General features: G+C 56.8%; 54 protein-coding genes and 1 tRNA gene (2 of these 55 cut by a window edge). 26 read left to right on the forward strand and 29 right to left on the reverse strand.

Annotated features, from left to right (window positions below):
- The 6 genes from sdhA to AADJ11_RS04460 all read left to right on the forward strand — a co-directional run.
- Positions 1–1,199, forward strand: partial view of a succinate dehydrogenase flavoprotein subunit gene (gene sdhA / locus AADJ11_RS04435; RefSeq protein WP_341233332.1) — the 3' portion only. It extends 607 nt beyond the left edge of the window; the window shows 1,199 of its 1,806 coding nt (coding positions 608–1,806); its start codon lies off the left edge, out of view; its stop codon occupies positions 1,197–1,199.
- Positions 1,200–1,255: 56 nt separating this feature from the next.
- A complete protein-coding gene (locus AADJ11_RS04440) occupies positions 1,256–1,654 on the forward strand; it encodes a hypothetical protein (protein WP_341233333.1) in 399 nt (132 codons plus the stop codon).
- The gene (locus AADJ11_RS04445) at positions 1,654–2,472 is read left to right on the forward strand and encodes an FkbM family methyltransferase (protein WP_341233334.1); all 819 of its coding nucleotides are present in this window, start codon (positions 1,654–1,656) and stop codon (positions 2,470–2,472) included. The genes AADJ11_RS04440 and AADJ11_RS04445 overlap by 1 nt, the downstream gene beginning before the upstream one ends.
- A 53-nt stretch (positions 2,473–2,525) precedes the next feature.
- Positions 2,526–3,305 carry a succinate dehydrogenase iron-sulfur subunit gene (locus AADJ11_RS04450; protein ID WP_341233335.1) on the forward strand — a complete coding sequence of 260 codons (780 nt, stop codon included), beginning with the start codon at positions 2,526–2,528 and terminating at the stop codon, positions 3,303–3,305.
- A 332-nt stretch (positions 3,306–3,637) separates the two neighbouring features.
- On the forward strand, positions 3,638–5,290 hold the full coding sequence (locus tag AADJ11_RS04455; protein ID WP_341233336.1) for an FAD-binding dehydrogenase: 1,653 nt from the start codon (positions 3,638–3,640) through the stop codon (positions 5,288–5,290).
- The gene (locus AADJ11_RS04460; protein WP_341233337.1) at positions 5,287–6,120 is read left to right on the forward strand and encodes a DUF1989 domain-containing protein; all 834 of its coding nucleotides are present in this window, start codon (positions 5,287–5,289) and stop codon (positions 6,118–6,120) included. The genes AADJ11_RS04455 and AADJ11_RS04460 overlap by 4 nt, the downstream gene beginning before the upstream one ends.
- Before the next feature lie 41 nt (positions 6,121–6,161).
- Here the strand turns inward: AADJ11_RS04460 and deoD are convergent, their stop codons facing one another.
- The 3 genes from deoD to AADJ11_RS04475 form a co-directional block, all read right to left on the reverse strand.
- Positions 6,162–6,872 carry a purine-nucleoside phosphorylase gene (gene deoD / locus AADJ11_RS04465; protein ID WP_341233338.1) on the reverse strand — a complete coding sequence of 237 codons (711 nt, stop codon included), beginning with the start codon at positions 6,870–6,872 and terminating at the stop codon, positions 6,162–6,164.
- Between the two features lie 73 nt (positions 6,873–6,945).
- Positions 6,946–7,260, reverse strand: a complete 315-nt coding sequence (locus tag AADJ11_RS04470) for an H-NS family nucleoid-associated regulatory protein (RefSeq protein WP_341233339.1) — start codon at positions 7,258–7,260, stop codon at positions 6,946–6,948.
- Between the two features lie 81 nt (positions 7,261–7,341).
- Positions 7,342–9,405, reverse strand: a complete 2,064-nt coding sequence (locus AADJ11_RS04475; protein WP_341233340.1) for a protein meaA — start codon at positions 9,403–9,405, stop codon at positions 7,342–7,344.
- Between the two features lie 72 nt (positions 9,406–9,477).
- Between AADJ11_RS04475 and AADJ11_RS04480 the strand changes: the two genes are divergently transcribed.
- The 6 genes from AADJ11_RS04480 (at position 9,478) to AADJ11_RS04505 (ending at position 16,428) form a co-directional block, all read left to right on the forward strand.
- Complete coding sequence (locus AADJ11_RS04480; RefSeq protein WP_341233341.1) at positions 9,478–10,824, forward strand: 1-acyl-sn-glycerol-3-phosphate acyltransferase; 1,347 nt, start codon at positions 9,478–9,480, stop codon at positions 10,822–10,824.
- A 152-nt stretch (positions 10,825–10,976) separates the two neighbouring features.
- Complete coding sequence (ccrA, locus tag AADJ11_RS04485) at positions 10,977–12,257, forward strand: crotonyl-CoA carboxylase/reductase (protein WP_341233342.1); 1,281 nt, start codon at positions 10,977–10,979, stop codon at positions 12,255–12,257.
- 368 nt (positions 12,258–12,625) lie between these two features.
- A complete protein-coding gene (locus tag AADJ11_RS04490) occupies positions 12,626–13,348 on the forward strand; it encodes an autoinducer binding domain-containing protein (protein WP_341233343.1) in 723 nt (240 codons plus the stop codon).
- Positions 13,349–13,517: 169 nt separating this feature from the next.
- Positions 13,518–14,153, forward strand: coding sequence for an acyl-homoserine-lactone synthase (locus AADJ11_RS04495; protein ID WP_341233344.1), 636 nt, complete (start codon positions 13,518–13,520; stop codon positions 14,151–14,153).
- Positions 14,154–14,194: 41 nt separating this feature from the next.
- On the forward strand, positions 14,195–15,733 hold the full coding sequence (locus tag AADJ11_RS04500) for an AAA family ATPase (RefSeq protein WP_341233345.1): 1,539 nt from the start codon (positions 14,195–14,197) through the stop codon (positions 15,731–15,733).
- Positions 15,730–16,428: an SDR family oxidoreductase gene (locus AADJ11_RS04505; RefSeq protein WP_341233346.1), complete on the forward strand. Its 699-nt coding sequence runs from the start codon at positions 15,730–15,732 to the stop codon at positions 16,426–16,428. The genes AADJ11_RS04500 and AADJ11_RS04505 overlap by 4 nt, the downstream gene beginning before the upstream one ends.
- Here the strand turns inward: AADJ11_RS04505 and AADJ11_RS04510 are convergent.
- From AADJ11_RS04510 to AADJ11_RS04565, 12 genes are all read right to left on the reverse strand, one after another.
- Positions 16,425–17,144 (reverse strand): TIGR02186 family protein, encoded by a 720-nt coding sequence (locus tag AADJ11_RS04510; protein WP_341233665.1) that lies wholly within the window; start codon positions 17,142–17,144, stop codon positions 16,425–16,427. The genes AADJ11_RS04505 and AADJ11_RS04510 overlap by 4 nt on opposite strands.
- Before the next feature lie 47 nt (positions 17,145–17,191).
- Positions 17,192–18,100, reverse strand: coding sequence for a sulfite exporter TauE/SafE family protein (locus tag AADJ11_RS04515; protein WP_341233347.1), 909 nt, complete (start codon positions 18,098–18,100; stop codon positions 17,192–17,194).
- Between the two features lie 81 nt (positions 18,101–18,181).
- A complete protein-coding gene (locus AADJ11_RS04520) occupies positions 18,182–19,150 on the reverse strand; it encodes an ABC transporter permease (protein ID WP_093916787.1) in 969 nt (322 codons plus the stop codon).
- Positions 19,150–20,280 (reverse strand): ABC transporter permease, encoded by a 1,131-nt coding sequence (locus AADJ11_RS04525; RefSeq protein WP_341233348.1) that lies wholly within the window; start codon positions 20,278–20,280, stop codon positions 19,150–19,152. The genes AADJ11_RS04520 and AADJ11_RS04525 overlap by 1 nt, the downstream gene beginning before the upstream one ends.
- A 1-nt stretch (position 20,281) precedes the next feature.
- Positions 20,282–21,838, reverse strand: coding sequence for an ABC transporter ATP-binding protein (locus AADJ11_RS04530; protein WP_341233666.1), 1,557 nt, complete (start codon positions 21,836–21,838; stop codon positions 20,282–20,284).
- Between the two features lie 20 nt (positions 21,839–21,858).
- The gene (locus AADJ11_RS04535) at positions 21,859–22,854 is read right to left on the reverse strand and encodes a BMP family ABC transporter substrate-binding protein (protein WP_341233349.1); all 996 of its coding nucleotides are present in this window, start codon (positions 22,852–22,854) and stop codon (positions 21,859–21,861) included.
- A gap of 127 nt (positions 22,855–22,981) precedes the next feature.
- Entirely contained in the window at positions 22,982–23,395 is a 414-nt protein-coding gene (locus AADJ11_RS04540) for an N-acetyltransferase (RefSeq protein ID WP_341233350.1), read from the reverse strand.
- 11 nt (positions 23,396–23,406) lie between these two features.
- On the reverse strand, positions 23,407–24,063 hold the full coding sequence (gene tsaB / locus AADJ11_RS04545) for a tRNA (adenosine(37)-N6)-threonylcarbamoyltransferase complex dimerization subunit type 1 TsaB (RefSeq protein ID WP_341233351.1): 657 nt from the start codon (positions 24,061–24,063) through the stop codon (positions 23,407–23,409).
- Positions 24,056–24,616, reverse strand: coding sequence for a NifU family protein (locus tag AADJ11_RS04550; RefSeq protein ID WP_219578863.1), 561 nt, complete (start codon positions 24,614–24,616; stop codon positions 24,056–24,058). The genes tsaB and AADJ11_RS04550 overlap by 8 nt, the downstream gene beginning before the upstream one ends.
- A gap of 110 nt (positions 24,617–24,726) precedes the next feature.
- Positions 24,727–25,185, reverse strand: a complete 459-nt coding sequence (locus AADJ11_RS04555) for a universal stress protein (protein WP_341233352.1) — start codon at positions 25,183–25,185, stop codon at positions 24,727–24,729.
- Between the two features lie 84 nt (positions 25,186–25,269).
- Positions 25,270–26,136 carry a branched-chain amino acid aminotransferase gene (locus AADJ11_RS04560; protein ID WP_341233353.1) on the reverse strand — a complete coding sequence of 289 codons (867 nt, stop codon included), beginning with the start codon at positions 26,134–26,136 and terminating at the stop codon, positions 25,270–25,272.
- A gap of 14 nt (positions 26,137–26,150) precedes the next feature.
- The gene (locus AADJ11_RS04565; RefSeq protein ID WP_219578860.1) at positions 26,151–26,387 is read right to left on the reverse strand and encodes a hypothetical protein; all 237 of its coding nucleotides are present in this window, start codon (positions 26,385–26,387) and stop codon (positions 26,151–26,153) included.
- A 128-nt stretch (positions 26,388–26,515) separates the two neighbouring features.
- Here AADJ11_RS04565 and AADJ11_RS04570 point away from each other — a divergent pair, with 128 nt between their 5' ends.
- Positions 26,516–27,226, forward strand: coding sequence for a M48 family metallopeptidase (locus AADJ11_RS04570; protein ID WP_341233354.1), 711 nt, complete (start codon positions 26,516–26,518; stop codon positions 27,224–27,226).
- 5 nt (positions 27,227–27,231) lie between these two features.
- The gene (locus AADJ11_RS04575; protein ID WP_341233355.1) at positions 27,232–27,597 is read left to right on the forward strand and encodes a YigZ family protein; all 366 of its coding nucleotides are present in this window, start codon (positions 27,232–27,234) and stop codon (positions 27,595–27,597) included.
- 110 nt (positions 27,598–27,707) lie between these two features.
- Here AADJ11_RS04575 and AADJ11_RS04580 read toward each other — a convergent pair whose 3' ends face one another.
- Positions 27,708–28,073, reverse strand: coding sequence for a hypothetical protein (locus AADJ11_RS04580; protein ID WP_341233356.1), 366 nt, complete (start codon positions 28,071–28,073; stop codon positions 27,708–27,710).
- A 254-nt stretch (positions 28,074–28,327) separates the two neighbouring features.
- Between AADJ11_RS04580 and AADJ11_RS04585 the strand changes: the two genes are divergently transcribed.
- Positions 28,328–29,077 carry a hypothetical protein gene (locus AADJ11_RS04585; protein ID WP_341233357.1) on the forward strand — a complete coding sequence of 250 codons (750 nt, stop codon included), beginning with the start codon at positions 28,328–28,330 and terminating at the stop codon, positions 29,075–29,077.
- A gap of 5 nt (positions 29,078–29,082) precedes the next feature.
- Here the strand turns inward: AADJ11_RS04585 and rimO are convergent, their stop codons facing one another.
- Positions 29,083–30,459: a 30S ribosomal protein S12 methylthiotransferase RimO gene (gene rimO / locus AADJ11_RS04590; RefSeq protein ID WP_341233358.1), complete on the reverse strand. Its 1,377-nt coding sequence runs from the start codon at positions 30,457–30,459 to the stop codon at positions 29,083–29,085.
- A 64-nt stretch (positions 30,460–30,523) separates the two neighbouring features.
- Between rimO and AADJ11_RS04595 the strand changes: the two genes are divergently transcribed.
- Both AADJ11_RS04595 and trpB read left to right on the forward strand, forming a co-directional pair.
- Positions 30,524–32,452, forward strand: a complete 1,929-nt coding sequence (locus tag AADJ11_RS04595) for an AsmA family protein (protein ID WP_341233359.1) — start codon at positions 30,524–30,526, stop codon at positions 32,450–32,452.
- Between the two features lie 160 nt (positions 32,453–32,612).
- Entirely contained in the window at positions 32,613–33,845 is a 1,233-nt protein-coding gene (gene trpB, locus AADJ11_RS04600; protein WP_341233360.1) for a tryptophan synthase subunit beta, read from the forward strand.
- Positions 33,846–33,895: 50 nt separating this feature from the next.
- On the opposite strand, the gene AADJ11_RS04605 is transcribed toward trpB, so the two are convergent.
- From AADJ11_RS04605 to trpA, 6 genes are all read right to left on the reverse strand, one after another.
- Positions 33,896–34,273 carry a DUF2237 domain-containing protein gene (locus tag AADJ11_RS04605; protein WP_341233361.1) on the reverse strand — a complete coding sequence of 126 codons (378 nt, stop codon included), beginning with the start codon at positions 34,271–34,273 and terminating at the stop codon, positions 33,896–33,898.
- Between the two features lie 69 nt (positions 34,274–34,342).
- Positions 34,343–35,377, reverse strand: coding sequence for a DUF2332 family protein (locus AADJ11_RS04610; RefSeq protein ID WP_341233362.1), 1,035 nt, complete (start codon positions 35,375–35,377; stop codon positions 34,343–34,345).
- A complete protein-coding gene (gene pth, locus AADJ11_RS04615) occupies positions 35,374–36,087 on the reverse strand; it encodes an aminoacyl-tRNA hydrolase (RefSeq protein ID WP_341233363.1) in 714 nt (237 codons plus the stop codon). The genes AADJ11_RS04610 and pth overlap by 4 nt, the downstream gene beginning before the upstream one ends.
- 118 nt (positions 36,088–36,205) lie before the next feature.
- On the reverse strand, positions 36,206–36,853 hold the full coding sequence (locus AADJ11_RS04620) for a 50S ribosomal protein L25/general stress protein Ctc (protein WP_341233364.1): 648 nt from the start codon (positions 36,851–36,853) through the stop codon (positions 36,206–36,208).
- 225 nt (positions 36,854–37,078) lie between these two features.
- Positions 37,079–38,245 carry an alpha-hydroxy acid oxidase gene (locus AADJ11_RS04625; RefSeq protein ID WP_341233365.1) on the reverse strand — a complete coding sequence of 389 codons (1,167 nt, stop codon included), beginning with the start codon at positions 38,243–38,245 and terminating at the stop codon, positions 37,079–37,081.
- A 69-nt stretch (positions 38,246–38,314) separates the two neighbouring features.
- A complete protein-coding gene (gene trpA / locus AADJ11_RS04630; protein ID WP_341233366.1) occupies positions 38,315–39,106 on the reverse strand; it encodes a tryptophan synthase subunit alpha in 792 nt (263 codons plus the stop codon).
- 178 nt (positions 39,107–39,284) lie between these two features.
- Here trpA and AADJ11_RS04635 point away from each other — a divergent pair, with 178 nt between their 5' ends.
- Both AADJ11_RS04635 and ychF read left to right on the forward strand, forming a co-directional pair.
- Complete coding sequence (locus tag AADJ11_RS04635) at positions 39,285–39,467, forward strand: hypothetical protein (protein ID WP_341233367.1); 183 nt, start codon at positions 39,285–39,287, stop codon at positions 39,465–39,467.
- A gap of 68 nt (positions 39,468–39,535) precedes the next feature.
- Positions 39,536–40,633: a redox-regulated ATPase YchF gene (gene ychF / locus AADJ11_RS04640; RefSeq protein ID WP_341233368.1), complete on the forward strand. Its 1,098-nt coding sequence runs from the start codon at positions 39,536–39,538 to the stop codon at positions 40,631–40,633.
- Positions 40,634–40,812: 179 nt separating this feature from the next.
- Here ychF and AADJ11_RS04645 read toward each other — a convergent pair.
- From AADJ11_RS04645 to AADJ11_RS04655, 3 genes are all read right to left on the reverse strand, one after another.
- Positions 40,813–40,902, reverse strand: a tRNA-Ser gene (locus AADJ11_RS04645).
- Positions 40,903–41,120: 218 nt separating this feature from the next.
- Positions 41,121–42,188, reverse strand: coding sequence for an ACR3 family arsenite efflux transporter (gene arsB / locus AADJ11_RS04650; RefSeq protein WP_341233369.1), 1,068 nt, complete (start codon positions 42,186–42,188; stop codon positions 41,121–41,123).
- 98 nt (positions 42,189–42,286) lie between these two features.
- Positions 42,287–43,126 (reverse strand): DMT family transporter, encoded by an 840-nt coding sequence (locus AADJ11_RS04655; protein WP_341233370.1) that lies wholly within the window; start codon positions 43,124–43,126, stop codon positions 42,287–42,289.
- A gap of 214 nt (positions 43,127–43,340) precedes the next feature.
- On the opposite strand from AADJ11_RS04655, the gene AADJ11_RS04660 reads away from it, so the two are divergent.
- The 6 genes from AADJ11_RS04660 (at position 43,341) to AADJ11_RS04685 (ending at position 51,697) form a co-directional block, all read left to right on the forward strand.
- The gene (locus AADJ11_RS04660; RefSeq protein WP_341233371.1) at positions 43,341–44,879 is read left to right on the forward strand and encodes a sulfatase-like hydrolase/transferase; all 1,539 of its coding nucleotides are present in this window, start codon (positions 43,341–43,343) and stop codon (positions 44,877–44,879) included.
- A gap of 527 nt (positions 44,880–45,406) precedes the next feature.
- On the forward strand, positions 45,407–47,446 hold the full coding sequence (locus tag AADJ11_RS04665; protein ID WP_341233372.1) for an ABC transporter substrate-binding protein: 2,040 nt from the start codon (positions 45,407–45,409) through the stop codon (positions 47,444–47,446).
- 108 nt (positions 47,447–47,554) lie between these two features.
- Positions 47,555–48,559 (forward strand): ABC transporter permease, encoded by a 1,005-nt coding sequence (locus AADJ11_RS04670; protein ID WP_341233373.1) that lies wholly within the window; start codon positions 47,555–47,557, stop codon positions 48,557–48,559.
- Positions 48,560–48,564: 5 nt separating this feature from the next.
- Positions 48,565–49,707, forward strand: a complete 1,143-nt coding sequence (locus AADJ11_RS04675) for an ABC transporter permease (RefSeq protein ID WP_341233374.1) — start codon at positions 48,565–48,567, stop codon at positions 49,705–49,707.
- Positions 49,704–50,705: an ABC transporter ATP-binding protein gene (locus AADJ11_RS04680; protein ID WP_341233375.1), complete on the forward strand. Its 1,002-nt coding sequence runs from the start codon at positions 49,704–49,706 to the stop codon at positions 50,703–50,705. The genes AADJ11_RS04675 and AADJ11_RS04680 overlap by 4 nt, the downstream gene beginning before the upstream one ends.
- On the forward strand, positions 50,702–51,697 hold the full coding sequence (locus AADJ11_RS04685; RefSeq protein WP_341233376.1) for an oligopeptide/dipeptide ABC transporter ATP-binding protein: 996 nt from the start codon (positions 50,702–50,704) through the stop codon (positions 51,695–51,697). The genes AADJ11_RS04680 and AADJ11_RS04685 overlap by 4 nt, the downstream gene beginning before the upstream one ends.
- A 61-nt stretch (positions 51,698–51,758) precedes the next feature.
- Here the strand turns inward: AADJ11_RS04685 and AADJ11_RS04690 are convergent, their stop codons facing one another.
- The 3 genes from AADJ11_RS04690 to hrpB form a co-directional block, all read right to left on the reverse strand.
- Positions 51,759–52,598, reverse strand: coding sequence for an NAD(P)-dependent oxidoreductase (locus AADJ11_RS04690; protein ID WP_341233377.1), 840 nt, complete (start codon positions 52,596–52,598; stop codon positions 51,759–51,761).
- A gap of 20 nt (positions 52,599–52,618) precedes the next feature.
- Positions 52,619–53,818: an FAD-binding oxidoreductase gene (locus tag AADJ11_RS04695; RefSeq protein ID WP_341233378.1), complete on the reverse strand. Its 1,200-nt coding sequence runs from the start codon at positions 53,816–53,818 to the stop codon at positions 52,619–52,621.
- A gap of 565 nt (positions 53,819–54,383) precedes the next feature.
- On the reverse strand, positions 54,384–56,798 hold the full coding sequence (gene hrpB, locus AADJ11_RS04700; protein WP_341233379.1) for an ATP-dependent helicase HrpB: 2,415 nt from the start codon (positions 56,796–56,798) through the stop codon (positions 54,384–54,386).
- Positions 56,799–56,904: 106 nt separating this feature from the next.
- On the opposite strand from hrpB, the gene meaB reads away from it, so the two are divergent.
- A protein-coding gene (gene meaB / locus AADJ11_RS04705; RefSeq protein WP_341233380.1) for a methylmalonyl Co-A mutase-associated GTPase MeaB crosses the window boundary here: on the forward strand, positions 56,905–57,009 show its 5' portion. The gene runs 867 nt beyond the window's last position; only the first 105 of its 972 coding nucleotides appear in the window; it begins with the start codon at positions 56,905–56,907; its stop codon lies beyond the right edge, outside the window.

Here is a 57,009-nt window from a genome sequence, read left to right on the forward strand (position 1 = left end):
TTTTGGCGACCGGCGGTTATGGCCGCGCCTATTTCAGCGCCACATCGGCACACACCTGTACCGGTGACGGCGGCGGCATGACTGCTCGTGCAGGTCTGCCCCTGCAGGATATGGAATTTGTTCAGTTCCACCCGACCGGTATCTATGGCGCGGGTTGTTTGATCACCGAAGGCGCGCGCGGCGAAGGTGGCTATCTGACCAACTCCGAAGGCGAACGGTTCATGGAGCGGTACGCGCCCACCTATAAAGACCTTGCCAGCCGCGACGTTGTTTCGCGCTGCATGACGATGGAAATCCGTGAAGGGCGCGGTGTGGGCGAAAACAAAGACCACATTCACCTGCACCTGAACCACCTGCCCAAAGAGACACTGGATCTGCGCCTGCCGGGTATTTCGGAATCGGCGCGCATTTTTGCCGGCGTTGACCTGACCAAGGAACCGATCCCGGTTCTGCCGACGGTCCACTATAACATGGGCGGCATTCCCACGAACTACTGGGGCGAGGTGCTGTCACCGACCGCCGACAAACCTGACAACGTTGCACCCGGCCTGATGGCTGTTGGCGAGGCGGGCTGCGCTTCGGTTCACGGGGCAAACCGTCTTGGATCAAACTCACTGATCGATTTGGTTGTGTTCGGTCGGGCCGCTGCGATCCGCGCCAAGGATATCGTTGATCCGACGACACCAGTGCCCACGCCAAATCAACGCTCGATTGATGCGGCATTCGACCGGTTTGACGGTTTGCGTTATGCCAAGGGTGACATCGCAACTGCGGAACTGCGCCTAGAGATGCAGAAAACCATGCAGGCCGATGCTGCTGTGTTCCGCACCGACAAGACGTTGAACGAAGGTAAAGTGAAGATGGACGAGGTTGCAGCCAAAACTGCGGACCTCAAAGTGACGGACAAGTCGCTGGTCTGGAACTCTGACCTGATGGAAACGCTTGAGTTGACCAACCTGATGCCAAATGCTGTGGCGACGATCACGGCAGCGGCAGCGCGCAAGGAAAGCCGCGGGGCACACGCCCACGAGGATTATCCGGATCGCGATGACAAAAACTGGCGCAAGCACAGCCTTGTTTGGTTCAAAGGGAACGAAGCGTCGCTTGGTTATCGCGGCGTTCATCTTGATCCTTTGACGACCGAGAAAGAGGGCGGAATCGACCTCAAGAAAATCGCACCGAAAGCGCGGGTGTACTAAAGCCACGGTTCCGGCCCGGCACATGCCGGGGCATACACCAATCCAAAGGAAACACTGTGTCAGTTGCGGGATATTCAATTCAAAACACCTTGGCAGGCCTGCGTCACGGCACGGGCCGTTCGGCAGCGTTTTGCATGGTGTTGGTGGCTGCGGGCCTATCTGCCTGTACAGAGGCGTCCGACCGCGTTGATGCAATCGCCCGCGAAAGCACCAAAGGTGTTGTCACAGAAACCATCGCCACGCGTTTTCCCGAGGTACCAAAGCAGATGATCACGCCGTTCACCGACTGTGTGATCGATCATGCCAGTGCCGACGAGGTGCGCGTTTTTGCCAAGTCGGTGGTGATTGGTGTGGATGACACGACCGTTGCGACTGTACGCTCTGTTCTGTCGCGCCCTGAAACCGTGCGCTGCCTGTCGCAAAGCAGCCTTGGCCTGACGGGAACTCTTGGCTGATGGGGGTTGAGGGGGAAAGCAACGTGATGGCGGACCAGATCAAAGCGGCCGAGATGGATGCCCTGCGCGACCGCTACCGCAAGGGATCGACGCAAGAACGGTCAAAGATCAAGGCGTCGCTTGGCCCGGTCGAGATCGAATTCGCTGACATCAAGATGCTTGTTGATCCCCGCGACAACTATACCGAAACCCGCATGTGGCTTGACGGCTGCCCACCCGAGCTGAAATCGCTGGTGGCTGTGGTCGAGCTGGTGGAAGATCGCAACGTTCTGGTGATGGACATCGGTGCCAACTGCGGTGCCTTCACCATTCCGCTGGCGCTTGCTTGTGGCAAAGGATCGCGCGTTATCGCGTTTGAACCCAACCCGATCATGGTGGGGCGTTTGGGCCATAACATACAGCTTAATAACCTTGCTGACGTCATTCGGATAGAAGGCTGTGCATTGTCTGATCACGAGGGCGAGGCGACGCTGAACTTTCGCGGGCATAACTACGGTCAGGCGTCCCTAAAGGACGTTAAGCCCGGGATGCGTAATGGTACGATCCTGGTGCCCACCCGACCGCTGAGCCATTTTACAGCCGCGTCGAAAGATCACGATTTCACGCTGATAAAAATCGACGTTGAAGGTGCTGAAGAAGCCGTTCTTGGCCCGATGCTGGACGGCGCGCAGTCTGGCGGATGGTTGCCCGATGCGATCTTGATCGAGGTACGTCATGCCGATGAATGGCAGACCGACCTTTGCGAAAAAATACTGGCCAGCGGTTTCGAAGAAACCATGCAGGCCGAAGGAAACGCGCTTTATCTTAAGAAAAACTAAGCGCCCGAATTTATTGAAAACGGGGTAACGCCCGGCAGACCAGGAGAAGCGATATGGTTCAACTCACGCTCCCAAAAAATTCCCGGATGACATCCGGTAAGACGTGGCCAAAACCCGAAGGTGCCAAAAACCTCAAGCAGTTCCAGATTTACCGCTGGAACCCTGATGACGGTAAGAACCCAGCCATCGACACCTATTTCGTGGACATGGACAGCTGCGGTCCGATGATTTTGGACGCTCTGATCAAGATCAAGAACGAGATCGACCCGACCCTGACATTCCGCCGGTCCTGCCGCGAAGGGATCTGCGGATCTTGCGCGATGAACATCGACGGGATCAACACCCTTGCCTGTACCTACGGCGTTGAGGAAGTGAAGGGCGCGGTGAAAATCTATCCTTTGCCACACATGCCTGTGGTCAAGGATTTGATCCCCGACCTGACCCATTTCTATGCGCAGCACGCGTCGATCCAGCCTTGGCTGGAAACCGAAACGCCAGCCCCTGCAAAGGAATGGAAGCAGTCGATTGATGACCGGGCCAAGCTGGATGGTTTGTACGAATGCATCATGTGCGCGTGTTGCTCCACATCCTGCCCCAGCTACTGGTGGAATGGCGATCGCTACCTTGGTCCAGCCGCATTGCTGCACGCCTATCGCTGGTTGATCGACAGCCGGGACGAAGCAACAGGCGAGCGTTTGGACGAACTTGAAGATCCGTTCAAACTGTACCGCTGCCACACGATTATGAACTGCGCCAAGACTTGCCCCAAAGGTTTGAACCCGGCGGCAGCAATCGCGAATATCAAAAAGATGATGGTCGAACGCACCATCTAATCAGCTTTGCCCACCCCGCATCCGTCGGGGTGGGCCGGCAGGCCGCATATGCCTCTTATTCTAATCACCTTTATTATCGTATTTCTTATCGTCGCCTATGTTACCCGGCGCGGCACAGATACACGCGCCTGTCGGTGGCGAAAAAACGCGTCACGGGACAAGGGCAGCCGGCACTATTACCGCTGCGCTGCCTGCGGTGCCGAGGCATACACCGCCACAAAAGGCCCCCCGCAAGACTGCAAATCCAAAGTAACCTCGCGGCCACTTTGAACACGGTCCTCGACACCGCCATCGGTCGTCGACTAGCCTTTTCCTGAGCTAGGGGGGGAACCATGACTGATAAAAATTTCAAAGCAGATGTGATTGTAGTGGGCGCAGGCCTTGCTGGCATGGTCGCCGCCCACGAAGCGGTTTCGCGCGGGCGTCGCGTGCTATTGATAGACCAAGAAGGCCCGCAAAGCCTGGGTGGGCAGGCATTTTGGTCCCTCGGCGGGTTGTTCATGGTGGATACGCCCGAACAACGCAGGCTTGGTATCCGCGACAGTGCTGAACTGGCCTTGCGCGATTGGATGGGCTCCGCGCAGTTTGATCGCCCCGAAGATGCAAACCCGCGCGCCTATGCCACACGGTTTGTCGAATGGGCCGCTGGCGATATGCGCGGCTGGCTGCACGGGTTGGGCATGCGGTGGTTCCCTGTCGTCGGCTGGGCAGAACGCGGTGGGTCGATGGCGGGGGGGCACGGCAATTCCGTGCCGCGTTTCCACATCACTTGGGGGACGGGCACCGGCGTGGTGGCCCCCTTTGCAAAGCTGATGCAGGACTACGCTGCCGCCGGACAGCTGCACATGGCGTTTCGCCATCAAGTTACCGCGCTTGAGGTTACAAATGGTACCGTGTGCGGGGTGTCGGGGGATGTGCTTGAAGACACAACCAAGCCGCGCGGGGAAAGCACGGGCCGTTCAGTGACCGGCGCGTTCAGCTATCAAGCCGAGTCCGTTATTTTGACGACGGGGGGCATCGGCGCCAATCATGATCTGGTGCGCAAGCATTGGCCCGCTGACCGTCTGGGGAACCCGCCACGCCGCATGGTTTCAGGCGTGCCAGATTACGTGGACGGCAAGATGCACGGTATCGCGGCGACGGCTGGTGCTGGGCTGATCAACGAAGACCGCATGTGGCACTATTGCGAGGGTGTTGAAAACTGGAACCCGATTTGGCCCAACCACGGCATTCGTATTTTACCCGGCCCTTCGTCGATCTGGCTGGATGCCAAGGGCGACCGGATGGAGGCCCCCTGCATGCCTGGCTTTGACACGTTGTCGACACTCAAGCGGATATTGCAGGCGGGCGAGCACAGTTGGTTTATCCTCACCCAAAAGATCATCGAAAAGGAATTTGCCCTTTCAGGGTCTGAGCAGAATCCTGACCTGACGGATGGCGGCTGGCGTGATGTGTTGAAAGCGCGGCTTGGCAAAGGGGCCACGCCCGCTGTTGAGGCGTTCAAGGAAAATGGCGCAGATTTCATTGTCGCAGATCGTTTGGAAGAACTGATTGCGGGGATGAATAAGCTAACCCCGGATCAGCCGCTTGATCTGGAACATGTGCATTCCCAGATCGCGGCGCGGGATGGGCAGTTGGATAATCCGTTTTCCAAGGACGCGCAGATCACTGCGATCCACGGTGCGCGCAACTATCGGGGGGATAAGCTGATCCGCACGGCCAAACCGCATGCCATTCTGGACGCCGAAAATGGTCCGCTGATCGCTGTCAGGCTGAACGTCTTGACCCGTAAAAGTTTGGGCGGTCTGCATACCGATCTGCAAGGCAGGGTGCTGACGACACAGGGCGGCGTTTTGCAGGGTCTTTTCGCTGCAGGCGAGGTTTGCGGCTTTGGCGGCGGTGGTTACCACGGGTATAACGCGCTTGAGGGGACATTCCTTGGCGGATGTTTATTCTCGGGTCGCATTGCAGGGAAAAACGCATGAACACACCAAAAGACGCAGCTGCACGGCGCGCGGTTAAACCGGTTATCTGCTATCCGGTTGATACCCTTCCTGTGCCAGACATGGCCGGGTACGAGCGGGCGCGTGCCACGATGACGAAGGTGGACGAAGTTTTGGTGCCGCCGCGCGATGCGGGATGCTTTACCGTACCTGCGGGGCATTTCTTTCGGATTGTCAGCGTTGAGGGGTCGCAGGTCGGTGATTTGAACCTGTGGGCGCGTGATAACCTGAATGAACGGTTCTATTCCGGCAAAACCCGCGCGTTGCACGGAACTCATATTACGACGGGTCAACGGATGTGGACCAGCTTTCCTTATCTGCGGCCCATGGCGACGATCACCCATGATACGCTGGGCTGGTACGGCAAGGATGAATTTGGCGGATCGGTGCATGATGTCATCGGCACGCGCTGTGATCCCTACACCCATCACTTGTTGGCGGGCGGGCAGTACCATCATTGCTGTCATTCTAACCTGACCCGCGCGCTGGCAAACCACCTAGGCGTTCCCGTGGCCGAGGCCGAGCCGTACGTGCATGATGTGCTGAATGTCTTTATGTGCACCGGATTTACCCGTGACACGGGCCAGTACTTTATGAAGGCCAGCCCGGTGCGGCCCGGTGACTATCTTGAATTCTACGCCGAGATTGATCTGCTGGGCGCGTTAAGCGCCTGTCCGGGGGGCGATTGCTCGGCAGAGCATTCTTCGGATGCTGCGGCCTGCTATCCGCTGCTGGTCGAGATTTATGCGCCTGAAGCAGATGCCGCGGCACAACCCTTTGTCAGCGGCTATGACCGATCACATGGTGTCTAGCGCTTAAACCCCAATGCGGGGTTTAAGCGTACCGACGTATTTTATGCGTCGGGAAAGGCTGCTTTCAACGCAATCTCGACCATGTCGCCAAAGGATTGTTCGCGCTCTGATGCGGGCAATGCCTCACCGGTTTGCAGGTGGTCGCTGACGGTAAGCACGGCCAAAGCTCGGCATTTATGACGTGCTGCCAAGATATAGAGCTCGGCGGCTTCCATCTCGACGCCCAAGACGCCGTGGCGGACCATCTGTTCATCCAGATCCGGGCGTTCGGCGTAAAACACATCAGACGAATAAATGCCGCCGACATGGGTTTTGGTATCCATTGATTGCGCAGCCGTAACGGCAGCTTGCAACAAGGACCAATCGGCACAAGGCGCGAAATTCATTTCGCGGAAAATACCAGAAGAAGGGGACGTGATTGTTGTCGCCGTCATTGCAATGATGACATCACGAATGCCAACATGCGGCTGCATGCCGCCACATGATCCGATGCGGATCAGCGTTTTGGCACCGTAGGTCGAAATCAGTTCATTGGCGTAGATAGAAAGCGACGGCATTCCCATTCCGGAACCCTGAATGGTTACACGGTGGCCATTCCATGTACCGGTAAAACCGAGCATACCGCGCACTTCGTTCACAAGTTTGGGGTCTTTCAGAAACTTTTCTGCCGCCCATTTTGCGCGATAGGGGTCACCGGGCATTAAAACCGTTTCAGCGATTTCGCCCACTTGGGCACCGATATGTGTCGTCATTTTGATATCTACCGTTAAATGTAAAAGAGCGCCCCGGCGTTGGGGCACTCTATTCTACGTTACAGATTTAGCCTTAGATGGCGAGGTCGTCTGGCGAAACGCCTTTGGCTGTCAGTTCGCGGTACCAATTTGGTTGGCGGCCTTTGCCAGTCCAAGTTTGGGATTTGTCAGCAGGGTTTGCGTATTTTGCAGCAGCTTTGGCACCCTTTGGTTTTTTTGCACCCGAAGATACTTCATCCAAAGAAAAACCAAATTCAGCCGCTGCTTTTTCAGCCGCTTTACGTGCTTCTACACGGTCGCGTTCATACGCAGATTTAATCGCAGTTTTCACGTCGTTCAACAAAGTCTCAAGCTCTTTATGAGACATGGAGTCTAGATTAATGCTCATTTTACTCGTTCCTATTCAGCAAGTGGCTTTCGCTTTACGCGAAAAGAATAAACAAAAAAAGAAAATAAGCGCCTAATCAAATTACTGTGCTGCAATAGTTTCCGGGTCTGCCAGTATTACGATATCTTGCATGATTGTATTCAACTCAAAGTCTTTGGGCGTATAAACCCGCGCCACGCCCATTCTGAGAAGTCGTGTTTTGTCGTCTTCGGGAATGATTCCACCCACAACGACTGGAATATGTCCAAGACCAGCCTCGCGCATCTGCTCCATCAGGTCTTCGACCAGCGGAATATGCGACCCTGAAAGAATAGAAAGCCCGACAACGTGGTGATTACCCTCTTTCGCGGCTTTGACGATCTCCGACGGCGTCAGGCGAATACCCTCATAGGCGATATCCATGCCGCAATCGCGGGCGCGTACGGCAATTTGTTCTGCGCCGTTTGAATGGCCGTCAAGCCCGGGCTTGCCAACCAGAAAGCTAAGCCTGCGGCCCAGACGTGTGCTGACAGCATCCACGGCCTCGCGCAGATCATCCAAGCCTTCTGTCTTGTTCGAACGGCCTGCGGCAACGCCCGTGGGGCCGCGATATTCGCCATGCACAGCCCGCATTTGCGCGGCCCATTCACCGGTGGTTACCCCAGCTTTGGCGGCAGCGATTGACGGTTCCATGACATTGCGCCCTTCGGCGGCGGCCGCGCGTAGATCGGCCAGCGCCTTGTCCACAGCGGCCTGATCGCGTTCGTTTCGCCATGCACTCAGGCGGTTGATCTGATCGGCTTCAACGGCCGGGTCAACGACCATGATGCCGCCATCGCCGGTCATCAGGGGTGAGGGTTCGCCCTGTTGCCATTTGTTGACGCCGACAACAATTGTCTCGCCCTGTTCGATCCGGCCCAGACGGTCGGCGTTGCTTTCGACCAATCGCGATTTCATGTAATCTATTGCGGAAATTGCACCGCCCATGCCGTCAAGGTTGGCCAATTCGGCGCGCGCGCCTTCTTTTAACGCTTCGACTTTGCGATCAACGGCCGGGTTGCCATCAAACAGATCGTCAAACTCAAGCAGATCAGTCTCGTAGGCCATGATTTGCTGCATCCGCATCGACCATTGCTGATCCCACGGGCGCGGCAGACCCAAAGCTTCGTTCCACGCGGGCAATTGAACGGCGCGGGCGCGGGCGTTTTTCGACAGCGTGACGGCCAGCATTTCGATCAAAATGCGATAAACGTTATTTTCGGGCTGCTGTTCCGTCAAACCTAGGGAGTTCACCTGAACACCGTAACGGAAGCGGCGGAATTTGGGGTCCTCGACGCCGTAGCGTTCAAGGCAAATTTCATCCCATAGGTCACCAAAGGCGCGCATTTTGCACATCTCGGTGACAAAGCGAATGCCGGCATTCACAAAGAATGAAATCCGGCCAACCAGTGTTGGGAAATCTTTCTCGGGCACGCGGGGGCGCAGGGCGTCCAAGACGGCTGTGGCGGTGGCCAGGGCAAAGGCCAATTCCTGCTCGGGTGTCGCGCCGGCCTCTTGCAGGTGGTAGGAACACACGTTCATCGGGTTCCATTTTGGCACGTTTGTATAGCAATATTCAGCCACGTCCGCGATCATCTTCAAGGACGGTGCTGGCGGGCAGATATACGTGCCGCGCGACAGGTATTCCTTGATCAGGTCGTTTTGGACGGTTCCCTGCAGGGCAGAAACATCAGCGCCCTGTTCCTCGGCCACGGCAATATAGAGCGCCAGCAACCACGGTGCGGTCGCGTTAATGGTCATAGAGGTGTTCATTTGCTCAAGCGGGATATCTTTGAACAACATCCGCATATCGCCAAGATGGCCAACGGGAACGCCGACTTTGCCGACCTCGCCACGTGACAGGATATGATCGCTGTCGTATCCGGTTTGTGTCGGAAGGTCGAAAGCAACAGAAAGGCCGGTCTGACCTTTGGCCAGATTGCTGCGGTACAGCGCATTGGATGCCTCGGCGGTGGAGTGTCCGGCATAGGTGCGGATGAGCCAAGGGCGGTCTTTGGTTTGTTGCGTCATGGTGCGGCCTTTCGTGAATCGGGAGAGCAATATTATTACTCTGACAGACTGATACTTGAAATAATCAGGCAGTGTCAATTCGCTGCATCGCGGCATGTTAACATCGGTTTTGGGGGGAACGTCTGTTTAATATTGCTCAGCCCCTTTTGGTTCTGCAAGGGTGGGCCGATGACGCAGACCGTTGAACTCCCTATCTGGCTATTTGTGGTGATTTTGCTTTTTGCGGCAGTCACAGCGCTAAGCCATTTCTTGTTACCATCCGTGCGTTGGTTTTTCCGGCTGCGTCTGGAACGGGCCGTGGCACGGCTAAATAAGCGTCTGACACGCCCGATTGAACCTTTCAAGCTGGCCCGCCGCCACGACATGATCCAGCGGCTGATCTATGACCCCCAAGTCAGTCAGGCGATTGCTGATCATGCCCGTGCAGAAGGCATTCCCGAAAACGTCGCGTTCGAGCAGGCACGCCGATATGCGCGCGAGATTGTCCCGAGCTTCAGCGCCTTTGCCTATTTCAGTTTCGGCATTCGGCTCGCCCGGTTTTTGGCCAACACGTTGTACGAGGTGCGGACAGGCAGCAACAACGCCGCCGTGATCGAAAAGATACCCAGCGACGCCACGGTGATTTTTATCATGAACCACCGCAGCAACATGGACTATGTATTGGTGACCTATCTGGCGGGCGAGGCATCGGCACTGAGCTATGCGGTGGGGGAATGGGCGCGGGTTTGGCCGCTTAGCCGGTTGATCAGATCGATGGGTGCCTATTTCATCCGCCGCAAATCGCGGGGCGCATTGTACCGCAAAATTCTGGCGCGCTACGTTCAAAAGGCGACCCAAGGCGGCGTGACCCAAGCAATTTTCCCAGAAGGCGGGCTGAGCCTTGATGGCAAGTTGATGCCGCCGAAGATGGGGTTGCTCGGCTATGTTCTTGAGGCTGACCTTGCCGATCGTGACGTGGTGTTTGTGCCGGTGGCTATTAACTATGATCGGGTTCTGGAAGATCGCGTTTTGATCGCCGCAGGCCAAGCAGGCACCCGCCGGTTCAAGGCGCGTATATCTGTGATCTTGACCTTTATCCTTCGTAAAACATGGTTGCGGATACGCGGCAAGTTTCTGCGCTTTGGCGAGGCGGCAGTGGTTTTTGGTGAACCCGTGCCACTGCGTGACTATGGCCCTAACCCCGATGTGGATCGTGTCGCCCAAGATCTGATGGGGCGCATCGCCAGCGAGATGCCGTTGCTGTTTGTTCCGCTGATGGCGCATGCATTGGTGTCGGCCGCAGCGCCGATGACCGATGATGCGCTGACTGCTGAGATGGCGCGGCTGTTGGGGCAGGCGAAAACATCCATAGACATCCCTCATGATGATTTCGACGACGCGGTCTTTAAGGCGCGTGAACATTTGCTGCAACGCGGGATGATACGCGCAGACAACGATGTAATTGCAGTGGTGCCAGATCAACTGCCTGCGTTGACCTTCTATGCCAACTCAATCGTGCATTTCTTTAAAAAATAGAACCCGGCCCCGATTTTTCTGCGGTTGCAAAGTTATAAAGTTGCAAATTATGACCAATTCCGGTTGCATTGTTGCGCCATGGGCAATATCTCACTTTTAGACGCCGCGATTCTGCACTGCGGCACAAACGAATTCTGACAGTGGAGACCCCCATGGCCCTGGACACGAACATTGCGCAGTACGATGCGCCGGAAAAAGACCTGTACGAAATCGGTGAGATCCCTCCGATGGGGTATGTGCCCAAGCAAATGTACGCTTGGACCATTCGCCGCGAACGTCATGGCAACCCGAACACGGCGATGCTGGAAGAAGTGGTGGATGTTCCAAAGCTCGACAGCCACGAAGTGCTGGTTCTGGTTATGGCGGCTGGCGTTAACTACAATGGTGTCTGGGCTGCCTTGGGCAAACCGATCAGCCCGTTCGATGGCCACAAACAACCCTTTCACATCGCCGGTTCCGACGCATCGGGGATCGTATGGGCGGTTGGCGACAAGGTAAAGCGCTGGAAAGTCGGCGACGAGGTTGTGATTCACTGCAACCAAGACGATGGCGATGACGAGCACTGCAACGGTGGCGACCCGATGTATTCGCCCAGCCAGCGCATCTGGGGCTACGAGACACCTGATGGGTCATTTGCTCAATTCACCAACGTGCAGGCACAGCAGCTTATGCCACGTCCCAAGCACCTGACCTGGGAAGAGGCCGCCTGCTATACGCTGACCTTGGCGACGGCGTACCGGATGCTGTTCGGTCACGAACCACATGACCTGAAGCCCGGCCAAAACGTATTGGTGTGGGGCGCATCGGGTGGTTTGGGATCTTACGCGATCCAGTTGATCAACACCGCTGGCGCAAATGCGATTGGTGTTATCTCGGATGAATCCAAGCGTGATTTCGTCATGGACCTTGGGGCCAAGGGCGTTCTGAACCGCAAGGATTTCAACTGCTGGGGTCAGATGCCAACAGTGAACACACCTGAATACGCCGCCTGGTTCAAAGAGGCGCGCAAATTCGGTGCGGCGATCTGGGAAATCACTGGTAAAGGCGTAAACGTCGATATGGTGTTCGAACACCCCGGCGAGGCGACATTCCCTGTGTCCACCTTCGTTTGTAAAAAGGGCGGCATGGTTGTGATCTGTGCCGGTACCTCTGGCTTTAACCTGACACTGGACGTGCGGTATATGTGGATGCACCAAAAGCGTCTGCAAGGCAGCCACTTTGCCCATTTGCAGCAAGCGTCCTCAGCGAACAAACTGATGCTCGAGCGCCGGTTGGACCCGTGCATGTCGGAAGTCTTTACATGGAATGACCTGCCCGCCGCCCACATGAAAATGTTGGCAAACGAACACAAGCCGGGGAACATGTCTGTTCTGGTACAGTCACCGACAACCGGTTTGCGTACCTTGGAAGATGCTTTGGAAGCGAAAAAGTAAGTAACACACGTTCGAATAGGACGGAATGCGCCCGCGAATCGGTTAACCGCTTCGCGGGCGCGATGCGTTTGAAAGTGGCATTTTGTGAAACAATAGCTTGTCTGAACGCTATCCCACCAGAAATGGGGAGTTGGAAACCGCGACTATGTGCAAATTTGAGCGCATGCTATGGTTGTGTTAATCAATATTTAACCACAAAAGTGAGAATTTTAACATGCAAAGCGACTGGATATTGGAAGTTCTCACCGATCTGAAGGCATTCGCGACAATCAACGGTTTGCCCGTATTGGCAGAACAGTTGGATGATACCGCGATTGTTGCCTTGGCCGAGATTTCCGCCCGTGAAGACAGGACTGGACGGAAGCCAAATGGTAGCGATCTCTGCAAAGCTGGATCTGATATTGGAGGGGCTGGAACAGGCCACCACATTTGAGGGCCTACAAGTCGCCAGCGAAGCGCTGCGCGACCACTACGATCTTGCGCATGTCGTGTATCACTGGGTTGATTCCGCGGGGGATCAATATGGCTGTGGCACTTATTCGGAGGCCTGGCAGGAACGCTATCTAAGCCAGAATTACCTGCGCACGGACCCGGTGATATCGGGGTGCTATCAACGTTTTCACCCAGTGGATTGGAAACGGCTGGATTGGAGCAGCAAAGCCGCCCGCGCATTGCTGTTGGAGGCGATTGAATATGGCATTGGCAACCAAGGTTTTTCTGTTCCAATACGCGGGCCAAACGGGCAATTTGCGCTTTTTACCGTAAACAATTCCTGTAGCGATCCTGAGTGGGAGGCCTTTACCGAGGCTAACCGCCGCGAGCTTATTTTGATTGCGCATTATTTCAATGAAAAGGCGCTGGAATTGGAGCCGGGGCGCAAACCAGAAGCCGCGCAAGCGCTTTCGCCGCGTGAAGTCGACGCAATGACCTTGATCGCGATTGGGTATAATCGGGCGCAAGTTGCAAACACCCTATCCATTTCCGAGCATACCTTGCGGGTATATATTGAAAGCGCGCGATTCAAATTGGGCGCGCTGAATACCACCCATGCAGTGGCGCGCGCGCTTAGCCGCGGGTTGATTATTGTGTAGTTAGCCAAGGAGGGGGCCAGCCCCCGCCTTTCAGGCTCCCCCGGGATTTTGGTCCATTTGGAAAAGTGAAGTTGCGATTCCGGTTGCTTTGGCGGGCGCTAATATCGGCCAGCGTTAAATAACCCACATGTATTGAGACCCCCGAACCAGCAAGGGGATGCGGCAATTCATGTTGAGATACATTTACGGTGACCAACTGAAAGATCACCCGAAACTGAGTGCAACCATGTTTCGCGACAGGGCGGCGCAATTTAAAGACCGGTTGAAATGGGATGTTACTGTCGATGCGGACGGGTTTGAGAAAGACGCATATGATACGCTAAACCCCTTATACGTGATTTGGGAGTTGCCCGGTGGCATCCATGGCGGGTCGATGCGGTTTTTGCCGACGACAGGGCGGACCATGGTCAACGAGCATTTCTTGGGATTATTGGAGGGGCCTATTTGCAGCCCGTTGATTTGGGAATGCACGCGGTTCTGCCTGAGCGCGGAAGCATCCGGGCAGGCCGCCGCTGCGCTAATGCTGGGGGGCGGAGAGATTATGCGGGGCTTTGGCGTTGCGCATTTCGCCGGGGTGTTTGATGCCCGGATGGTGCGGATATACCGCATGACGGGTGCGTCGCCCGAAATTCTGGGCAGCAGCGGTGAGGGCGCGGCACGGATCAGTGTGGGGCTCTGGAGCTTTGACCAAGCTGCGCAAGCGCGATTGGCGGAACGGTCGGGCATTTCGCCGCGCCAATCCGAGCAATGGTTTGAGCAAAGTTTCAGGGCAGCTTCTGCGATGAAGGTTGCGATTAGCGGCTAAGTTGTCTGGCCCCCGGCGCGGCCCTGATTTAGGGTCGCCCCATGACAACACCAATGCTTACTTATTCAGATGATCAGGCGGCTGCATATGACAGCGTGACCGAAATGCTGCGCCTCGCCGGAATTAATCTGGAAGACAGTCTTTTGATGCCGCCCGCCGGGGGCAAGGATCAGGTTATGGCCGTGACTGGCAAGGCCGGATCCGGCAAAACGCTGTTGCTGGCAGAGCTTTACAAGGCCTTGCAAGCCGCCGGTGTTGATATCGTTTCGGGCGATTACGAATCCCGCAAGCGCAAGGATAAGCGGTCGCTTGCGATTTTGGCCCCGACAAACAAGGCGGCATCGGTGTTGCGGTTGCGGGGCGTCCCCGCGACGACGATCCACCGGATATTATACACCCCCGTTTACGACCCCGAATACGAGCGTATCGCGGAATGGTTGACCGGTAATGGCGAGCGGCCCGAGATCGAGGGGCTGACCGAAGTGTCGCTTGACCGTGCCGCTGCATTTTATGCCAACAATAAATCGATCCCCGGCGCACTGGCCGCTGCGGGATTGCGGGGCAGTGATTTCATCACAGGGTGGAAGCGCCGCGAAGAACCGTTGGACATCGGCTTGGTCGATGAAAGTTCGATGTTGGATGATAAGCAGTTCGAAGACCTGAAAGAGATTTTTCCGACGCTGCTGTTGTTCGGTGACCCGGCGCAGTTGGCCCCGGTCGGGCAATCCGGCACCATGGTGTTTGAGAAACTGCCGGAAAACCGGGTGTTGAACCTAAGCCGTATCCACCGTCAGCAAGCTGACAACCCTATTCTGGATTTGGCCCACGCGCTAGCAGACCCTGATCTGACGTTTGAGCAATTTGAACGGATGATCGAGGAGGCCGCCAAGAAAGATGATCGTGTGGTCTGGGGCCAGCGTGTCGAGGTTGATTTGATGGCACGGTCCCCCGTTTTGGTGTGGCGCAACGCGACGCGCATTCGGCTGATTAACGCGTTCCGGTCCGTGCATGGCGCGCCAGAGGATGCGCTGTTGGCGGGCGAGCCGTTGATTTGTGATGGTATTGAATTGCCGCTTAAGCACCGGAAAAAACGGCTCGACCTTGAGGCGCGCGGCCTGATCAAAGGCGCGCAGGTGATCTATCTGGGCAATGGTCGCAAACCCGGGTTCAGCCGTTTGCATGTGATGGGAGCCGAGGATCCGCAGATATCGGCCGCGTCGATTGTGAAGATCGAAAAACCCGATGAGGAAGAACCGTTCATTCCCTTTGCCGCCCGTATGGGGGCCACGTTCTTGCACGGGGCGGCGGTGACCATCCACAAGGCGCAAGGCAGCCAATGGGATACGGTCCAAGTCTTTGCCCCCGATCTATACGCCGCAGCGCGTATGGGCCGGTCAGAGGCGGGGCAGCCCCTGTGGAAACGGCTTGCCTATGTGGCGATCACGCGGGCGCAGGAACGGTTGATCTGGGTGGTGCGTAACCGCTTGTCCAAGCCGACGGGTATGCTGCGTGTCGATGACTTGCGGGCGACCCCAGTGGCCCCGCTGAGCTTGGACATTCAGACGGAGGAAGAGGTATGAAAACGATACTGATTACCGGTGCGAGTTCGGGTATCGGGCGCGCGACGGCGGAGCTGTTCCTGGATCAGGGATGGCGCGTTGGGTTGATCGCGCGCAGGGCCGACCGGCTGGCCGAAATCGCTGATGCCTACCCTAACGCGGTGGCGCTGCCGGCTGATGTGACGGATGCGGCGGCCATGCGGGAGGCTTTCGATGCGTTTGGCCATATCGATGTGCTGTTCAACAACGCGGGGCTGTTTGGGGTGTCCGGCCCCATCGATGAAATCCCGCTCGAGGTTTGGACCGAGGTGATGCAGGTCAATATCAATGGCATGTTCATCGCAGCGCAACTGGCGTTTGAACGTATGCGCGCACAGAACACGGGCGGGCGTATCATCAACAACGGATCGCTGTCGGCCTATGTGCCGCGCCCCGGGTCGGTTTGTTATACGATGAGCAAGCACGCGGTCACCGGCCTGACGCGCACGTTGTCCCTGGATGGGCGACCTTTTAACATCGCCTGCGGGCAGATTGATATTGGTAACGCCGAAAGCGAATTGGTCGCGGACCTTAAGGCGGCCAATCCCGACATGGATACGATGGACGTGAAACATGCGGCGTCATCGGTGCTGCATATGGCGCAAATGCCAGCGGAGGCGAATGTTCAATTCATGACCGTGATGGCGACCAAGATGCCCTATATCGGGCGCGGTTAACGGCGGATCAATGCAAACGCGGCCGAGGCCAACCATCCGGCACTGATCGCAATTGCCAGCGATAAAAGACCGTACAGCAAGGACTGTTCGCGCGACAGGTTGTAGAGCCACCGTTCCAGCCCGACCTTGCGCACGTCAATCAAGGTCTCATATTGCGCGACGACGTTTCCGTCGCGGGTCAGGAAAATGCGTGTGTCATAATCCCCTTCGACCAAAGCAGCAGGAAGCTGCACTGTCGCGCGGAACAACGTCTGTTGATCGACGGTGACCCCTGCCTCGTCCAGTTGATACTGGTCTTCCCTTGAGCGGATACGGATCAATGCTTCGGTGAATGCAGCGGAATCCGTAATCGTCATTGGCGCCCCAACCGACCTGATCGCCCGAGGGATTGATATCTTGTGGCGCAGGTCTTCGACCCGGCTTAGGACATCGTGAAGCGGCCCACTGGTGGCAACGGCGTAAAAGCTGGGCGCGTGGTCCACTTCGACCGACGCGGTGTTCACCCAGATACCGAATTTCTTTTCTTTGCGGCGGACCACGACGGGCTTTGACGGGCCGGATACCGTGACGACCACCTGTAATTCGGACGTGTCCGGTATCGGCGTTTCGCGTTTGACCGCCCCGAAAATGATAATCTCGGACCCGTTGAAATTCGTGGCGATCGATACTTCGGTTTGGTTCAGGCCCAGCACGATGTCTTCTTTGGCGTGTGCCATCGTCCAAAATGTCAGACAGGCAAGGGTCGCTGCAAAGTACTGCCGGATCATGACGTGAACCCGATGGAATAAAGCTCGGACGGTTGCAGCAGCAGGTCCAGCGCCAGCTTCCCACAGACGGCCAGCACCAAAAGGGCCAGCAGGATGCGCAGCTGTTCGGCCTTCAGCTTGGTCCCTAGGGAGGTGCCAAATTGCGCGCCGATCACGCCGCCGATCAACAACAGGACGGCCAGAACAATATCAACGGTATAGTTGGTTGTCGCGTGCAGCAGCGTGGTAAAGGCGGTTACAAACAGGATTTGGAATAGCGACGTGCCAACGACCACTTTGGTCGGCATGCCCAGCAGATAGATCATTGCCGGCACCATGATAAAGCCGCCACCGACGCCCATGATGGCGGCCAGCAGACCGACGAACGCGCCAACCAACAAGGGTGGAATGACCGAGATATAAAGCCCCGTGACACGAAACCGCATCTTGAACGGCAGCTTTTGAATCCAAGTGTGTTTCTTGCGTGGCTGGCGTTTTCCGGTGCGGGTTTTGTACAGCGCGTTGAGCGATTCAATGAACATCAACCCGCCGATGATCCCCAGAAAAACCACATAGCAAAGGTTGACCAGCAAATCGACTTGGCCAAGGGATTTCAGGTAGTTGAAGATGCTGACGCCTCCGGCAGCCCCGAAAAGTCCGCCGATCAACAACACGGTGCCCATCCTCAGATCGACCGTCTTGCGCTTAAGATGGGCCAATAGGGCAGAGACGGAGGAGGCGACGATCTGGTTCGCACCGGTCGCCACAGCGACAGCCGGCGGGATGCCGATAAAGAACAAAAGCGGCGTGATCAGAAACCCGCCACCGACGCCAAACATACCGGAAAGAATGCCCACAATGCCGCCCAAGCCTAACAGCAGGAACGCGTTAACCGAAATCTCGGCAATGGGCAGGTATATTTGCATATATGCTGTTAGCCTGATTTTCGGATTGAAATCAATTGTGGATGCTGCGCTGCCGAAAAATTTCCGGCAGCGCAGGTGGTATTAGCGTTCTTTTACGTAGGGCTCCCCGCCCGCGCGGGGTGGGATGGCTTTGCCAACAAAACCGGCAAGGATGATGACGGTCATGACATAGGGCAGCGCGCCCAGCAATTGGCCCTGAACTTTGACGCCGATCAATGCTTCGATCACGTCGGGGCGTGTTTCCAGCGCGCCGAACAGGCCAAACAGCAATGTCGCCCAAAGCGCGTACCAAGGCCGCCACTTGGCAAAGATCAAAGCCGCCAGCGCGATATAACCACGGCCTGCCGACATGTCCTTGATGAACCCGGCTTGCAGGGCGGTGCTTAGATACGCACCCGCGATGCCACACAAGACGCCGCAGATGCACACGGCGGCATAGCGCAGCCCGATGACCGACACGCCTGCTGTGTCCACGGCGGCAGGGTTTTCCCCCACAGCGCGCAGGCGCAGACCGAACCGCGTACGATACAGCAACCACCAGGTCAGCGGCACAGCAGCAAAGGCGGCGTAAACAAGGATCGAATGGCCCGAGATTAGTTCGGCGTAAAGCGGGCCAATGAATGGCACAGGCTCAACCGCGTCGGCAAAGGGCAGGGTGATCGGATTAAACCGCGCGCCACCGATCAGCGACGGGGTACGCCCGCCCTGTTGAAACCAATCTTGGGCGATCAGCACGGTCAGACCGGCGGCAAGAAAGTTGATCGCCACACCGGATATCAGTTGGTTCCCGCGAAAGGTGATTGATGCCAGACCGTGCAGCAAACTAAGCGCGAGCGAAGCGGCGATCCCCGCCAGCAGCCCCAGCCACACATTGCCATACAATGCCGCAATAGCCGCCGAAAAGAACGCTGCCGCCAGCATTTTGCCATCCAGACCGATGTCAAAAATCCCGGCGCGTTCAGAGAACAGCCCAGCAAGGCAGGCCAGCAGCAGGGGTGTCGCAAGGCGAACGGTGCTGTCCAGCAGTTGGATAAGTGTCATGTAATCCATTATTCTGCAGGCTCCACCGGTTTACGTTCTGGTTTGGGGGCGCGGGCATTTCGGATGCTCAGGAATATCTTTTCCAGCGGCATCCGCACCATGTTATCAAGCGCGCCGGTGAATAGGATGACCAGCGCCTGAATGACGACGATCAATTCGCGCGGGATCGAGGTCCAAAGCGCGAGTTCGGCACCGCCTTGGTACAGAAACCCGAATAGGATCGCGGCCAGAAAAACGCCCAACGGATGGCTTCGGCCCATCAAGGCAACCGCAATACCGATGAACCCGGCCCCTTCGGTCGCGTTCAGAACCAGCCGTTCAGATTCGCCCATGACGTTGTTGATGGCCATCATTCCGGCCAACCCACCCGAGATGATCATCGTAATCATCGTGATCTTTACCGGTGAAATCCCCGCATATTTTGCAGCGGATTCCGAATGGCCATAGGCCCGAATTTCATAACCAAGCCGGGTGCGCCAGATCAGTACCCAAAGAAAGAAACAGGCGGCAATCGCGACCAGAAGCGAGATATTGGCGGGGGCCGCTTTGGAAAAGTTGATCCCGATGGGGGCCAGCAAATCATGCAGTGTCGGCAATTTGGTTGCGTCGGGGAACCGTGCGGTGGCCGGGTCCATGCTGCCTTTTGGGCGCAGCATATTGACCAGAATGTAGTTCAGGACCGCCGCGGCGATAAAGTTGAACATGATCGTGGTGATAACGATATGGCTACCGCGTTTGGCTTGCAAAAATGCCGGTATCGCGGCCCATGCTGCACCAAAAAGCGCGGCCATTGTGGTGGCCCCGATCAGCGCCAACGACCAATGTGGCCAAGGGATGTACAAGCAGGCCAGCGCAACGCCCAGACCGCCCAGCATCGCCTGACCTTCGCCGCCGATGTTGAACAGACGCGCATGAAACGCGATGGCGACGCATAGTCCGGTGAACATGAAATTCGTGGCGTAATACAGCGTATAGCCCCAGCCATAGGTGCTGCCCAATGCGCCTGTCACCATCAGTTTGACCGCAGCAACCGGGTCTTCCCCGATGCCCAAAATCACCAGCGCCGACAGGGTCGCCGCCAAGATCAAAGAGATAAGCGGCACAAGGACGACCTCGGCCCATTTTGGCATGACGTCCATCCTAGACCCCTATCTTTGCATCAGCGTCGGTAATGCCCGCCATCATCAGGCCCAGCTCTTTTTCATCGGTGTCGGCGGCATCGCGCACACCCATGATCTGCCCGTCAAACATCACGGCGACACGGTCGCTGAGTGCGAGGATTTCCTCAAGCTCGACCGACACCAGCAGGATCGCCTTGCCCTGATCACGCAGGGCAACAATCTGTTGGTGGATGAATTCGATGGCACCAATATCGACACCGCGTGTGGGCTGGCCAATCAACAACAGATCGGGGTTACGCTCGATCTCGCGGGCCAGAACGATCTTTTGCTGGTTCCCGCCCGAGAAGTTCTTGGCCGCCAGTTTCGGGTTTGGCGGGCGCACGTCAAAACGTTCCATTTTCTCGACGGTATCGGCCTTGATCGCGGCGTTGTTCATCAAGATACCACTGCGATAGGACGGGTCCTTGTGGTAGCCAAAGGCGGTGTTTTCCCACGCGTGATAGTCCATAATCAGACCTTCGCGTTGGCGGTCTTCGGGCACGTGGGCAATGCCGTGGTTGCGTCGTGACTGACCGTCGGATTGCTTGCCGGTCAGGTCCAGTTCCTGACCTTTGACCTTCACAGAACCGGTGCCGGTTTGATAGCCGCCCAAGACCTCAAGCAGTTCGGACTGGCCGTTGCCAGCCACACCCGCGACGCCCAGAATTTCACCGGCACGTACTTGCAGATCGATCCCGCGCAGACGTTCCACGCCTTTTTCGTCCACCACGCGCAGGCCGTGGATATCCAGAACGACATCACGGGGTTGTGCCGGTACTTTATCCACGCGCAACAACACCTTGCGGCCAACCATCAGCTCGGCCAGCTCGGCGGGGGAGGTTTCTGCGGTCTCGACCGTTGCGGTCATTTCACCGCGTCGCATCACCGATACGGTATCCGTAATGTCCATGATTTCGCGCAGTTTATGCGTGATCAGAATGATCGTTTTCCCCTCGGACCGCAGCCGGCCCAGAATGCGGAACAACTGATCGGCTTCGGCGGGGGTCAGCACGCCCGTGGGTTCATCTAGGATCAAAATATCGGCCTGCCGGTACAGTGCCTTCAGGATCTCGACCCGTTGCTGCATGCCAACACCGATGTCTTGGATCAGCGCGTCAGGGTCGACCTTGAGGCCGTAATCATCGGCCAGCTTTAAAAGGCTTTTGCGCGCCTTGGCCAGCGACGGCTTCAGCAACCGCCCGTCTTCGGCACCCAGAATGATATTCTCAAGCACCGTAAAATTCTCGACCAGCTTGAAATGCTGGAACACCATCCCGATGCCTGCGGCGATCGCGGCCTGGCTGTCAGGGATGTCTGTCTTTTTTCCACTGATGAAGATCTCGCCCTTATCCGCTTTGTAAAAGCCGTAAAGGATGCTCATCAACGTGGACTTGCCCGCGCCATTTTCGCCGATGATCCCATGGATCGTACCGGGCATAACGCGGATGGAAATATCTTTATTGGCCTGCACTGGACCAAAGGCTTTGGAAATACCTTTGAGTTCAATGGCTGGAGCGGCAGTTGCCTGCCGCTCCATATCCGTTTTGTCGTTCACGTTCAGAAATCCAGAACGGGGCAGGTATCGTCGGACATATAGTCGTGGACCACCAATGTGCCGTCTGCGATTTGCGCAGATGCCTCATCGACCACGGCTTGCATGTCGGCAGAAACGATATCTTTGTTGTATTCGTCCATCGCATAGCCGACGCCGCCATTGGCGATGCCCATCACGTTAAAGCCTTTTTCCATACCGGGGCCATCAGCCATGGCTTGGTACACAGCGTTATCAACGCGTTTCAGCATGGATGTCAGAACCTTGCCCGGGTGCATGTAGTTTTGGTTGCTGTCCACACCGATGGACAAGATGCCCTCGTCTGCGGCTGTTTGCAGAACACCAACGCCGGTGCCGCCAGCAGCAGCATAAACCACGTCAGCACCTTGGCTGATTTGCGCTTTGGTCAGCTCGGAGCCTTTTACCGGGTCATTCCAAGCGGAAGGTGTTGTGCCGGTCATGTTGGAAATAACGGTCGCGTCAGGGTTGGCTGCCAAGACACCTTGGGCATAGCCACAGGCGAATTTGCGGATCAACGGGATATCCATGCCGCCGATAAAGCCGACAGTGTTGGATTCAGATGCCATCGCGGCCATCATGCCAACCAGATACGAACCTTCGTGTTCGTTGAAGACAACCGAACGTACGTTTGGCGCGTCAACGACCATGTCGATGATGACGAAATCTGTTTCAGGGTAATCGCCGGCAACTTGGCCAAGCGCGTCACCAAAAGCAAAGCCGGTCATAACAATCGGGTTGGAGCCCGCTTCGGCGAAACGACGCAACGCTTGCTCGCGCTGTGCTTCGGATTGCAATTCGATTTCGCGGAATGTCTCGCCTGTTTCTTCGGCCCAACGCTGTGCGCCAGAGAAAGCTGCTTCGTTAAAGGATTTGTCGAACTTGCCGCCAAGGTCAAAAATCAATGCAGGCTCGGCCAGTGCGGCACCAGCGCCAAGGGCGGTGACAGCAGCGGCACCAAGCAGTTTGGTCATTAGGGTCATGGATCGTCTCCCAGTTTTTGTTGTGTTGGGGTTTGGCGCAGGGCCTTACCCGGTCGCGGGCGCGCGCCCGTCGATCAGATACACGATACTGCTTAGCGGGTGGCTGGGGTCAACCGGATTCTCAGGTTTAGGGGCCAGAATCCACTGATTTACCATGCGTTAAGTCCTTTGAGAGGATCAAAGCATCGATGAATGCACCATCTTTACGCGCATAATAGCGCGGTCTTGTGCTGGTCCGATCAAAGCCGAGGCTTTCGTAAAGGGTAATGGCGGGGGTGTTATCGGCGGCCACCTCAAGAAACGCGGTCTCCGCATCGCAGGCCAGCCATTTGTGCATCAAGCGTCGTCCGATGCCCTGATTCTGAAACGCCGGATCAACGGCAATCGTCAGCAGCTCGGTCTCGCCCGCGACCAGCCGCGTCAGGGCAAAGCCGCCCTGCGCCTCAAGTGCTGTGACAAAAGGCGAGGCAAGAAGGTCGGCAATCTCAGCCGCATTCCAAGCGCGATCACGCAGAAATGCCGCCGCGTGGATATGTGCCATCTGGTCTGGGGTCACGGTAAAATAGTAGGTGGTGCATCGCGTGCGGGGGCAGCGTCAGCGGGGCGCAGGTACAGCGGGGCAGGGCGCGGATTGTCATGGGGCGCGCGGCTGGCGGCAATATGCGCGATGGCGTCGGCCAGCGGCATCTGAGGTTCGCAAACTGTGCCGTTCGTGAGCGTCGCGATCATGTCGGCCTGATACCCGATACATTTTGGATCGGCCCGCGTGGGGATCATTGGCAGTTCATCAAGGCTGCACATCGTGGGCGGGCGATCATCCAGCGTGCCAAAAACCTGAACGAACATTTTGTCTTGGCGGGCATCCACGCTGGCGATCACCACGTCATCGGTGCCATGGGCCAACGCCTCAAGCTGGGATACCCCGATTGCAGGAATGCCCAGCCCCAAGGCCAGACCGCGCGCGGCTGAAACCGAAATGCGAATGCCGGTGAAATTTCCAGGCCCGATCCCGACGCCAATAGCGGTTAAATCCTGATAGGTGACCTCGGCCTGTTCCAGCACGTCGCCGCAAAGACCCAGCAGGCGTTCGCCTTGTCCCTTGGCCATGGGTTCAAGGATGCTTGCCACGATCTGATCGCCCGACAGCAAAGCGGCCGCACAATGTGCGGCCGATGTGTCAAACGCCAGTATTTTCGGCGTCTTAGGCAACCGGGCGTACCTCGGTTACTTCGGGAATGTAGTGGCGCAACAGGTTTTCGATACCCATTTTCAACGTCAAAGTCGAAGACGGGCATCCAGCGCAGGCACCCTGCATGTGCAGGTAAACCACACCGCGTTCAAACCCGTGAAACGTGATGTCGCCGCCATCTTGGGCCACGGCAGGGCGCACGCGGCTATCTAGCAGTTCCTTGATCTGGCCAACAATCGCGCCGTCTTCGCCAGTGTGCTCGGCGTGACCGGAGGCGTGTTCGTGGCCGGTTTCCATGACGGGCTGGCCCGATTGGAAATGTTCCATGATGGCCCCCAAAAGCGCGGGCTTCAGGTGATCCCATTCAACGGAATCAAGCTTGGTCACGGTCACAAAATCGGTGCCGAAAAACACGCCTGTCACGCCTTCGACGGCGAACAAACGCGTGGCAAGTGGCGACGCGCTGGCGGCTTCGGGCGCGGGGAAATCAGCCGTGCCCATTTCCAGCACGGTCTGGCCGGGCAAGAATTTCAGCGTGGCGGGGTTCGGCGTGGATTCGGTCTGAATAAACATGACATGCTCCTGACAACGGGTTGTCTTTGATATGCGGGTTGAAGCGCCCCAAGTCAAGGTTTGGAACGATTCTAAAAAGCGGTGGCTCGATGATTTAGAGGCGCGCGATCTTAGGTAATCGCCTCCAAACGCTCCTTGCTTAGATCACCCGGCACGATTGTGATCGGGATGGGCAGGCTGCCAGCGTTGCGCGACAATTGGGTTACCAACGGGCCGGGGCCAGATTTTTTATCCGTCCCCGCGCCCAGAACCAAAACGCCCACATCGGGGTCATCGGCAAGCTGGGCAATGATCTCGTCCACGATAACGCCTTCGCGGATCACCAGTTCAGGATCAACATTCAGCCGGTCGCGCATCCATTTGGCAAAGACTTCGAAATGCACTTCGATCCGCTCGCGGGCTTCTTCGCGCATGACCTCGGCAACGCCGATCCAGTGGTTAAACTCATCCGGTGGAATAACCGACAGAACCACAACACCACCGCCCGATTTTGATGCACGCATTGCAGCAAACCGCATCGCGTTCAGACATTCGCGGCTGTCATCGAGAACCACCATAAATTTACGCATCGTCTTCTCCGATTGGGCATTGGGGGCGTTGGCAATCATGCCGCCTGCACATGCCGCTGGCAATCGCGATTTTCACGGCGCGGGTCAGTTGCGTGCCGTCGCGGCCCAATCCCAATACATATCACGGACATGGCGGGTGATCGGGCCGATTTGGTATTGGGTGTCATCAAAGGCTTTGACCGGTGTGACTTTCATCATGTTGCCGGACAAGAATACCTCGTCTGCGGCGTGGAAATCATCAAAGCTTAGGACTGTTTCATGCACTTTGATCCCGTCCGCCCGCATATTGGCAATGTGCCGCGCGCGGGTGATCCCGGCAAGGAAAGTCCCGTTGGGGATGGGGGTGAAAACTTCGCCGTCCTTCACCATGAACGCGTTGGCCGACGCAGATTCGGCGACATTGCCCAGTGCATCCGCCACCAGCGCATTGCCAAAGCCCTTGCTGCGGGCCTCAACCATCATGCGGGCGTTGTTTGGATACAGACAGCCCGCTTTGGCGTTCACGACATTGTCCTCAAGCACCGGACGGCGGAAACGGGTGCGCGTCAGCGTCGTTGCAGCCTCTGGCGGAGCCATTGGAATTTGCTCGAGCGAGATGGCGAAACCGGTCGCATCCTTCAGCGGGACAATGCCCAGCTCATCCCCCGCGAGCGCCCAATACATGGGGCGAATATAGATGGCATCGGTTTTGTCATAGCTTTTCAGCCCTTCACGGACCATTTCCACCATATCGGCGGTTTCAACCGTTGGGGTGATCATCAACGCCTTGGCAGACCGGTTGATCCGGGCGCAATGTGCCTCAAGATCAGGGGTGAGGCCATTGACCATACGCGCGCCGTCAAACACGGTCGTACCCAGCCATGCACCGTGATCCGCAGCCTTGATGACCGATATATCGCCGTCGTGCCAGGCACCGTCATAATATGTTTTGATCTTTGTGCCGGTGGCCATGTGGTATTCCTTGGTCAGGGTTTAGGGGCGGTGCGATAGATGCCTTCGGGCAGGTTCAACGCAATGGTCAGATCGCGCAATTGTTCGGGCGACAGGCTGATCTTACTGACGGTGTTGGTGCGGGCATCCCATTGTTCAAATGTAATAACACTTGCAAAGGCTTGCACCGTGACATCTTCGCGCAAGGGTGATTTCCCCTCATCGACCAAGGTGATCACACTCGCATCAAATTCGTGTTCAATGGTAAACATAGGCGCACAATATTCTTTCGGCGGATCATTGCAAGAGCGTGCCCGCGTTGTATGTTCAATGGGGTCTCGCCACATTAAACAGGCGGATCAAGAATGGTTCGTGCAAGGTCACAAGGAATTGCCAGTATATGATTAGGTTTTTTGGTCTGCTTGGCGTTATGGCTTTGGTCGCGGCGTGTGAACCGGTAATGAACACCGGGCCAGTCACACAGCAGCCTGGCGGACAGTCGCAAGAATCCAACCTGTCTACGTCGCAGTCGGCGCGCAGTTTTTTACGTGTTATTCAAACCGTCGAACCCGTGGCAGAGCGTGAATGCCGCGCGCGCACATCGGGCATCAATTGTGATTTCAACATTGTTGTGGATGACCGCCCGGGCCAGCCGGCCAACGCCTATCAAACCGAAGACCGCGCCGGCCGTCCTGTGATCGCGTTCACATTGGCGCTGCTCGATGACGCGCGTAACGAGGACGAGCTTGCCTTTGTTCTGGGACATGAAGCCGCTCATCACATTTCAGGCCACATTGCACGCCAGCAGCAAAATGCCGTCGCGGGGGCGGTTATTTTTGCGGGTTTGGCCACGCTCAGTGGCGGGGATGCATCGGCCGTGGAAACGGCGCAGCGGTTGGGTGCGCAGGTCGGCGCACGGACCTATTCCAAAGATTTCGAGCTTGAGGCAGACGCCCTTGGCACCGTGATCACCGCACGTGCGGGGTACAACCCGTTGCGCGGCGCTGAATTCTTTACCCGTATTCCCGATCCGGGCGACAGATTTTTGGGGACCCATCCGCCCAACGCCTCGCGCCTTGATACCGTTCGCCGCACAGCTGCGGGGCTTTAGGCGGTTTGCATCAACTGGGCCAAATCCTGACGGACCGGGGGTCAAAATATGCGGTGTCGGGTGTGGCGGCCGGAGACCGCGCCGCTGTTGATGCCGCGTTAAAAGACCTTAAACGGAACAAATCCTACGCCAAGGCCACCCATAATACATGGGCTGTCTTGCTGTCCGAGGGTGGCCCGCTCAAGGGCGACGATGGCGAATCTGGCGCGGGGATGGTCATTGTCCGGATGCTGGAACGCGAAGGGTTGTTTGATCATCTGATTGTCGTGACACGGTGGTATGGCGGCAAACATCTGGGCGGTGACCGGTTTCGTCACGTGCAGACCTGCGTGCGTGCCTATCTAGATGACATGATCACGCCCAATCCATAGCGCAACACCGTATCATCTTGGTGAAGGGCGGCGGGTAAAGGTCAAATGCAAGGTATTTTGAATGTTCCGCCGTTCAGGGCAGGGCGAATGCCAGTAATAGGCCAAGGGCATCAGCGCGGTTTATTACCGTCAATCCAGCGCGACATCATGGTTTTATCGCGAAAGCATTCCTGCGGAATATCGCGCCGTTTCACCCGTGCAATCCGTTCGGCAAAAGCCACCTGTTTAGACGACGGATAATTGGCAAATCGCCCCTCAAGCGGTTTCGGCTTGTGGCTGTCGATCCACGCTGACAAAGCCACCCGATCCGCGCCGATTCCTTCGGGCAGGCTCGCACCCGTTTTCGCGGCCAGTGACGTGGCATATTGCATCTGCTTTGGCGTGGCAGGCAAAGCATGGCTGTCATCATGATGATGCGCCGGCACCGCCCCCTGTTCAGGGGCAAACAATCCGAGAAATTGAGGTTGGTAGGACATTCGGGAAGCCCCCTGCATTCTGTTATGGAACATATATAGAACATTAACGGAACATTTGCAAGATGCGTGTGTGGCCACCTTGCTGCGTGGGGTATATGTAGGGGTTCTTTGAGGGCGTTCAACTACATGAGCTATTTTTGGCCGATGGGAAGGAGGAACATCTGGGGAGTGCAATGCAGGCGATGCGGGTATTTATCTTGATGAAGCTAACTAGGGGCTGCATTGTGGTGTCAAGCAACGGGGCAAGTTAATCTATGACAGAGTATTTCAAGCAAATAGTAGATGCATGGGGCGACAGGCTGCGCAGCCCGGTTCTGGGATCGATACTGATCTTTTTCGTTGCGACAAACTGGCAGAGCGTCTTTTATCTTTTCTTTGCGGACAAGCCTGTAAGAGCGCGGCTGTTATACTTTGATGCAAATACGGATGGTTGGAGCCTTTATGTGATACCGCTCCTTGGTGGAGTCGTTTTGGCTGTTGCCATTCCGTGGATAACGGTTGCCGGAGCGCAGTTAGCGAAGTTTCCACAGGCACGTTTGCACGCACTACAGTCCTCCGAAGCGTTAAAGCGACGCATTGTAGAACATGGACTGAAAGCGCAGGAAGAAGAGGCAAGAGAAAGGAGGAAAATCGATGCGGCCAAGCGATTGGATGAAGCTGAGAATATGAGTGCGGAACTGAAATCCGAAATTGAAGCGGATAGAGCGGCTCACGAGGCACCGACAAGGCTCTCCACGACAGAGTTGCGAATACTCGACTTTGCGGCAAATTCGTCAGATGGCTTGGTTTTTTTAAAGGGAAATTCAATGTCGCGGACTGTTGGCGAGCATAGGCGCGACAGTGAAGGGTTCTCTTCACATAGAGAGCAGAAGCTATTTGAGGACTCTTTTGAAACGCTAATAGCTAGCGGACGTCTCGAACATCGTCGAAGTACCGACGGAGGCGCATTATATGAAATAACCGCAATTGGGTACGAAGATCTCAAAGCTAGTAAAAATGAGTGATCAGATTAATTGTGCAGAATCCGACCCCATAGATCATACTCGCCCGCTTCCTCAACCTCGACCGTGACGATGTCACCGACCGACAGCCCCTCGAAACCTTCATCGATAAACAGGTTCCCGTCGATCTCGGGCGCGTCGGCTTTGGTGCGGCAGGTGGCGGCGTCGGCGTCGATCTCGTCTACGATCACATCCATCCGGCGGCCGACTTTGGCTTCCAGCTTGGCTTCGGAGATGGCCTGAGCTTTCTCCATAAACCGGTTCCAGCGGTCTTGCTTGACCTCGTCCGGCACATGATCTGGCAGCGCGTTTGACCGCGCGCCATCTACGTTTTCATATTGAAAGCACCCGACGCGATCTAATTGCGCCTCATCCAGCCAATCCAGCAGGGTTTGGAATTCGGAATCGGTCTCGCCCGGGTAGCCCACGATAAATGTCGACCGCAGGGTGATGTCGGGGCAGGTGTCGCGCCAGGCGGCGATTTCGTCCAGCGTTTTGGCGGCCGCAGCGGGGCGGGCCATGCGTTTCAGCACATCGGGATGCGCGTGTTGGAACGGGATATCCATGTAGGGCAGCACCAGCCCTTCGGCCATCAGGGGGATCAGCTTGCGCACATGCGGATAGGGATAGACGTAGTGCAGGCGCACCCACGCGCCAAGCGACCCCAGATCGCGCGCCAGATCAGTGATATGGGCGCGGTGGCCACGATCTTCGGCGTGTTTGATATCCACGCCATAGGCAGATGTATCCTGCGAGATCACCAACAGTTCTTTCACGCCGCTTTGAACCAGCTTTTCCGCCTCGCGCATCACCGCATGGGCGGGGCGCGATTGCAGGCGGCCACGCATGTCGGGGATGATGCAGAACTTGCACTTGTGGTTACAACCTTCGGAGATTTTCAGATAGCTGTAGTGGCGCGGCGTCAGGCTAACGGCTTGGGCAGGCAGCAGATCGATAAACGGATCGGGCGAGGGCGGCACGGCACTGTGCACGGCATCCAAGACCTGTTCATATTGGTGCGGTCCGGTGACCGCTAGAATGCGCGGATGGTGTTCGCGGATGTAATCGGGCTCTGCGCCCAAACACCCCGTCACAATCACGCGGCCATTTTCCTTGAGCGCCTCACCAATGGCATCAAGGCTTTCGGCCTTGGCAGAATCCAGAAACCCGCAGGTGTTTACGATCACCGCATCGGCACCGGAATAATCGGGCGACACGCCGTACCCTTCGGCGCGCAGGCGGGTCAGGATGCGTTCGGAATCGACCAATGCTTTGGGGCAGCCCAGCGACACCATGCCGATGGTCGGCTGGCCGGGGCGGGACGGGTTGCTGATTTTTGCCTTAGGGGCAAGATCAGGGCGCAGATTGGGTGGGTTTGTGCTCATGAAATGCGCTATAAGCCATGCAAAGGGTCTGCGAAAGGCCCAGCTTTGGGCAAGGAGACGGGTTATGAAATGGATTGTCAGGCTGATCGGCGTGGTCTTGCTGATTGTGGTGGTGGCGGTGGGGTCTTTGTTTCTGCTGCCCGCAGACAGGATCGCCCGGATCGCGGCGGATCAACTGCGCAACCTGACGGGCCGCGATGTGAAAATCACCGGCGATGTCGGGATCACCTTTTGGCCGGTTCTTGGGGTCAGCGCAGACGGGCTTGAGGTTGGCAATGCATCTTGGGCAAAGGACGGTGCGATGCTGTCTGCCGCCAATGCCGCGATTGGCGTTGATGCCTGGTCGCTGATCCGTGGCGAGATTAAGATTACCAACATCGAAGCGCAAAGCCCGACAATCCGGCTGGAGCACCGCAAAGACGGGCGCGCGAGTTGGCAGTTCACCGATGGTGGCGGTGCGGCGCAAATCGAAGCAACGCCAGCGGCCCCCGCAAGCACCCCGCGTCCCTTGACGATCCAGCGGCTGAATATCACGGACGCCACGTTGATCTATGATGCGGAAGGTGCCGATCTGGTCAGGTACGAAGGTGTTGATTTGTCTTTGGACTGGCCGGAACGTGCCGGTGATGCGGTGATTAATGCGGCCCTGCGTCCTGCGGGTGAACGTGTGGCGGTGCAGGCCGATATCTCTCGTTTTGATCAATTCCTGAACGGGGATGTGCGGCCGATGACGGCGCGGCTGGATACCAAAGGCGGCGGTTTTACCCTGAACGGTCGGGCTGGGTTGAACGGCGCGGTTGCAGGCGATTTGGTTTTGAAATCGCCGGATACGGCGCGGTTTTTGGCGTCGCTTGGGGCCGGGACAGTTGCGCTGCCAAAAGGGTTGGGGCGCAGCGCTGATGTGAGGCTGCAACTGACACTAACACCTGATCGTCGTCTTGCCCTGCGCGAGATGACTGCCGATTTGGGGGGCAACACGTTTCGCGGTGCCGCAGACATAACGTTGAACGGCACACCGAATATCAACGCTCAGCTGACCACAGGTGTGCTGAACCTGGCCGGACTGGCGGGAAGTGGGGATGCTACGGGCGCGGCCGCGACATCGGCACTGGCTGGCTGGTCGACCTCGCGGATTGATGCATCTGGCTTGGCTGGTTTTAATGGCGAAATCGCGTTGCGGGCCGAAGGCGTTGAGCTAGGCCGTCTGACACTGGGACCCACACGGGTCTTGTTGCGCAACGACAAGGCGCGAATGGTGGCTGAACTGCGCGAGATCAATGCCTATGGCGGCGTCGCCAGTGGCGAGTTCGTGGTGAACAATCGCAACGGTCTGTCTGTTGGCGGCACCTTGGCCGCACGCGGTATCCAGATGCAGCCCATGCTGGACCAAGCGGCAGGCTTGTCCCGTTTCAAGGGGACCGGTGACGCCGACCTGTCGTTTCTGGGTGCAGGGCAATCGATTGATGCCATCATGCGGTCGCTTAGCGGGAACGGCGCGGTCAATGTCGGGCGCGGCAGTATCGAAGGGATCGATCTGGACGCGTTGATGGGCAATTTCGATGTCAAAGGGGGGACGACGGTCTTTGATTCCCTTGCCGCAACTTTCACGGTTGATAAGGGCGTGCTGAACAACGACGATCTGGTGATGCTGCTGCCAAACTTTACCGCGACGGGGACAGGCAGGGTTGGAATTGGCGCGCAGACCATCGATTACACAGTCACGCCCAAAGCCTTGCGCGTGAATAAAGACCGCGGTCTGGCCATTCCCGTGCGCATTGTCGGGCCTTGGGCATCCCCGCAAATCAAACCCGATCTTCAAGCGGCAATTGATTTGAACTTTGCAGCCGAGAAAGCAAAAGCACAGCAAAAGCTGGAGGATAAGCTGCAAGAGGAGCTGGGCGTGACGCGTGAAGACGGACAGTCGGTTGAAGACGCAGTGAAGGACCGCGTCGAAGACAAGCTGAAACGCGAGCTGTTCAAGATATTCGACTAGCGGTAGGTGCCGGAATTTTAAAAAATTCCGGACCGGAAAAATTGAATTTTCCGCGCGCGACTTTAGCTGCTGTAGGGCACAGCCTGAAACGTCTGCATCACCCCGTCTTTACCTGCCCTAGCTGGGGCGTTATGGCTATGCCAAGCGCAAGGAGCACCTCATGGCCAATGAACTTTTCAACTCTTTTATGACCGGACCTGACGAAAACGGACGGTTTGGCGATTTCGGCGGGCGTTTCGTTTCTGAAACCCTGATGCCGCTTATTCTTGAGCTGGAAGAGCAGTACGAAAAGGCCAAGACCGACGAGAGTTTCTGGGCCGAAATGGATTTCCTGTGGAAGCACTATGTTGGCCGTCCCAGCCCCTTGTATTTCGCCGAGCGTCTGACCGACCACCTAGGTGGTGCCAAGGTCTATATGAAGCGCGACGAGCTGAACCACACGGGTGCGCATAAGATCAACAACGTGTTGGGCCAGATCATCCTTGCCCGTCGCATGGGCAAAAAACGTATTATCGCCGAAACCGGTGCTGGTCAGCACGGCGTGGCGACGGCAACTGTCTGCGCCAAGTTCGGCCTGCAATGCGTGGTCTATATGGGCGCGCATGACGTTGAACGTCAGGCACCCAACGTGTTCCGCATGCGGTTGCTTGGGGCCGAAGTTATTCCGGTCACATCTGGCCGTGGTACCTTGAAAGACGCGATGAACGACGCCTTGCGTGACTGGGTGACGAACGTCCGCGATACATTCTACTGCATCGGTACTGTGGCAGGTCCGCACCCGTACCCTGCCATGGTCCGCGATTTCCAAAGCATCATCGGCAAGGAAGTACGCGAACAGATGATGGAGGCCGAAGACCGTCTGCCCGATACGCTGATCGCAGCGATTGGCGGTGGGTCAAACGCCATGGGTCTGTTCTATCCGTTCCTAGACGACAAGCAGGTTAACATCATCGGTGTCGAAGCCGGCGGTAAAGGCGTGAATGACAAGATGGAGCATTGCGCGTCGCTGACTGGCGGGCGCCCGGGCGTGTTGCACGGCAACCGCACCTATCTGTTGCAAGATGACGACGGGCAGATCCTTGAAGGGTTCTCGATCTCGGCGGGTCTTGATTACCCCGGTATCGGACCAGAGCATTCGTGGCTGCATGATATCGGCCGCGCGCAATACGTGTCGATCACCGACGTTGAAGCCTTGGAAGCGTTCCAACTAAGTTGCAAGCTTGAGGGGATCATTCCGGCGCTGGAGCCTTCGCACGCCTTGGCCCATGTGATGAAGATCGCGCCAGAGCTGCCGAAGGATCACATTATCTGCATGAACATGTGTGGGCGCGGCGACAAAGACATCTTTACCGTCGCCAAAGCGTTGAAGTTTGAAATGGGCGAATTCGCCTAAACGACAATCGCTAGGATGCGGTGCATCCGCATCCTAGCATTTCTTGCGGTCTAATCTGTCGCGACGGCGTGCTGCTGTAGAATTTCCAGGGGCACGATCTCTAATGCGCGTTGATGTGTCGCCTCAAGATGGACCTGCGGTGCGCAGCCTTCTTCGGCTGCTTGCAGGAAGCGGCTTGCACACAGGCACCATGGATCGCCGGGTTTGAGGCCCACAAAACCGAACCCTGGTCGTGGCGTGCTTAGATCGTTTCCGACGTATTTCGAGAACGCCAAAAACTCGGCCGTCATCACCGCGCACACCGTGTGGCTGCCCTGATCCGCGTCACATGTATTGCACATCCCGTCGCGGAAATAGCCTGTCACCGGATCGGTGCCACAAATCGCAAGCGCGCCACCCAGTACGTTAATGCTTTCATCCGGTTCCATCAGCTTCCCTTAATGTATCTTTGAGGCATCCAATCACAGCGGCACCGTGCTTGCCAGTGCAACTTGGGGTCAGTCTGTGTGCTGCCAGTCGATCCAGCGGCCATGGAAATCCGCACGGCCCAAGTTCAGCGTGATATCACCGGGCCACAGGCGCAAAGTCAGGGCGGCCCCTTTGTTATTCTCACCATCATTTTCCATCGACAGCCATGCCAAGGGGCGATTGGCGGTGGCGCGTTTGCCAGCGGCCTCGATCAATGCTTTGCCACGGGCTTGCACGTCTTTTGGGAAATACTGCCATGCGACGGTGTGTTGAATCAGGTGCAGACACCCTTGGGGTTGCTGCGGCAGGTGCTTTGCCAGCCAGTCGATTGCATCCCCTTGCTGCACCTTTACATCCAGCACGGACGCGGCAGAACGGGTCAGGCTTAACCGTTTGGGCTGGTCCGCCCAAAGATACGCCATCAGCCGCATCAGATGATCCGGGCGCGTGGGGTCGAGCGGGTTCAAATCCACACCGCGCCGCTTTTCGATCTGCGGCTGTACCGAGGGTGGCAGTTGGCCCGTCCATTCCGGCGACAACAGGATCGATGACATGTTTGGTCCGTAACGATGGCCTTGAATCTCAAGCGCAAAGTGATCCCACATCAGGTTCAGACCGCCGCTGGCCCCCAGTTCAGACAGGTGGATCGGCAGATTGAAATGCTTTGCTGCCACCCGCGCGCCGGCGATCAGGGCTGCTGACCGGCGTACCTCGTTGGTTTGGGGCGCATGGTCGGTCCACTCCATTAAAAACGCTTCATGCGCGTTTAGGGCGTTAAGCACGGCCTCGGACAGCTCTGCATCAGACACGCTGTTGGGCGGATATGCTTTTGCCAGATCGGGCGATTTTCGGTTCAGCACCAGCGCATGCAGGCCGCCTGCAATACGCAAGGGCAAGGACGCGCCCATTGGCCCGACATCGCCTGTTACGCTGGCAAACTTTCGGCCAAGGGCGCTGTCGTGGGGCCAGTCGCGTGCCATTACATTCATCAATTGCCCCATAAAGGGGGAGCCCAACGCGACACAATGGCCCGCCTGATCTTCGAAAGCTTGTTTCAGTGTCATTTAAAGCGGTCCATTAATTTTTGGAGCGAGGAACGGGCGTCCGGCTCCGGTGTGGGTGGGGTCGCATCGGCTTTGGGCTGCGTCGGAGTTTTGGCCACGGCGGCAGGTTTTGCAGGTTTCTTGGTCCCTGTGCCGGACCTTGGGGGCGATACCCGCATCGCCACTGCGTTCATGAATTTCGATGTGTTCCCACGGGCCAGTTCGGGGGCACCATCGCTGATACCACGTAGAACATCATCCAACCAATTTTCATCAGCCTTGGCAAAGTCACGCAGAACATAACCCGGCACGGCGTCCTTGTGACCGGGGTGACCAACGCCAAGGCGGACACGGTCATAATCCGGCCCGATATGCGCGTGAATCGACCGCAAGCCGTTATGGCCCGCGTGCCCCCCACCGGTTTTGCATTTCACCTTGGCCGGGGCGAGGTCGATTTCATCATGCAGAACAATGACATCGGCGGGGTCGATCTTGTGAAACCGCATCGCGGCTTGAACCGATTGACCGGACAGGTTCATAAATGTTTCGGGCTTTAGCAAAATGGTACGCTCGGACCCAAACCGGCCTTCGCTGACCAAACCCTGATGTTTGGCTTTCCAAGGGGAAAACCCGTGATCCTCGGCAATGCGGTCCACGGCCATAAAGCCGATGTTGTGGCGGTTACGGGCGTATTTCGCACCCGGATTGCCAAGCCCCACGATCAGTTTCATATGCCATACCCCATTCTTTGCGCCAGCATATCAAACGGATGTGCCAAACGGAATACGGGGCCGCCAATGGCGACCCCGTTTCGTCTTGAACAAACCTGTGTAAGGTTGTTCGGTTTTATCAGTCTTCTTTGACTTCTGTTGCTGGCACTTCGTCTGCTGCAACATCTTCGTCTTCTTCATCGTCTTGGCTGGCAAGACCGGAAGGCGCGGATACCTGAGCGATCACAAAGTCACGGTCGATGACCGGCTTGGACCCTTTAGGCAGAACGACGTTTGCGATTGTTGCGCTATCGCCGATTTCCAGACCGGAAATATCGACTGTGATGTGATCAGGAATATCGCCTGCGGTCACAACCAGTTCGACTTCGGGACGTACCATGGTCAAAACGCCACCTTTGCGCAGGCCTGGGCATTCTTCTTCGCCCGAAACCTCAACCTGGATGTACAGGTTGATTTTGGTGGTACGCTTAAGACGCATGAAATCGACGTGCGTTGGCAGGTCTTTCACAACGTGACGCTGAACGTCGCGGCAGATCACACGAACGTCGTCGTGGCCTTCGACTTTCATGTTGAAAAGCGTGGCCTTGAAACGGCCGGCGCGCAGCTTGGTCAGCAGCTTGTTAAAGTCGAGGTTGATTGGCAGTGGATCAACGTCACCGCCAAACACGATGCCCGGTACCATACCGTCGCGACGTGCCTGACGAGCGGCGCCCTTGCCTGTCCCCGTCCGTTCGAAAGCTTCAAGATCAGGAATCTCTCCAGCCATGTTATTCTCCAATATGTTTAGGGCGGACATCCTCCAAGGCTGTATGTCCGCGTGAAGCCGCGCGTATAGACGGGATTGGCCGCTGTGAAAAGCCTAAAAAGCCCCAGATCGGCAGGCAGCTCGGGCCGCCGATCTTATGATACGGCAACCCTTGTCTGTTATTTCGCGCATGTGTGCCCGATTAAGGCACGCTTGATTGCACCTGATCGCGAACCACTGGCGGAATTAGTCCTGCCATTCCCCCTCGAAACCCTTTGGAACCAAAAGGTTATGCTTGCCCAAAGCCTCGACCGAGGTTTCACCGCAAAGTGCCATGGTCAAATCCAGTTCTTTATGGATCACCTCTAGCGCGGTGGTGACACCCTGTTGGCCCATTGCACCCAAACCATAGATAAACGCGCGGCCGATATAGGTGCCTTTGGCCCCCATCGCCATCGCTTTCAACACGTCCTGACCAGACCTGATTCCGCTGTCCAGATGCACTTCGACCTGATCGCCGACAGCATCCAAAATCGAGGGCAGGGCGCGGATCGAGCTGATGGCACCATCCAACTGGCGCCCGCCGTGGTTGCTGACGATGATCGCGTCGGCCCCGACCTTGAGCGCCATTTTAGCGTCCTCGGCATCAAGAATACCCTTAAGGATCACCTTGCCGCCCCATTGTTCTTTGAGCTTGGCAATCTTTCCCCAATCAAGGGTGGGATCAAATTGTTCAGCGGTCCACGCGCCAAGGTTGGCGGTGTCGTCCACGTCTTTTACGTGACCCACAATATTGCCAAAGGTCCGGCGTTTCGCGCCCAGCATCTCGATCCCCCACGACCATTTGGTCGCAAGGTTCGCGATGGTTTTCGCGGTCAGTTTGGGCGGGGCGGACAGGCCGTTTTTCAAATCCTTGTGGCGCTGACCCAGAATTTGCAGATCAAGCGTGATCACCAGCGCAGAACATTTTGCATCTTTGGCGCGCTGGATCAGCCGCGCGACATAATCCTCGTCGCGCATGGTATAAAGTTGAAACCAGAACGGCTTGGTTGTCGCCTCGGCCACATCTTCGATCGAATTGATCGACATGGTGGACAGGGTAAAGGGCACGCCAAAGGCTTCGGCGGCGCGGGCGGCTTTGATTTCCCCATCGGCGTGCTGCATGCCAGTCAGCCCGACAGGCGCAAGGGCCACGGGCATGGCCACGTCTTGGCCGATCATCTGGGTTTTGGTCGTCCGGCCGCTCATATCCACAGCAACGCGCTGGCGCAGACGGATCTGGTCAAAGTCGGATGTATTCTCGCGGAAGGTCTGTTCCGTCCAGCTGCCCGATTCGGCGTAATCATAGAACATACGCGGCACGCGGCGTTCATGCAGGCGCTTAAGGTCGTCTATTGTCGTGATCACGGGCATCGGCGGGCATCCTATATATTGGTCAGGTTACCTAACCAATAGACGCGCGCGAAATCAATCGCTTTGCGCTTAGGCGCGGTGCGCCCCGTCCGATAGGGTTTTCACAAATGCCAGCACGTCCTTAACCGGCGCGCCGCCTGCAATCTTGGAGACGATGGCGGACCCGACAACACAGCCGTCAGCAACCGCTGCAATGGCTTCGGATTTTTCCGGCGTGTTCACACCAAAGCCCACGATCACGGGCAATCCGCTGGCCTTTTGAATGCGCTCAACTTCTGGCGCCACGTCGCCTGCATCTGCCTCGGCAGAGCCTGTGATCCCGGTGATCGAGACATAATACACAAAGCCCGATGTGTTTTGCACAACGCGCGGCAGGCGCTTGTCATCGGTTGTTGGTGTGGCAAGACGGATAAAGTTCAGACCGGCCGCTTGGGCGGGAATGCACAGTTCGGCGTCTTCCTCGGGCGGCAGGTCAACAACGATCAACCCGTCGACGCCCGCGGCCTTGGCGGCAACCAGAAATTTATCGACGCCTTTGGAATAGATCGGATTGTAGTAGCCCATCAAAACAATCGGTGTGGTGTCATCCTGCTCGCGAAAGGCGGCGGCAAGGGCGAGGGTCTTGTCCAGCGTCATTCCACCCTCAAGTGCACGCTGACCGGCCAGTTGGATGGCAGGGCCGTCGGCCATGGGGTCAGTAAAGGGCAGGCCCAGCTCAATGATATCAACACCAGCTGCTGGCAGGCCACGCACGATTTCCAGCGACGTGTCAAAATCAGGATCGCCAGCCATGACGTAAGACACAAATGCCTTTTTGCCCTGCGATTTCAGATCAGCGAATTTGGCGTCGATGCGTGTCATAGGTGCAGCCCTTGTTAGATGGTCCTGTTGCAATGCCGAATATAGCGACAGAAATCAATGCAACACATCACCGTAGGGCGGCGGAATTTTCTAAACTTCCGGTCTGGGAAATTCGAATTTTTGGGCACCGCATCTGGCGGCATCTTTAAATTCAGGGGGCAGGCCCTATTTATGAGCTATGAATTATGTACTCGCCTTGCTGCTCCCGCCGCTATCAATCCTGCTGACAGGCCGCATTTTCACGGCCATCGTCGTGCTGCTGATCTGGATCCCCGCGATCATCTTTTCCGGCGGCTTGACCCACCCGATGTTTATCATTCTGGCATGGATCCTGATTTACCAAACCCGAAACCACCCCTGATATCGCTAAGACTTGCGTAAACCCCTGCAAAACCCTAGGACAGCGCCAAGTTATAAAGGATAGATGTCATGGGTTTCAAAATGGGTATCGTGGGTCTGCCGAACGTCGGCAAATCGACCCTGTTCAATGCGCTGACACGCACAGCAGCGGCGCAGGCGGCGAACTTTCCGTTTTGCACAATCGAACCCAACGTGGGCGAAGTGGCCGTTCCTGACGCCCGCCTTGATAAGCTGGCCGAGATTGCTGGGTCCAAGCAGATCATCCCGACACGCATGACCTTTGTTGATATTGCGGGCCTCGTAAAAGGGGCATCCAAGGGCGAAGGTCTGGGCAATCAGTTCCTTGCCAACATCCGCGAAACCGACGCCATTGCCCATGTGCTGCGCTGTTTTGAAGATGGCGATGTTACGCATGTTGAAGGCCGGGTTGATCCCGTTGCGGATGCCGAGACAATTGACACCGAACTGATGCTTGCCGACCTGGAAAGCATTGAAAAGCGTCGCGCCGGTTTGGTGCGCAAGATCAAGGGCAACGACAAAGATGCTGCGCAGCAAGACCGGCTGCTGGCCCTCGCCCAAGCCGCCATCGAAGACGGCAAACCCGCCCGCACCGTGACGATTGACGAAGACGACGCCAAAGCATGGCGCATGCTGCAGCTGTTGACGACCAAGCCCGTTCTTTATGTCTGCAACGTCGGCGAATCCGAGGCCGCAGAAGGCAACGCGCTGTCCGCCAAAGTTGCTGAAATGGCCGCTGCGCAAGGCAATTCAGCCGTGATCATCTCTGCCCAGATCGAAGAAGAAATCAGCCAGCTCGAAGCGGACGAGGCAGAAATGTTCCTGACCGAAATGGGTCTGGACGAGGCCGGCCTCGACCGGTTGATCCGCGCTGGCTATGAATTGCTCCACCTTGAGACTTATTTCACCGTAGGCCCCAAAGAGGCCCGCGCCTGGACGATCAAGCAAGGCACATCCGCACCCAAAGCCGCCGGTGTAATCCACGGCGATTTCGAAAAAGGCTTCATCCGCGCCGAAACCATCGGCTATGAGGATTTTGTCACTTTTGGCGGTGAAGGCCCCGCGAAAGAAGCGGGCAAGATGCGCGCCGAGGGCAAAGCCTATACCGTCAAAGACGGCGACGTGCTGCACTTCTTGTTCAATACCTAATGAAATGTGAGCGCTGATCGGCGCTTGCTGCTCTGTCCTGTTTTTGCTGACTTGAAGGGTCTTTTGCCATGGGCAAGAGATCAAAAAGACATGGCCAAAACCCGATTGTCGTCGCCGTAAATTTCAGGTGCTGATCGTCAGGAAATGATCAACATTAGGCGCACTGAGTGAAAGGTGTATGGCGGAGACGAAGGGATTCGAACCCTCGAGACCCTTCCGGGCCTACTCCCTTAGCAGGGGAGCGCCTTCGACCACTCGGCCACGTCTCCGCTGACCCGTTTAGCGATAGGTTCCCAAGGGAGCAAGAGCCAAAAGCGAACAAATTCAATGAGACGTTTTAACTCCCGTCCGCTTGGGTTTTCGGTCGCGTTGTTTTGTGCTGGATCGCGGGTGAGGCGGGCTGGATTACACCTGATTGATCCAAATGGGTCTTCGCACCCGCAAGATCACGACCGCAGGTCGTTTGCCATTCGCACGTCACCACGGGTCACGAGGATGGGGTATCTTTTGGAAACCAATGTTGGGTCCGGTTCGCAAAGGCGACAAGCGACAGCATGACAGGCACTTCGACCAAAACGCCAACGACGGTTGCAAGGGCCGCGCCGGAGCCTAGGCCAAACAGGCTGATGGCCACGGCGACCGCCAGTTCAAAAAAGTTCGAGGTGCCGATAAGCGCGCAGGGGGCAGCGACGTTAAACGGAATGCGCCAAGCGCGCGCGGCACCGTAGGCGATAAAGAAGATGCCGTAGGATTGGATCAGTAGCGGAACAGCGATCAGCGCGATGACAAGCGGGCGGTCTAGAATGACCTCGCCCTGAAAGCCAAAGAGCAGCACAACCGTGACCAACAGACCAATGATCGAAAATGGTTGAACGCGGGATTTAAACGCATCCACTGCGGCGGTCCCACCTTTGGCCACAAGACGGCTGCGCGTCAGATACCCCGCCAACAGCGGCAGCATCACATACAGGCCCACTGAAATCAGCAATGTATCCCAGGGGACGACGATATCCGTCACACCCAGTAGAAATGCCACGATTGGAGCGAAGGCAAACACCATGATCACATCGTTCACGCTGACCTGCACCAAGGTATAGGTGGCGTCACCGCGGGTTAGGTTCGACCAGACAAACACCATCGCAGTGCAGGGGGCAGCACCAAGCAAGATTACCCCAGCCAGATAGGCTTGGGCATCATCGGTCGGGATCAGGCCTGCAAAGACATGTTCAAAGAACAGAACGCCGAGGGCCGCCATTGTGAAGGGTTTGATCAACCAATTGACCACCAGTGTCACGGCCAACCCCTTGGGTTTACTCCCAACCTGCCGCAGGGCGGTGAAATCGACGCCAACCATCATCGGGTAAACCATCGCCCAGATCAGCACAGCGACAGGCAAGTTGACCGACGCAACCTCAAGCGCGGCAAGGGCTGCAAAGACGCCGGGGAACAGATTGCCCAGGATCAGTCCCGTCCCGATGGCAAGCGCCACCCATACCGAAAGCCAGCGTTCAAAAGTGCCAAGGCCCGCAGCGGCGGGAAATGATGTTTCGGTCATGTAAAGCTTTCAGAATTTTGCTGGTGAAGATGTGTCTTTTCCTTGTCGAACCTAGCAAAGGCGCACCAAGGGGTCATCCCGTCAATTTTGCAAAGCTGCTAGGCGTTCATCCCGATAACAATGATCCCGATGGTCATCAGGAAAGCCGCACCCAAGCGGCGCTTCCAATTGCCCTCTTTCAGGATGATAAATCCAATGAGGGTGGCAAAGATGACAGATGTTTCACGCAGGGCAGAAACCGCGCCCAATGGGGCAAAGTTTTTGGCATAAAGCACCAAGCCATAAGCGATGATGGACACCATTCCGCCCGCCATGCCCACAAGCCACACGTTCAAAGGCAGCTGTGAGAGGGTGCTGCGCTTGCGCCAGCCGATAAACCCCGCGATGAAAATATGCAAAAATGCGCCCCAAGCCCAATAGCTGAGCGTGTTGCCCGAAAGGCGAACGCCGACACCGTCCACCAAGGAATAAATGGATATGCAAAAGCCCGTTCCAAGCGACAGGAACAGTGCTGCTTTGCCGATCCCCGATCTGAGCGCGCCCCAGTTGCTTAGGATAATACCGGCGGCGATCAGGCCAATACCGGCCCATGCCAATAGCGACAGAACTTCGCCCAGCAAGAGGAACGCCCAAAGGGAGACAAGTGCAGGGACAATGCCGCGGGCAATCGGGTAAACAACGCTGAGGTCGCCGTATTGGTAGGCGCGACCCAGCAGATAGAAATATCCGAAATGGACAACCGTCGACATGGCGATATAGGGCGCGCTTTGCATGTTGGGCAGGGGCAACCAGATGATCATGACCAACCCCGGCAGCACCTGCCCCAAGGCGACCAGCCCGAGGGTCGTTGTTCTGTCGGCGGCCGTTTTTACAATGGCATTCCAGATCGCATGAAGCAGGGCCGCCGAAAGGATAATTGCGATAATGAACGGCGACATATGGGTCTTTCGGAAATTTAATGAGGGGCAAAAGCGGCCGCAATAGAACCGCGCAACATTCGCCCTGTCACAAGCATTTACCCAAAAGACCAGATTGGCAAGCTGCGCGTAAATTGTGCAACCGGTGCTGGCGTCGCGTTTTTTCGATTTAGCCTCTTTCCAGCAGTGACCTTTCTGAGGCTAGATGAGGGAACCGCATCAAGAGGGCACCATCATGGGCAGCACTAAAAACGTTCTGTTTATCGTCATTGATCAATTGCGTGCCGATTGCGTGTTTGGGGCCTTGGCGGATCATATCGATATTCCAAACCTGCGGGCGCTGATGGCGGATGCTGTGACGTTCGAGCGTCATTTTTCTGTCGTGTCCCCCTGCGGCCCGTCACGCGCGTCGTTGCTGACGGGACAGTATGCGATGAACCATCGGTCGGTACGCAACGGCACGCCACTGCGTCATGATGTACCCAATGTCGCGACTGAAATGCGTAAATCAGGCTATGTGCCGATGCTGTTCGGCTATACGGACACGACCCAAGACCCGCGCGTTTACCCACCCAATGATCCCGCGATGCGCAGCTATGAATATCCGATGAACGGCTTTCAGGAAGCCGTGGAGATGCGGTTTGAAATGTCCTATCCGTGGCGGTCGCATTTGATGGACAAAGGATACCATTTCGAAACCTATCAAGATGTCTTTAAGCCGGTTTCGCCCAAGGGCGGGGCACCAAAGGTCAATGATCCTGCGCTCTATGAAGCGGTTGACAGTGATACGGCGTTTCTGACCGACCGTTTCCTAGCGACGATGCCCGCCTACGGCGATCAGGATTGGTTCGCGCATCTGACCTATATCCGCCCCCATCCACCGCTTGTGGCCCCCGCGCCCTATAACGACATGTATGACCCTTGCGATATACCGCTGCCCGAACGCCACGCTGATCCAGCGACCGAGATTGCGCAGCACCCATTTTTCGACCCGACGATTGCGCAAAAGACCCCGGCGGGGAATGTCGTTGGCTTTCCCGATCTGGAACCGTCAGACGAAAATATCCAAGCGCTGCGTGCAGTGTATTTCGGACTGATCACCGAAGTGGACGCGCATATCGGGCGAGTGGTGCAGTTCCTGAAAGACAGCGGCCAGTACGATGACACATTGCTGATCGTGACAGCCGACCACGGCGAGATGTTGGGCGACCGCCATTGCTGGAGCAAGTTCACCCCTCATGATGCGGCCTTTCACACGCCATTAATCATCCGCCAACCGGGCAACGCGGATCGCGCCGGGGCGGTGGTCAAGACGCCCGTCGAAACCATCGACATCACGCCAACCATTCTTGATTGGGTGGGCCAAGACATACCCAACGCGATGGACGGACGGTCGCTGCTGCCGCTCTTGGCAGGCAAGACGCCTGAGGACTGGCGCACCTATTCGTTCTCCGAACTCGACTTTTCCGAACCCGAGGAGCCCACCCTGTGGGAGCGGACCCTAGGCACCGGTCCCAGCGATTCATCCCTGTCTATCCTGCGCGACGACCGGTTTACCCTTGTGATGTTCGCCGCTGATCTGCCGCCGATCCTTTATGATCACCAAGGCCGGGGTGAGGCCGAAAATGTGGCCGAACGCCCCGAATTTTCAGGCGATCTGTACCGGCTGACCCGGATGATGCTGCAGCACCGTATGAAAAATATGGATCACACCCTGTCACTGGCCACGATCACGAACGAAGGGCCGCGTGTTCAAAAGCGATATAAGAATTAGCTGAGGTTGCTCGCTTGTCTGCAGCGCAAACAGCACATGGTCGATATCCAAGAACATCCCAATTCCACCCATCGCTCGATTACCTTTTGGCGGCGACGGCATCACCGCGGGAATGGAAACTGTTGACAGGTGGCTTAGAAAAACCGCACGCTTGGCCATCTACTGGGATGTCTTCATGTCAAAAACATTGTGCGCGCCTGTAAAAGAGGCACCGACCAATGCAACATTCGAAAAACTAACATTCGCCGTGGGGAGCCACGGCCAAACGTTGTGGCAGGCATTCCGGTGCTTATCCATGCCATGTTTCGCGCGATATCTGCCTCATCATGCGGCAGTTTTTTCAAATCTTACGAAAATCCTCAATCACGGCGCAAAAATGTTGTGCAGTGAACGGGTTATCTGTCGCAGGGTTTTTACATTGGCATACTAACACTAAAAAATTGCGAAAAACGCAATCGGAGAAAAAGGGCACAAAGCCCAGCGGTCCGACAAAGGACACGCAGATCACCACCAACAAGGAGAGACGAATGAAGAAGGTACTATTATCCAGCGCAGCGATGACGTTTGTTGCTGGCGCTGCGATGGCGGCCTGTCCGGCTGTCACCGTATCCGACCCGATGGGCGTCGCCGCTGGCGCGTTCCCCCAACAATACGAGTTGGCTGAATTTCAAGGATTGGCCGACTGTACGCTTGAGATGTCGGAAAACCCTGATATCGCCGCACTGAACGGCCGTATCCGTGGCAACCCCGACATGCCCGCGCTGGCTGATCGTTTGCCTTCCGAACCGCTGGTCGTTGCACCCTATGACATGATCGGCAGCTACGGCGGCATGTTCAACGCGCTGTCCAACGCAACCGAAGCCGGCACATCTGACTTTATGTCGGTGCGCCACGTCAATCTCGTGCGCTATTCCGATGACCTGACCACGATTGTGCCGAACGTGGCCAAAAGCTGGTCTTGGAATGATGATTTCACCCAGCTGACATTCGTTCTGCGTGAAGGCCACAAATGGTCTGACGGTGAACCCTTTGGTGCCGAGGATGTTGCGTTTTGGTATGAAAACCTTGCGCTTGATTCCAACGTGATCGAAAGCCCTAAGGACTATGTTCTGGCTGGCGGCGAACCAATGCAGGTGGATGTCATCGACCCGCTGACCGTGCGTTTCACAATGCCATCGCCCAAGCCCGGCTTCTTGGCGCATTTCGCCAACCACTACGCCCAAGGTTTTCAGCCCAAGCATTTCCTTGGCCAGTACCACCCCGATATCAACCCCGATGCCGACACGCTTGCGCAATCGCTTGGGTTTGAAGGCGGTTATGACCTGATCAAAGCGTACTACGGCAGCTCTGACTGGATGGACACGCCAACGCCAATGCTGGCGCATCCTGATAAGGTCGCGAACCTGCCATTGGATGCGGCACCAACCTTGGAAAGCCACATCGTGATTTCCGAGACGACCGAGGGCCGCCAATTTGTTGCGAACCCTTATTACTACATGGTCGATACAGCGGGTCAGCAACTGCCCTATATCAACGAAATGGACGAGATTTTCGTTGGCGAAAGCGAAGTACGCCTGCTGAAACTGGTGAACGGCGAAGTTGATTATAAAGCGCAGGCTTTGCAAATCGATTACGTGCCATTGCTGATGGAAAACCAAGAGAAATCCGGCTTTACCGTTGATCTGAAGCCTGACATCACAATGCCCACCTTTGCGTTCAACGTGACGTCGGAAGATCTGGAAAAACGCAAAGTGTTTGGCGATCTGAAATTCCGTCAGGCGATGTCTGTTGCGATGAACCGTGACGAGATCAACGAGGTTGCAATGTTCGGTCTGGGGACGCCGCAGCAATATGTCGGCTTTTCCCCCACACCCGACTTTGTAACACCGGAATTGGAACAGCATTACGCGCAGTTCGATCCGGAGATGGCTAAATCCTTGCTGGATGAAATCGGTGTTGTCGATGTTGACGGCGACGGTATGCGCGAACTGCCAAATGGCGAAGCGTTGACCCTGAACCTGCAAGTCGCAACGCAAGGGATTTCGATCAAGATTGTTGAACTGGTTGGCCAAAGCTGGCGCGACGTGGGGATCAACAACACGGTCAAGGAAGTCACCTCGGACGAATACCGGTCCTCGCAATCGTCTAACCAGTTGGACGTGACGCTTTGGGAGAAATCGGTACCTTTGGCTGTAGTCTTGGGCAACGCGGAAATCTTTATCCCGCCCTATGACAACTACTTCAACATGCGCACGGCGATGCTGTGGGGCGAATATGTTGATTCAGATGGCGCATCCGGTGTTGAACCGCCCGCCTATGCCAAGCAGATGATGGAAGATGTCAAAGCGTTCCAAGCAACGCCCGTTGGCACCCCTGAATCCGATGCCTTGGGTCTGAAACTGGTCGAGGCGATGACCGGCAATCTGCTGTTCATCGGTACGGTGAAAGAGCAAAAGCCGATCTACCACTCCAACTCGCTCAAGAACTTCCCCGAGTTCAAGACCGCATCATATGCCTACTACCGGACATACCCTTACCGTCCGTCGCAGTGGTTCTTTGACGAATAATCAATCTTCGTTGACATGAAGCCGTGTTGCGGGCCAGCTAGACTGGCCCGCAGCCATTAAAACATCGAACCCAAATGGGTCGCGATCTGCTACGGGGCAAATACACTCATGGTGCAATTCTTAAGGTTTGCGTTCATACGCTTGGTGCTTGCGTTTTTTACGCTATGCCTCGTTTCATTTATTGTTTTCTCTTTGATGGAGATGGTCCCCGGTGACTGTGCCGAACGGTATCTGGCGTTCAAAAACAGTCAGGGCGCGCAAATCTCGATCGCTGATATCGAGGCAGAGCGGGTGCGCCTTGGCCTTGACCGACCCTTTCTGGAACGCTGGGGCAGTTGGATATTCAACGCCTTCCAAGGCGAATTTGGCGACAGCTGCATCTTGCGCCTCAACATCAATCAACTCTTGGGCCAGAAAGTCTGGTTGAGCATCGGCATCTGCCTTTGCTCCCTTCTCTTGGCTTATATCATTGCCATTCCTGTTGGCATCATCGCCGCGACATCGCGCAACCCGTTTTTGAACAACGGCCTGCGTTTGGTCAGCTATCTGGGTCTGGCATTGCCGAACTTCCTGCTGGCGCTGATGATCATGCTTTTTTCAACAGTGATGTTCGGCGACAGTTTAACAGGGCTCTTCTCGCCCGAGTATCGAGACGCCCCATGGGACGCGGGCAAGATCAAAGATTTCTTGGGCCACGTATGGTTGCCGGTCTTTATTCTGGGCTGGTCCGCCACTGCATTCGCGATCCAGACGGTGCGGGCGCTTATGTCGGATGAAATCAGCAAGCTTTACGTCACTGCCGCTGCAGCGCGGGGGGTGTCGGGCCGCCGTTTGCTGCTGCGCTATCCCGCCCGCCATGCGCTTAGCCCGATCATCAACTCGCTCGGGTTCGACCTGAACCGCATTTTCAACGAACTGCCCATCGTGGCCTTGATCCTAACCCTGACCGAGGCGGGGTCGCTGCTGATCGAGGCATTGGCGCGGTCAAATGACCAACAGCTTGCCGGCGCGATTATCTTTTTCCTGACGGGGAGCATCGTGGCCATTAACTTCATCACGGATATCGTATTGGCCTTGGTCGATCCGCGCATCCGTCGCAGCATATTGGGGTGATAAAAATGACAGATACCAATAGCTATGACGCCGCCGTCGATCAAACCGCCAAAGATGCCTATTTCACCGCGTCCCAAGGGCAGCTGATCTGGACCCGCTTCAAGAAGCAAAAAGCGGCGATGATCGCGGCTTGGGTCTTGGTCGTGTTGATCCTGTCAGGGATATTTGCGCCGTTTCTCACGCCTTACGATCCAACCATTGCGGGTCGCGACAAAGACTATCTGAACGGCGCACCGACGATGCCGCATTTTTGTGACGACAACGGGTGTTCGTTTCGGCCGTTCATCTATGGGCTTGAACGCGAAAGGTCGATCAAAACCAATTTCAGATGGGTCACGACGGTCAACAAAGACAAAAGGCACTATGTGCAGTTCTTCGTCGAAGGGTCCGAATATTCGTTGTTTTTCATGACCTTCGATACGCATCTATTTGGCGTGGACGAGGGGTATATCCATCTGTTCGGCACCGATTCCACAGGTAAGGACATCTTCTCGCGGACGTTCCATGCCATCAACACATCGCTTGCAGTGGGGACCATCGGGGTCATGATCGCTTTTGTCCTTGCCCTCGTGATCGGGGGCGTGTCGGGCTTTTATGGGGGCTGGGCGGATTCAATTATCCAGATGGTGACGGACGCGGTGCGCACCATTCCGGCCATCCCGCTGTTCATGGCGCTGGCGGCGTTTATTCCCGACACGTGGAGCGCGGAAGAAAGGTTTTTCTTCATCTCGATCATCTTGGGCTTTATCGGATGGCCCACGCTGGCGCGCCGCGTGCGGACGCATATTTTGACCGAACGAAATCAGGAATATGTGTTGGCGGCACGGCTCTGCGGGGCGTCCAGCGGGCATGTCATTCGCAAGCATCTGCTGCCAAGCTTCACCAGCTATATCATCGTCGATCTGGTTATTTCGTTCCCGTATATGGTGCTGTCTGAAACCGCGCTCAGCTTTATCGGGCTGGGGCTCAAGGACCCTGTCAATTCGCTTGGGGTCATGTTGCAGAACGTCACCAGCGCCGACGTGTTGCTGAACTACCAGTGGTATTTCATTCCGGTGATCTTTTTTATCGTCCTTGTGATGGCGTTTGTATTTGTGGGGGACGGGCTGCGCGACGCTGCTGATCCTTATGGGGATACCAAGAAATGAGCAGACTAATCGATGTTGAAAACCTGACCTTGCAATTTGACACGGACGAGGGGCGCATCACCGCCGTCGATAACGTGTCCTTCAGCCTTGAGGCAGGCGAGGTTATGGGGCTGGTTGGCGAAAGCGGGTCGGGTAAATCCGTGACCGCCAAATCGCTGATGAAGCTGAACCCTGGCAACGCAGTGTATGGCCCCGACAGCAAGATCACCTTGCATCTCGAAGACGGGCCGGTGGATGTACTATCCCTGAAAACCGACCGCGAAATGAAGATCGTGCGCGGTGGGTCGATCTCGTTGATCTTTCAGGAACCGATGGCCAGCTTTGCGCCTGCGATTTCAATCGGGGATCAGATGGTGGAACAGTTGCTGATCCACACGAATTTCTCCAAACCGCAGGCCAAGGAAGTGTCGATTGAGATGCTGGACCGTGTCGGTATTTCCGATCCCTCCACCCGCTTTGGCCAATACGCGTTTGAACTGTCAGGCGGTATGCGTCAGCGGGCGATGATCGCGATGGCCCTGTCGACCAAACCCAAGCTGCTGATCGCAGATGAACCTACAACGGCGCTGGACGTTACCATTCAGGCGCAGGTCATCGATCTGATGAAGGATCTCGTGTCTGAATTCGGGATGGGCATCATCTTTATCACCCATGATCTGGGTGTGATCGCGCAGACGGCGGACAAGGTCGCCGTGATGTATCTGGGCCGCTTGGTTGAACAGGGCACGGTGCGCGACGTGATCCGCAAACCTGCGCATCCTTATACCCGCGGGCTGCTGGCTGCCTTGCCAACGCTTGATGACATCGACGCGCCCCTAACGCCGATCCCCGGTGATATTCCGTCGCCGCTGGAACGCCCGTCGGGCTGTGTTTACAACACCCGCTGCCAAGAGGTGATTGGCCCGCGCTGCGCCGCCGAAGTGCCCGCATTTCATAACGTTGACGCGGATCACTTTGCCGCCTGCCATCTCTACGATGCGAAGGAGGGCGCGGCATGACTGATAAACCCCTGATCGCCGCCAAAGGCCTGTCCGTCCACTATGCCCTGCGCGGCAATATCATCGGCCCCAAACCCTATGTCGGCGCTGTTGAAAACGTCGATATCGAAATCGCACCGGGGAGCTTTTTTGGGCTGGTGGGTGAATCCGGTTCAGGCAAAACAACGCTGGGCCGTGCCATGCTGCGCGCCGCGCCGATCAGCCGGGGCGACGTGGTTTTCGACGATGGCGAGGTGTCGTATTCGCTGAAAAAGCTCGGCAAGAAAGAGCTTAAGGATTACCGCAAACGCGCGCAGTTGATCTTTCAAGATCCCTATGCTGCGCTTAGCCCGCGTATGACGGTGCGCGATATTATCGCTGAACCGCTCGAGGTGATGGGCCTGACCAAAAGCCGCGCGGAAACCGATGAACGCGTCCGCGAAATCGCCGCCAAATGCCGGTTGAATGTCGAACACCTACGCCGGTTTCCCCATGCGTTTTCTGGTGGGCAACGGCAGCGTATTTCCATTGCACGCGCTTTGGTCTCTGGCCCCAAGTTTATCGTGGCCGATGAAAGCGTCGCAGCGTTGGATGTGTCTATTCAAGCCGATGTTTTGAACCTGCTCAAGGCGATCCAGCAGGAAATGGGGCTGACGTTTTTGTTCATCAGCCACGACCTAAGTGTTGTTGCCCATGTCTGTGATCATGTGGCCGTCATGTATCTGGGGCGCATCGTTGAAACCGCCCCAACACGCACTCTGTTTTCGGGGCCGCGCCACCCCTATACCAAGGCGCTGCTGTCTGCGATCCCGTCGCTTGATCCTGATGATCGGGGCAAGGCGCAAAAGCTTGAGGGGGAAATCCCGTCGCCCACCAATCCGCCCCCGGGATGCAAGTTTCAAACCCGCTGCCCCGTCGCGATTGACCGTTGCCGGGTGGAGGAACCGAAGCTGGAAAGCGCAGGGGTTGAACACAAGGTCGCTTGCCATCGCTGGCAGGAACTAGTGGACTAACCGTTCGCGCAAGAAGTGACCGGTGGATCGGGGAACGCCCCGAACCACCGGCTGACCCGCTTCAGGTCTTCTTTTTATCGTCAACGATGTTCATCGAGGCCACGGCGCTTTGCCCCAGCTCAATGGATGCGAACGGCCCGCCGTGACACATCTCGCCGGGGTCTGTCAGATCAGCCGGTGGCGCGTTGGCCAGAATGTCGTCCGCAAACTGCTCTGCGTTGTCCTTGGGACGGTAGCCCAAAAACGAGGCCTTTGCGTTATCGACCGGCGCGCGGTCGTTGTTTGAGACACCATAGACAACGCTAAACCCAACCGACGGCGTGTCGATTGCGCGGGTCACAAGCTGGATCAAATCATCATATGACAGCCACGACCCCAAGGCGCGCGGATTGTTGACCTGTGCACAGCTGAGGATACGCAGGCAGGCAGCTTCTAGGCCGCGCTTGTCCCAATACATGCTGGCAAGGTCTTCGCTGAAACATTTGGCCAAACCGTAAAAGGTATCTGGCTTATGTGGCGCGTCGATACCGATGAAATCCGCCTTTTTATGCATGCCCACCGCGTGGATCGACGACGCATAAACAACCCGTTTCAATCCGTGCTGATAGGCGGCCTCCCAAATGTTGTAGGAGCCGACGAAATTCGGGCCAAGCAATTCTTCGAACGGTTTTTCATCTACGATTGCGCCAAAATGGACGACCATATCAGCGCCCTCAAGCAGCGGCGCGATTTGATCGTAAACAGCAATGTCGGCTTGGGCGAAACGTTCATTGGGGTACAGCGTGCCGATGTCATCCGCGATGTCGGTGCTGATCAATTCTTCGCACATCTTCGACAGTGGTTCACGCAGATAGGACCCCAGACGCCCCGCCGCACCGGTCAAAACCAATTTCTTCAACATCTGTCGTATCCTTCTTTAAGTTAAATAATAGCCTGTTCGACCATCGAGCGTTTGCTCTCTATCCGCTGATAATCAAAGGGGGTCAAATCGAGGCTGCGGTATTCATCATAGGCAATAAGTTCGGCAACCCCGCGCCCGATTGCAGGGGCTTGTTGCAGGCCGTGACCTGAAAAGCCATTCATGAACATGAAATTCCGGACATCACTATGACGTCCCAAAATCGCGTTTTGATCAAGCGTGTTATAGGCGTAGTGTCCGACCCATTCATTGATGACCTTGATCCGTTCAAACTGGGGAATGCGGGTGGCAATCGCTGGCCAAACCTTGTTTTCCCAAAGGCTGTGATCAAAGGTGAAATCGTCAAACGCCACCGCGGGGTCTTCGTCTGGCGGGCATCCGGCCATGTAGTATTTGCCGTCGCTGCGCAGATGGACACCCGAAGGGTCAACCGTCAGCGGCAGGTCGCGGTCTAATGGTTCGGCGGCGTCAAAGATGAAAGTATAGCGTTTGCGCGGCTCGACCGGCAGGGAAATACCGGCCATCTGGGCAGTGGCAATCGCACGTGGGCCTGACGCATTCACGACCGTGCCGCATGCCACTTGGTTGCCGGATTTCAGCACCACAGCGTCAATCGTTTTACCGTCCTGCGATTTCGTCATGGCGACCACTTCGTCATTGATGAATTCAACACCAGCACGCTTGGCCTTGCGCTTGAACCAGTCAAACATGGTGCCGCCGTCGAAATACCCTTCGTCGACCAGATTGTGGTTGCCGGCCAGAATGTCATCTAGCTGATAGAACGGATAAGCAGCGGCGATTTCATCCCGGCTTAGATGCCGCGTGCCCGCGCCAAGGGACGCCTGAATTTTCTGGTTGCGCGAAAGCGTTTGCGCAAGCTCGGGCGTGTCGGCAAGATACATATAGCCAAAGCTTTGCAGGGCGAGGTGCGGCACCTCTGGGTCGTCGCCCATAAACTTGCGAAAGTTTTTGATGAATTGCACCCCGAACTGGGACACCTGAATGTTGATCGTCGAACTGAACTGCTGCCGGATGCAGCTGTTTGTGTGACTGGTCGACGCGAATTCATAGGTCGGGTCACGCTCAATCACCAAAACAGTCCCGTCAAACCCCGGCGTCTGGGTCAGCCACCAGGCTAGGGACGATCCAAACATGGCACCGCCAACAATCACCACGTCATAGGACGCATGCAAACTGTTCATACATTTCGGCTTTCATCGGGCGCGGGGCGCGCCGTTTCACTTATTTCACTTACACGGGGTTCGCTTGAATAAATATGCACGCGATTTGGGCGGCAGACGCAATAGGGATTGCGTCAAGTTTTGCCGTTGCGCCGTCATATTTACTGACCTTGTAATGAACGCTGCTTGTTCTCTTGGCGGCTTCGCTTTCCGATCTTATGTCTCGGCCCTGCCGCCGTTGCGGGCCTAGCACCGTGCACGGCGTCGGGTTTGTCCCTGCAAAGAACATAAAACTATTCGTTTTTTGTTTTGCGATGGAAACCATTTGTCATCGAACCCGTGTGAATAAACAAACCGCAGCATATTGGTCGCCGCGCGCCTTGCCCGTGCCGGACACGTTGAATGGCGCGGGAATGTTGCCGACGGTAATGAGTTTGGCGGCGTCATGGAACGATTTGCCACGTTGATCAGTTGATAACCTGTAAGCGCTTAGCGCATGGTAACGAGTATCTGCCGGGCCACCCTGACGTTCAGGACGCTCGGCAGCCCTGTCCCCCCATTTACAGTTGATGACGGCATCTTACGGCTAGGTGCCACGCGGTTTTGCCCGCAGCGTGGGGTCGGCTTGGGTCGGGTCCTCGGGCCAAGGATGACGAGGATAGCGTGCGCGCATGTCCTTACGCACATCTGCATATGATCCTGCCCAGAAACCCGGCAAATCAGTGGTCACCTGAACGGGGCGCTGCGCAGGCGACAGCAATGTGATCTGCAGCGGCTGGCCGGCGATCATCGGGTGCTGCGTGACGCCAAGCACCTCTTGCAGGCGCAGCGATATTTGCGGCTGCGCCCCATCATAATCAATCGCAAGTTTACGGCCCAAGGGCGTGGTGAAATGCGCCGGTGCTGCCTTGTCTAATTGCTGCTGCTCGTCCCAAGACAGCCGAGACAAAAGCGCTGGGTGCAAATCGAAGGCTTTCCAATCGGCGGTGCTGCGGACGTTAATAAGATGCGGTAGCAGCCAATCGTCTAAGGTCTCCATCAGATGCGCGTCCGAGAAGTCGGGGAAATCGCTGCCCATCAACCGCGCGCGGGCAAGGAACAGTTTCGCGGCTTTGCCCGGCATTAGCCCCAATTGCCGAACACCGTCCAGCATCGCCAAGGCGATTTCGTCAGGGCTGGCGTCCGACCACGCACGATCATCCAAAACCAACGCGCCAAACCGTTCCTGTTGCCGTGTCAGAACCCGCCCTTCGCGGCGCGACCAAGTGCAAATATCATGCCAACCGATCTGTTCGGGGAATGTTGCGCGCAAATCAGCGTCGGATAGGCGCACGGCCTGACGAATACGTGCCTCGCGCGGATCGCCATCCAGATCGGTCGCAACCAACAACCGCTCGCTCGCCATTGGGTCGCCATCGGGCATCACCGCGCCTTTACCGCCTGACATCACAAAACGCGGGCTGTCGCCCTTGCGGCGCAAAGCGACGCGGTCTGGATAGGCCAGTGCGGCAAGCACACCCAATGTATCCGGCCCGTCGGTTTTCTGCCCCCGCGCAAGGCGCTTGGCCTCTTGCCGGATGCGCGCGAGGCTGGCGTGGTTGACCTCTCCCAACGTGCGTTTGCCTGCGACTGCATCCATGCGCAGCGACAAGTCAACGGGCGCGCCGCGCAGCGGGTCACGCTCTGCCAGAATGGCGGCAAGCGTCGGCGCGCTGCGCCCGCCTTTGGCCACCATATGGGCCAGTCTGGGATGCAACGGCAGCTTTGCCAGCGCGCGGCCGTGTTCTGTGATCCGCCCGTTTGCGTCCAATGCGCCGAGCATTTTCAAAACGCTTTGGGCTTCCGCCAGACGCCCCTCGTGCGGCGGCGTGACAAAACTCAGGTCAGTGGCCTGCGCGCCCCAAATGGCCAGCTCCAGCGCAAAGGACGACAGATCACCGACTTCGATCTCGGCAGGCGGGAAGGCGGCCAATGCCCCTTCCTCGCCCTTCGTCCAAAGCTTGTAAGCCGCCCCGTCGCTGACGCGGCCCGCGCGACCGGCCCTTTGGGTGGCCTCCGCCCGTGTTACGCGATCAGTGACCAGCCGCGACATGCCCGACGCAGGATCAAAGCGGGCGCGCCGCGCCTTGCCGCCATCAACGACGATCTGGATCCCCTCGATGGTCAGCGAGGTTTCGGCGATTGAGGTGGCAAGAACGATCTTTCGCCCTGTTTCAGCCGGTGCAATGGCAGCCCGCTGTGCCTTGAACTCCATCGCGCCGAATAGAGGGGCAATCGTACAATCGTTAGGGACACGGTCGTTCAAGGCCCCCTCGACCCGACGAATTTCGCCTTCGCCGGGCAGGAACACCAACGCCGAGCCCGGAGATGTGTTTAACGCGTGGATCACCAAATCAGCGACGGCCTGTTCGAACCTTTGTTTGCCAATCGGGCGATCCAGCCAATAGGGCACCACCGAAAAGCTGCGCCCCTGCGACGTGACGATGGGCGCGTCCATCAAATCAGCAACGGGGCCCGCGTCCAAGGTGGCTGACATAGCCACCAGCATCAGATCGTCCCGCAATGCGCTGGCCACCTCAAGACACAGCGCCAGCCCCAGATCGGCGTTCAATGACCGTTCGTGGAATTCGTCAAAGATCACCGCACCGACGCCGGGCAAATCGGGGTCCTGTTGCAACATGCGGGTCAGAATGCCCTCGGTCACGACCTCGATCCGGGTGTGCGCGCTGATGGCAGACGCCCCACGCACGCGAAAACCGACAGTCTGCCCGACATCCTGCCCCAAGGTCGCAGACATCCGTTCGGCAGCGGCCCGTGCGGCAAGGCGGCGGGGTTCCAGCATGATGATTTTGCCCGTGGTCAGGCCTGCGTCCAGCATCGCCAGCGGAACGCGCGTGGTTTTACCGGCCCCCGGTGGCGCCTGCAAAACGACACGACCAGACGCGCGCAGGGCGTCAATCACCTGCGGCATCACATCATCAATAGGAAGGTCATAGGCCATGACGCAGCTTATGGGACAAATGAGGTGCGCCGCCAACCCTTGCGTTGGTCTGGACATTTGTGCCGCATCGCTTGAAAGATGCAGGCCAAGGCATGGGGGGCAGCGCATGAATATCGATGAATTGGCCAAGGGGATCGTTGCAGGTGAACGCCGTGCATTGGCGCGGGGCATCACGCTGGTTGAATCATCTCGCGAGGATCACCGGGCACAG

The organism is uncultured Sulfitobacter sp. (genome assembly GCF_964021855.1).
Taxonomy (GTDB): domain Bacteria; phylum Pseudomonadota; class Alphaproteobacteria; order Rhodobacterales; family Rhodobacteraceae; genus Sulfitobacter.

What these genes read in the sequence shown, in the direction of transcription:
- AADJ11_RS04445 (WP_341233334.1), top strand. Translation starts at nt 1,654, where the DNA reads ATGGGGGTTGAGGGGGAAAGCAACGTGATGGCGGACCAGATCAAAGCG.
- AADJ11_RS04450 (WP_341233335.1), top strand. Translation starts at nt 2,526, where the DNA reads ATGGTTCAACTCACGCTCCCAAAAAATTCCCGGATGACATCCGGTAAG.
- AADJ11_RS04455 (WP_341233336.1), top strand. Translation starts at nt 3,638, where the DNA reads ATGACTGATAAAAATTTCAAAGCAGATGTGATTGTAGTGGGCGCAGGC.
- AADJ11_RS04460 (WP_341233337.1), top strand. Translation starts at nt 5,287, where the DNA reads ATGAACACACCAAAAGACGCAGCTGCACGGCGCGCGGTTAAACCGGTT.
- deoD (WP_341233338.1), bottom strand. Translation starts at nt 6,872, where the DNA reads ATGACGACACATATCGGTGCCCAAGTGGGCGAAATCGCTGAAACGGTT.
- AADJ11_RS04470 (WP_341233339.1), bottom strand. Translation starts at nt 7,260, where the DNA reads ATGAGCATTAATCTAGACTCCATGTCTCATAAAGAGCTTGAGACTTTG.
- AADJ11_RS04475 (WP_341233340.1), bottom strand. Translation starts at nt 9,405, where the DNA reads ATGCCGCGATGCAGCGAATTGACACTGCCTGATTATTTCAAGTATCAG.
- AADJ11_RS04480 (WP_341233341.1), top strand. Translation starts at nt 9,478, where the DNA reads ATGACGCAGACCGTTGAACTCCCTATCTGGCTATTTGTGGTGATTTTG.
- ccrA (WP_341233342.1), top strand. Translation starts at nt 10,977, where the DNA reads ATGGCCCTGGACACGAACATTGCGCAGTACGATGCGCCGGAAAAAGAC.
- AADJ11_RS04490 (WP_341233343.1), top strand. Translation starts at nt 12,626, where the DNA reads ATGGTAGCGATCTCTGCAAAGCTGGATCTGATATTGGAGGGGCTGGAA.
- AADJ11_RS04495 (WP_341233344.1), top strand. Translation starts at nt 13,518, where the DNA reads ATGTTGAGATACATTTACGGTGACCAACTGAAAGATCACCCGAAACTG.
- AADJ11_RS04500 (WP_341233345.1), top strand. Translation starts at nt 14,195, where the DNA reads ATGACAACACCAATGCTTACTTATTCAGATGATCAGGCGGCTGCATAT.
- AADJ11_RS04505 (WP_341233346.1), top strand. Translation starts at nt 15,730, where the DNA reads ATGAAAACGATACTGATTACCGGTGCGAGTTCGGGTATCGGGCGCGCG.
- AADJ11_RS04510 (WP_341233665.1), bottom strand. Translation starts at nt 17,144, where the DNA reads ATGGCACACGCCAAAGAAGACATCGTGCTGGGCCTGAACCAAACCGAA.
- AADJ11_RS04515 (WP_341233347.1), bottom strand. Translation starts at nt 18,100, where the DNA reads ATGCAAATATACCTGCCCATTGCCGAGATTTCGGTTAACGCGTTCCTG.
- AADJ11_RS04520 (WP_093916787.1), bottom strand. Translation starts at nt 19,150, where the DNA reads ATGGATTACATGACACTTATCCAACTGCTGGACAGCACCGTTCGCCTT.
- AADJ11_RS04525 (WP_341233348.1), bottom strand. Translation starts at nt 20,280, where the DNA reads ATGGACGTCATGCCAAAATGGGCCGAGGTCGTCCTTGTGCCGCTTATC.
- AADJ11_RS04530 (WP_341233666.1), bottom strand. Translation starts at nt 21,838, where the DNA reads ATGGAGCGGCAGGCAACTGCCGCTCCAGCCATTGAACTCAAAGGTATT.
- AADJ11_RS04535 (WP_341233349.1), bottom strand. Translation starts at nt 22,854, where the DNA reads ATGACCCTAATGACCAAACTGCTTGGTGCCGCTGCTGTCACCGCCCTT.
- AADJ11_RS04540 (WP_341233350.1), bottom strand. Translation starts at nt 23,395, where the DNA reads ATGGCACATATCCACGCGGCGGCATTTCTGCGTGATCGCGCTTGGAAT.
- AADJ11_RS04550 (WP_219578863.1), bottom strand. Translation starts at nt 24,616, where the DNA reads ATGTTTATTCAGACCGAATCCACGCCGAACCCCGCCACGCTGAAATTC.
- AADJ11_RS04555 (WP_341233352.1), bottom strand. Translation starts at nt 25,185, where the DNA reads ATGCGTAAATTTATGGTGGTTCTCGATGACAGCCGCGAATGTCTGAAC.
- AADJ11_RS04560 (WP_341233353.1), bottom strand. Translation starts at nt 26,136, where the DNA reads ATGGCCACCGGCACAAAGATCAAAACATATTATGACGGTGCCTGGCAC.
- AADJ11_RS04565 (WP_219578860.1), bottom strand. Translation starts at nt 26,387, where the DNA reads ATGTTTACCATTGAACACGAATTTGATGCGAGTGTGATCACCTTGGTC.
- AADJ11_RS04570 (WP_341233354.1), top strand. Translation starts at nt 26,516, where the DNA reads ATGATTAGGTTTTTTGGTCTGCTTGGCGTTATGGCTTTGGTCGCGGCG.
- AADJ11_RS04580 (WP_341233356.1), bottom strand. Translation starts at nt 28,073, where the DNA reads ATGTCCTACCAACCTCAATTTCTCGGATTGTTTGCCCCTGAACAGGGG.
- AADJ11_RS04585 (WP_341233357.1), top strand. Translation starts at nt 28,328, where the DNA reads ATGACAGAGTATTTCAAGCAAATAGTAGATGCATGGGGCGACAGGCTG.
- rimO (WP_341233358.1), bottom strand. Translation starts at nt 30,459, where the DNA reads ATGAGCACAAACCCACCCAATCTGCGCCCTGATCTTGCCCCTAAGGCA.
- AADJ11_RS04595 (WP_341233359.1), top strand. Translation starts at nt 30,524, where the DNA reads ATGAAATGGATTGTCAGGCTGATCGGCGTGGTCTTGCTGATTGTGGTG.
- trpB (WP_341233360.1), top strand. Translation starts at nt 32,613, where the DNA reads ATGGCCAATGAACTTTTCAACTCTTTTATGACCGGACCTGACGAAAAC.
- AADJ11_RS04605 (WP_341233361.1), bottom strand. Translation starts at nt 34,273, where the DNA reads ATGGAACCGGATGAAAGCATTAACGTACTGGGTGGCGCGCTTGCGATT.
- AADJ11_RS04610 (WP_341233362.1), bottom strand. Translation starts at nt 35,377, where the DNA reads ATGACACTGAAACAAGCTTTCGAAGATCAGGCGGGCCATTGTGTCGCG.
- pth (WP_341233363.1), bottom strand. Translation starts at nt 36,087, where the DNA reads ATGAAACTGATCGTGGGGCTTGGCAATCCGGGTGCGAAATACGCCCGT.
- AADJ11_RS04620 (WP_341233364.1), bottom strand. Translation starts at nt 36,853, where the DNA reads ATGGCTGGAGAGATTCCTGATCTTGAAGCTTTCGAACGGACGGGGACA.
- AADJ11_RS04625 (WP_341233365.1), bottom strand. Translation starts at nt 38,245, where the DNA reads ATGCCCGTGATCACGACAATAGACGACCTTAAGCGCCTGCATGAACGC.
- trpA (WP_341233366.1), bottom strand. Translation starts at nt 39,106, where the DNA reads ATGACACGCATCGACGCCAAATTCGCTGATCTGAAATCGCAGGGCAAA.
- AADJ11_RS04635 (WP_341233367.1), top strand. Translation starts at nt 39,285, where the DNA reads ATGAATTATGTACTCGCCTTGCTGCTCCCGCCGCTATCAATCCTGCTG.
- ychF (WP_341233368.1), top strand. Translation starts at nt 39,536, where the DNA reads ATGGGTTTCAAAATGGGTATCGTGGGTCTGCCGAACGTCGGCAAATCG.
- arsB (WP_341233369.1), bottom strand. Translation starts at nt 42,188, where the DNA reads ATGACCGAAACATCATTTCCCGCCGCTGCGGGCCTTGGCACTTTTGAA.
- AADJ11_RS04655 (WP_341233370.1), bottom strand. Translation starts at nt 43,126, where the DNA reads ATGTCGCCGTTCATTATCGCAATTATCCTTTCGGCGGCCCTGCTTCAT.
- AADJ11_RS04660 (WP_341233371.1), top strand. Translation starts at nt 43,341, where the DNA reads ATGGGCAGCACTAAAAACGTTCTGTTTATCGTCATTGATCAATTGCGT.
- AADJ11_RS04665 (WP_341233372.1), top strand. Translation starts at nt 45,407, where the DNA reads ATGAAGAAGGTACTATTATCCAGCGCAGCGATGACGTTTGTTGCTGGC.
- AADJ11_RS04670 (WP_341233373.1), top strand. Translation starts at nt 47,555, where the DNA reads ATGGTGCAATTCTTAAGGTTTGCGTTCATACGCTTGGTGCTTGCGTTT.
- AADJ11_RS04675 (WP_341233374.1), top strand. Translation starts at nt 48,565, where the DNA reads ATGACAGATACCAATAGCTATGACGCCGCCGTCGATCAAACCGCCAAA.
- AADJ11_RS04680 (WP_341233375.1), top strand. Translation starts at nt 49,704, where the DNA reads ATGAGCAGACTAATCGATGTTGAAAACCTGACCTTGCAATTTGACACG.
- AADJ11_RS04685 (WP_341233376.1), top strand. Translation starts at nt 50,702, where the DNA reads ATGACTGATAAACCCCTGATCGCCGCCAAAGGCCTGTCCGTCCACTAT.
- AADJ11_RS04690 (WP_341233377.1), bottom strand. Translation starts at nt 52,598, where the DNA reads ATGTTGAAGAAATTGGTTTTGACCGGTGCGGCGGGGCGTCTGGGGTCC.
- AADJ11_RS04695 (WP_341233378.1), bottom strand. Translation starts at nt 53,818, where the DNA reads ATGAACAGTTTGCATGCGTCCTATGACGTGGTGATTGTTGGCGGTGCC.
- hrpB (WP_341233379.1), bottom strand. Translation starts at nt 56,798, where the DNA reads ATGGCCTATGACCTTCCTATTGATGATGTGATGCCGCAGGTGATTGAC.